41 protein-coding genes, 3 tRNA genes and 1 riboswitch (1 of these 45 only partly in view) are annotated in these 57,671 nt (G+C 69.8%); of the genes, 32 read left to right on the top strand and 12 right to left on the bottom strand.

Features of this window, described 5'->3' with window-relative positions; translation table 11 throughout:
* The 3 genes in view from G447_RS0100575 to G447_RS0100565 are tightly spaced (each overlapping or abutting the next) and all read right to left on the bottom strand, a layout consistent with a single transcriptional unit that may run on beyond the window.
* A protein-coding gene (locus tag G447_RS0100575) for an ABC transporter permease (RefSeq protein ID WP_026429646.1) crosses the window boundary here: on the bottom strand, positions 1-1,380 show its 5' portion. The gene continues 222 nt to the left of window position 1, outside the view; only the first 1,380 of its 1,602 coding nucleotides appear in the window; its start codon is at positions 1,378-1,380; the stop codon falls past the left edge of the window.
* Positions 1,377-2,291, bottom strand: a complete 915-nt coding sequence (locus G447_RS0100570) for an ABC transporter ATP-binding protein (protein ID WP_026429645.1) — start codon at positions 2,289-2,291, stop codon at positions 1,377-1,379. Before G447_RS0100570 ends, G447_RS0100575 begins: the two co-directional genes overlap by 4 nt.
* A complete protein-coding gene (locus G447_RS0100565; protein ID WP_034475880.1) occupies positions 2,284-3,150 on the bottom strand; it encodes a MerR family transcriptional regulator in 867 nt (288 codons plus the stop codon). Before G447_RS0100565 ends, G447_RS0100570 begins: the two co-directional genes overlap by 8 nt.
* Positions 3,151-3,422: 272 nt before the next feature.
* Between G447_RS0100565 and G447_RS0100560 the strand changes: the two genes are divergently transcribed.
* Both G447_RS0100560 and G447_RS0100555 read left to right on the top strand, forming a co-directional pair.
* Complete coding sequence (locus G447_RS0100560; protein WP_026429643.1) at positions 3,423-4,730, top strand: protoporphyrinogen/coproporphyrinogen oxidase; 1,308 nt, start codon at positions 3,423-3,425, stop codon at positions 4,728-4,730.
* A 38-nt stretch (positions 4,731-4,768) separates the two neighbouring features.
* Positions 4,769-6,388 carry a lysine--tRNA ligase gene (locus tag G447_RS0100555; protein ID WP_026429642.1) on the top strand — a complete coding sequence of 540 codons (1,620 nt, stop codon included), beginning with the start codon at positions 4,769-4,771 and terminating at the stop codon, positions 6,386-6,388.
* Positions 6,389-6,549: 161 nt separating this feature from the next.
* Here G447_RS0100555 and G447_RS0100550 read toward each other — a convergent pair whose 3' ends face one another.
* Complete coding sequence (locus G447_RS0100550) at positions 6,550-7,488, bottom strand: sugar-binding transcriptional regulator (RefSeq protein ID WP_026429641.1); 939 nt, start codon at positions 7,486-7,488, stop codon at positions 6,550-6,552.
* A gap of 310 nt (positions 7,489-7,798) precedes the next feature.
* Between G447_RS0100550 and G447_RS0100545 the strand changes: the two genes are divergently transcribed.
* The 3 genes from G447_RS0100545 to G447_RS0100535 all read left to right on the top strand — a co-directional run bounded on the left by G447_RS0100545 (position 7,799) and on the right by G447_RS0100535 (position 10,849).
* Positions 7,799-8,584, top strand: coding sequence for an MIP/aquaporin family protein (locus G447_RS0100545; protein WP_026429640.1), 786 nt, complete (start codon positions 7,799-7,801; stop codon positions 8,582-8,584).
* A 38-nt stretch (positions 8,585-8,622) separates the two neighbouring features.
* A complete protein-coding gene (gene glpK / locus G447_RS0100540) occupies positions 8,623-10,143 on the top strand; it encodes a glycerol kinase GlpK (protein ID WP_026429639.1) in 1,521 nt (506 codons plus the stop codon).
* Between the two features lie 133 nt (positions 10,144-10,276).
* Positions 10,277-10,849, top strand: a complete 573-nt coding sequence (locus G447_RS0100535; protein WP_026429638.1) for a PIN domain-containing protein — start codon at positions 10,277-10,279, stop codon at positions 10,847-10,849.
* 487 nt (positions 10,850-11,336) lie between these two features.
* Here G447_RS0100535 and G447_RS0100530 read toward each other — a convergent pair whose 3' ends face one another.
* Positions 11,337-12,056, bottom strand: a complete 720-nt coding sequence (locus G447_RS0100530; protein ID WP_005868680.1) for a PspA/IM30 family protein — start codon at positions 12,054-12,056, stop codon at positions 11,337-11,339.
* A 196-nt stretch (positions 12,057-12,252) separates the two neighbouring features.
* A complete protein-coding gene (locus tag G447_RS10750; RefSeq protein ID WP_051226156.1) occupies positions 12,253-14,322 on the bottom strand; it encodes a TPM domain-containing protein in 2,070 nt (689 codons plus the stop codon).
* Between the two features lie 205 nt (positions 14,323-14,527).
* Here G447_RS10750 and G447_RS0100520 point away from each other — a divergent pair, with 205 nt between their 5' ends.
* The 4 genes from G447_RS0100520 to G447_RS0100505 all read left to right on the top strand — a co-directional run bounded on the left by G447_RS0100520 (position 14,528) and on the right by G447_RS0100505 (position 18,653).
* On the top strand, positions 14,528-14,905 hold the full coding sequence (locus G447_RS0100520) for a cold-shock protein (RefSeq protein WP_026429637.1): 378 nt from the start codon (positions 14,528-14,530) through the stop codon (positions 14,903-14,905).
* Positions 14,898-15,665 carry a DUF3027 domain-containing protein gene (locus G447_RS0100515; protein ID WP_026429636.1) on the top strand — a complete coding sequence of 256 codons (768 nt, stop codon included), beginning with the start codon at positions 14,898-14,900 and terminating at the stop codon, positions 15,663-15,665. The genes G447_RS0100520 and G447_RS0100515 overlap by 8 nt, the downstream gene beginning before the upstream one ends.
* A 70-nt stretch (positions 15,666-15,735) precedes the next feature.
* Entirely contained in the window at positions 15,736-17,187 is a 1,452-nt protein-coding gene (locus G447_RS0100510; protein ID WP_005868664.1) for an NCS2 family permease, read from the top strand.
* 218 nt (positions 17,188-17,405) lie between these two features.
* A complete protein-coding gene (locus tag G447_RS0100505; RefSeq protein ID WP_026429635.1) occupies positions 17,406-18,653 on the top strand; it encodes an MFS transporter in 1,248 nt (415 codons plus the stop codon).
* 88 nt (positions 18,654-18,741) lie between these two features.
* On the opposite strand, the gene serC is transcribed toward G447_RS0100505, so the two are convergent.
* Positions 18,742-19,851, bottom strand: coding sequence for a phosphoserine transaminase (serC, locus tag G447_RS0100500; RefSeq protein ID WP_026429634.1), 1,110 nt, complete (start codon positions 19,849-19,851; stop codon positions 18,742-18,744).
* 168 nt (positions 19,852-20,019) lie between these two features.
* Between serC and G447_RS0100495 the strand changes: the two genes are divergently transcribed.
* The 6 genes from G447_RS0100495 (at position 20,020) to G447_RS0100470 (ending at position 27,793) form a co-directional block, all read left to right on the top strand.
* The gene (locus tag G447_RS0100495) at positions 20,020-20,697 is read left to right on the top strand and encodes a metal-dependent transcriptional regulator (RefSeq protein WP_005868678.1); all 678 of its coding nucleotides are present in this window, start codon (positions 20,020-20,022) and stop codon (positions 20,695-20,697) included.
* A gap of 278 nt (positions 20,698-20,975) precedes the next feature.
* Positions 20,976-21,104, top strand: a riboswitch (cyclic di-AMP (ydaO/yuaA leader).
* Between the two features lie 2 nt (positions 21,105-21,106).
* Entirely contained in the window at positions 21,107-21,859 is a 753-nt protein-coding gene (locus G447_RS0100490; protein WP_026429633.1) for a C40 family peptidase, read from the top strand.
* Positions 21,860-22,036: 177 nt separating this feature from the next.
* Entirely contained in the window at positions 22,037-22,966 is a 930-nt protein-coding gene (locus G447_RS0100485; RefSeq protein WP_026429632.1) for a universal stress protein, read from the top strand.
* A gap of 123 nt (positions 22,967-23,089) precedes the next feature.
* Positions 23,090-23,162: transfer RNA gene (locus G447_RS0100480), tRNA-Arg, on the top strand.
* 115 nt (positions 23,163-23,277) lie between these two features.
* On the top strand, positions 23,278-27,567 hold the full coding sequence (locus tag G447_RS12340) for a hypothetical protein (RefSeq protein ID WP_026429631.1): 4,290 nt from the start codon (positions 23,278-23,280) through the stop codon (positions 27,565-27,567).
* Entirely contained in the window at positions 27,560-27,793 is a 234-nt protein-coding gene (locus tag G447_RS0100470) for a hypothetical protein (RefSeq protein WP_026429630.1), read from the top strand. The genes G447_RS12340 and G447_RS0100470 overlap by 8 nt, the downstream gene beginning before the upstream one ends.
* Before the next feature lie 223 nt (positions 27,794-28,016).
* Here the strand turns inward: G447_RS0100470 and mscL are convergent, their stop codons facing one another.
* Together mscL and G447_RS10745 are read right to left on the bottom strand one after the other, a co-directional pair.
* Positions 28,017-28,424, bottom strand: coding sequence for a large conductance mechanosensitive channel protein MscL (mscL, locus tag G447_RS0100465; protein WP_026429629.1), 408 nt, complete (start codon positions 28,422-28,424; stop codon positions 28,017-28,019).
* Between the two features lie 224 nt (positions 28,425-28,648).
* Positions 28,649-29,281 (bottom strand): 5-formyltetrahydrofolate cyclo-ligase, encoded by a 633-nt coding sequence (locus G447_RS10745; RefSeq protein WP_026429628.1) that lies wholly within the window; start codon positions 29,279-29,281, stop codon positions 28,649-28,651.
* A gap of 19 nt (positions 29,282-29,300) precedes the next feature.
* Between G447_RS10745 and G447_RS0100455 the strand changes: the two genes are divergently transcribed.
* The 5 genes from G447_RS0100455 (at position 29,301) to G447_RS0100435 (ending at position 33,920) form a co-directional block, all read left to right on the top strand.
* Entirely contained in the window at positions 29,301-30,224 is a 924-nt protein-coding gene (locus G447_RS0100455) for a UTP--glucose-1-phosphate uridylyltransferase (protein ID WP_005867103.1), read from the top strand.
* 4 nt (positions 30,225-30,228) lie between these two features.
* A complete protein-coding gene (locus tag G447_RS0100450) occupies positions 30,229-31,455 on the top strand; it encodes a molybdopterin molybdotransferase MoeA (protein ID WP_005867098.1) in 1,227 nt (408 codons plus the stop codon).
* Positions 31,455-32,147 (top strand): GNAT family N-acetyltransferase, encoded by a 693-nt coding sequence (locus G447_RS0100445; RefSeq protein WP_026429627.1) that lies wholly within the window; start codon positions 31,455-31,457, stop codon positions 32,145-32,147. The genes G447_RS0100450 and G447_RS0100445 overlap by 1 nt, the downstream gene beginning before the upstream one ends.
* A gap of 410 nt (positions 32,148-32,557) precedes the next feature.
* Positions 32,558-33,577 carry a hypothetical protein gene (locus G447_RS12435; RefSeq protein ID WP_207382524.1) on the top strand — a complete coding sequence of 340 codons (1,020 nt, stop codon included), beginning with the start codon at positions 32,558-32,560 and terminating at the stop codon, positions 33,575-33,577.
* Positions 33,578-33,844: 267 nt separating this feature from the next.
* Positions 33,845-33,920, top strand: a tRNA-Ala gene (locus G447_RS0100435).
* Between the two features lie 310 nt (positions 33,921-34,230).
* Here the strand turns inward: G447_RS0100435 and G447_RS10740 are convergent.
* Positions 34,231-34,971, bottom strand: a complete 741-nt coding sequence (locus G447_RS10740; RefSeq protein ID WP_081697813.1) for a TetR/AcrR family transcriptional regulator — start codon at positions 34,969-34,971, stop codon at positions 34,231-34,233.
* 71 nt (positions 34,972-35,042) lie between these two features.
* Between G447_RS10740 and G447_RS0100425 the strand changes: the two genes are divergently transcribed.
* Positions 35,043-36,548, top strand: coding sequence for an MFS transporter (locus G447_RS0100425; protein ID WP_026429625.1), 1,506 nt, complete (start codon positions 35,043-35,045; stop codon positions 36,546-36,548).
* A gap of 140 nt (positions 36,549-36,688) precedes the next feature.
* Here G447_RS0100425 and G447_RS0100420 read toward each other — a convergent pair whose 3' ends face one another.
* Both G447_RS0100420 and G447_RS0100415 read right to left on the bottom strand, forming a co-directional pair.
* Positions 36,689-36,994: a transcriptional regulator gene (locus tag G447_RS0100420; protein ID WP_026429624.1), complete on the bottom strand. Its 306-nt coding sequence runs from the start codon at positions 36,992-36,994 to the stop codon at positions 36,689-36,691.
* Positions 36,987-37,451, bottom strand: coding sequence for a hypothetical protein (locus tag G447_RS0100415; RefSeq protein ID WP_026429623.1), 465 nt, complete (start codon positions 37,449-37,451; stop codon positions 36,987-36,989). Before G447_RS0100415 ends, G447_RS0100420 begins: the two co-directional genes overlap by 8 nt.
* A gap of 228 nt (positions 37,452-37,679) precedes the next feature.
* On the opposite strand from G447_RS0100415, the gene G447_RS0100410 reads away from it, so the two are divergent.
* The 11 genes from G447_RS0100410 (at position 37,680) to tuf (ending at position 57,625) form a co-directional block, all read left to right on the top strand.
* The gene (locus G447_RS0100410; protein WP_026429622.1) at positions 37,680-39,698 is read left to right on the top strand and encodes a GmrSD restriction endonuclease domain-containing protein; all 2,019 of its coding nucleotides are present in this window, start codon (positions 37,680-37,682) and stop codon (positions 39,696-39,698) included.
* Between the two features lie 94 nt (positions 39,699-39,792).
* On the top strand, positions 39,793-40,671 hold the full coding sequence (locus G447_RS0100405; protein WP_026429621.1) for a fructosamine kinase family protein: 879 nt from the start codon (positions 39,793-39,795) through the stop codon (positions 40,669-40,671).
* Positions 40,672-40,920: 249 nt separating this feature from the next.
* Positions 40,921-40,997 (top strand) — tRNA-Ile (locus G447_RS0100400).
* Between the two features lie 586 nt (positions 40,998-41,583).
* Positions 41,584-42,021, top strand: coding sequence for a hypothetical protein (locus G447_RS0100395; RefSeq protein ID WP_005868185.1), 438 nt, complete (start codon positions 41,584-41,586; stop codon positions 42,019-42,021).
* A gap of 180 nt (positions 42,022-42,201) precedes the next feature.
* Positions 42,202-45,678, top strand: coding sequence for a DNA-directed RNA polymerase subunit beta (gene rpoB, locus G447_RS0100390; protein ID WP_005868187.1), 3,477 nt, complete (start codon positions 42,202-42,204; stop codon positions 45,676-45,678).
* A 15-nt stretch (positions 45,679-45,693) separates the two neighbouring features.
* A complete protein-coding gene (locus G447_RS0100385; RefSeq protein ID WP_026429619.1) occupies positions 45,694-49,596 on the top strand; it encodes a DNA-directed RNA polymerase subunit beta' in 3,903 nt (1,300 codons plus the stop codon).
* 344 nt (positions 49,597-49,940) lie between these two features.
* The gene (locus tag G447_RS0100380) at positions 49,941-52,895 is read left to right on the top strand and encodes a glycoside hydrolase family 3 N-terminal domain-containing protein (RefSeq protein WP_026429618.1); all 2,955 of its coding nucleotides are present in this window, start codon (positions 49,941-49,943) and stop codon (positions 52,893-52,895) included.
* Between the two features lie 327 nt (positions 52,896-53,222).
* Positions 53,223-53,597: a 30S ribosomal protein S12 gene (rpsL, locus tag G447_RS0100375; protein WP_026429617.1), complete on the top strand. Its 375-nt coding sequence runs from the start codon at positions 53,223-53,225 to the stop codon at positions 53,595-53,597.
* Positions 53,597-54,067, top strand: a complete 471-nt coding sequence (rpsG, locus tag G447_RS0100370) for a 30S ribosomal protein S7 (protein WP_005869073.1) — start codon at positions 53,597-53,599, stop codon at positions 54,065-54,067. The genes rpsL and rpsG overlap by 1 nt, the downstream gene beginning before the upstream one ends.
* 86 nt (positions 54,068-54,153) lie before the next feature.
* Positions 54,154-56,277 carry an elongation factor G gene (gene fusA, locus G447_RS0100365; RefSeq protein ID WP_005869075.1) on the top strand — a complete coding sequence of 708 codons (2,124 nt, stop codon included), beginning with the start codon at positions 54,154-54,156 and terminating at the stop codon, positions 56,275-56,277.
* Between the two features lie 160 nt (positions 56,278-56,437).
* Positions 56,438-57,625 (top strand): elongation factor Tu, encoded by a 1,188-nt coding sequence (gene tuf / locus G447_RS0100360; protein ID WP_005869069.1) that lies wholly within the window; start codon positions 56,438-56,440, stop codon positions 57,623-57,625.
* Positions 57,626-57,671: the final 46 nt, after the last annotated feature.

Here is a 57,671-nt window from a genome sequence, read left to right as displayed (position 1 = left end):
CCACCGGGGCGCAGCGCCCACCAGCAACGCGGCGATTCCCGCCGCCGCCACGACCCCCGGCAGCTGGGTCAGCGTGGAGACCAACGCGCGGGCGGGAGCGTGGTCCTCGCCCACCTGGGTGGCCGTGGAGGCCGCCAGTGCTGCCCCGGACACGAGGAGCAGGACCACCCCGGCGCCGATGGCGTCGGCCACGGCTGCCATGAGCGCGCGCGTGCGCGGGACGCCGCAGGCCAGCACCGCCTCGGACAGCCCCCTCTCCTCCGACGCGGCCAGGCCGAGCACCCGCTGGACGACCGCAGTGGCCACGAGAGCCACCATCACGACCGTGAGCAACGTGGTGTACTGGACGACGGGCCGCATCTCGGGGGCCATCTTGTCGATGTAGGCGGCGCTCGATGGGTTGTTGGCGATCAGGTCGGACAGCCCGCCCGACATTGCGCCGAAGAGCGCCGCCGTGAGCGCCAGGGCGAAGGCCCAGGCCGCCAGGCGCCGAACTCCCAGGCGCGCGGTCAGGCCCAGGGGGCCGCGCACGCGCCACCGCCTGGTGGACACGGAGCGGTCGGCCAGCACCGCCCCCAGCAGCTCCCGGCGGGAGTGGAACAGCGCCGCCAGCGCCACCAGAGCGGCGACCACGAGTGCGAAGACGGCGAACGCCCACACGCGCTCCGCCCCGAAGGGCTCGGCGACGTCCCGCCAGGCCAGGGGGCTGAGCCACCGCAGCCACGCGGCCCCCGTCTCGTCGGCCAGGACGCGGACGGCGAAGGCCGCCCCGAAGACCGTGAAACACAGGCCCCGCGCAGCCGAGGCGTCCTGCACCAGCTGTGAGGCCACCAGGGCGACGCCCGCGAAAGCCCACCCCTGGGCAATGGCCACCCCGCCGAACACCAGGGCTCCCCTCAGGGGAGTCTCGCCCACGGCGGTGTTCACGCCGATCAGTGAGGCCGCCAGGCCCGCGCCCGTGAGCGCCATGGCGCCCAGCGCCCACGCGGTCGCCGAGGCGAAGGGCGCCCAGCGGCCAGCGCCCGCCCCGAGGACGACCTCGACGTGCCCGTCCTGCTCGTCGCGCCGGGCCAGGGCGGTCGTGAGCATGATCGCCATGATCGCCACGAACCACAGCAGGAACCCGCCGTCCTCCCAACTGGCGAACTCCCCCACGCCGCCGGTGGCGGGGAGGGGTCCGAAGAGCAGGCGCACGCCCGGCGCGTCGCGCATCTGGGACAGGATCGCGGTGCGCTCCTCGAAGGAGGGGTAGGTGCGCTGCAAGGCGATCGGATTGGCCAGGAGGAACAGCCACAGCGGCACCATCCACGCGAGCGCCTGCCACCTGTAGCGGCGCGTCGCCAGTCCCAGGCAGGGCCGGACTCCCGTGAACGCGCTCATGACTGCGCCCCCTGGTCCCCCGAGTAGTGGCTCATGAACAAGTCCTCCAGGCTGGCGGGCTCCACCTGGACATCGTCCGCGCCCAGATCCGCGACCACGCCCAGGACCGCAGGAACCAGGGAGGAGGGGACGCGGGTCTCCACGCGGGTCCCGGTGGGACGGACGGGGGCGCCGAGCCCGGCCAGGGCCTCGACGAGGCGGGGGCGCCGCGCGTCCGCCTCGCCGACGCCGATTCGGATAGCGGTCTCAGCCAGGGAGCGCAGATGCGACAAGTCGCCGCTCTCCACGGTGCGCCCGTCCTTGATGATCGTCACGTGCGAGCACAGGTCCTGGACCTCCGCCAGGATGTGGCTGGACAGCAGGACGGTGGCGCCCCCGACCGCGGCCTCGCGGACCACATCCGTGAAGACGCGCTCCATGAGGGGGTCCAGGCCCGAGGTCGGCTCGTCGAGGATGAGCAGGTCCACGGGCGCGGACAGGGCGGCCACGAGCGCCACCTTCTGCGCGTTGCCCTTGGAGTAGGCGCGCACCCGCTTGGTCGGGTCCAGGTCGAAGCGCTCGGTGAGCTCCTCCTCGCGGGCGCGGTCCCGCGAGCCGCGCAGGCCCGCCAGGGTGTCGAGCACCTGCCCGCCCGTGAGGCTGGGCCACAGGCTCACCGAGCCGGGCACGTAGGCGAGGCGGCGGTTGATGGCGGAGGCTTCGCGGGCGGGGTCCATCCCCAGGACGCGGGCGCGGCCGCCGTCGGTGCGGTACATGCCCAGCAGCACGCGGATCGTCGTGGACTTCCCCGCGCCGTTGGGGCCCAGGAAGCCGTGGATCTGGCCCTTCCCGACCCCCAGGTCGAGGCCGTCCAGGGCCTTGGCCCTCCCGAAACTCTTGATGAGGCCCTCGGCCTCGATGAGATCAGACAATGTTCCAGTCCTTTCCTGTTCTTTCTTCGAGCACGGGCCCGAACTCCGGGTCCGCCCGCAAGAGGTGCATCAGGTCGTCGATGACGCGCCTCTGGTCGGGCTCGGGGTAGCCGATCTTGGACAGCCGGGCCACCCGCTTCCACAACAGGTGCCCGGGCCCGCCACTGGGCAGGTCGCGCAGCATCGCGAGGGCGGTGGCCCTGTTGCGCTCGAGGACGGCCCACGCGCTCTCCGTGAGGTCTTTGATGACGCGCTCCCTCTCCGCGCCGCCGTAGGCGCCGGGATAGCGGCTGCGGTCGAGTCTGGCGAACGCGGTGATCATACGGGCCACCGCGCGGTGGTCCTGGTCGCTGAGCCCCTCGATGTAAGGGCCCAGCGAGGCCGGGATGAGGCCCGAGATCGCCAGCGCCAGGACCATGCGCCGGTCCGTGTGGATGATGGACAGCGTGGCCGGGTCCTCGACGAGGCCCTCGATGTGATCGTAGAAGCGCTCGAGAACGATGGGCAGGGGCGAGAGCGCCTCGCCGGAGCGCACCCTGGCCACGAGCTCGTCGATGCGGGACCGCTGGTGGTGCAGGACCTCGATGCGCGCCTCGATCTGCGCCCGCGTGGCGAGCAGGTCCGCCTCGATGGCGCTGCGCCCCTGGGCGGGCTCGTCGGGCAGTATCGGGGCGATCTTCGCCAGGGGGATCCCGGACTCGGCCAGCCACCGTATGCGCAGCAGGCGCGCCAGGTGCTCGATCCCGTAGTCGCGGCGCCCCGCGACGACCGGGGGCACAGGCAGCAGCCCCAGGCGGTGGTAGTAGCGCACCGTCCGCGTCGTGGTCCCCGCCAGGTCGGCCATCACTTTGACTCTCATAGGCACCATCGAACACTGTTACCTTGCGTCGCTGTCAACGCGAACGTGGGCAGGTGGGGCAGCGCCGGAGTCAGTGCCGGCCGGGTGCGGGCCCGCGTTGCCCTCCGCCGGAATGGCGGTGCTGGGGAACGGGCCTCCGCGCGCTGCCGCACGGGCACAGGACTGGTGCAGGGGGAGGGGACGGCACACGAGCCTGCTGCCCAGACCGCTCTGGACCGTCATAACGCTCCCATAACGCCTCATGGAACGGCCCGGGCGCCTAGAATCCCCCTATGCGAACAGTTATCGTCGGCGCGGGGATCGCGGGGCTGGTGTGCGCGGATGCGCTCGCCCGGCGCGGGGAGGACGTGGAGGTCTACGAGGCGACCAGCCGCGCGGGGGGACGCTTCGAGACGGCGTCCGTCGCCGACTGCCGGGTCGAGGTCGGCGCGAACTTCCTCTCCTCCACCTACCGGGTGCTCCCCCGCCTGGCCAAACGCCTCGGAGTGCCACTGCGCCCCATCCGCTCCCGCGCGGGCATTATCACCGACTCAGCCGTCATGGCCTACAAGCCCAACGGTCCCGCGATGGTGCGCGCGGGCGTGGTCGGTTGGCGCGACGCCGCCCGAGCCGGGTGGGCGATGGCGGGCCAGGTCCGTCGCCTGGCGCGGGCCGACCCAGCGGACCCCGCCCAGTGGGCCGACATCGACGTTCCCGCCGTAGCGTGGTGCGCCGAGCGCTTCGGCCGGGCCTTCACGGACGCCGTGATCGGCTCGGCGTTCAGGGGATACTACTTCCAGGACCTCGCCACCACCTCCGCGTCGGCGGCGCTCGCCATGGTCGCCTACGGCGCCCGTCCCTTCACGACGCTCACCGCGGACCCGGGCCTCGAGGCGATCCCCCGCGCGCTCGCCTCGGGGCTCACCATCCACTACGACTCGCCAGTGGCCCGCCTCGAGCGCGGCGAGCGCGGCGCCGCCCTGGTCCTGGCCGACGGCGCGTCCGTCGAGGCTGACCGGGTCGTCCTGGCCGTGCCCGGCCCCCGGGCCGCGGCGCTCCTCGACGACCCGTCCCCCGTGGAAGCGGAGCTCATCGCCACTCCGTACAGCCCGGGTCTCCTCGTGGTGGTCGCCCTCACGCGCAGGCTCGCGGACCATGAGCTGGGGGGCGCCTACGGGCTGCTGGCCTCGCCCGGCCGGGGCGGTGACCTCGCTGCGCTGTGCGCGTCGAGCCGCGCGGGGCACGCGGCGCCCGGACGCGACGCCGTCACCGTGATGCTCGACGGGAAAGCGGCCGGGGAGTGCATCAAACGGGGCACACCCGACGAGGAGCTCGTCGGACGCGCCGTGGAGTCCCTGTGCGCGCTCGTCCCCTCCCTGGAGGGCGCCGTGGACCAGGCCTCCAGCTGTGTCGTGAGGATCCCCGCGGCCATGCCGACCTGCCCGGTCGGGCGGGCCTCCCTGGTGCGCCGCTACCGCCGGGAGCAGAACGGGCCGGTGGTCCTGGCGGGCGACTACCTGGCGTTCCCCTGGTCGGACTCCGCCGCCCTGACGGGGCTGTGGGCCGCGAACCGTGTGCGATTGGCGGAGGAACGCGGCTGAGGGCGGCCGGGGGCGCCGCCACCCGGTACGATGGGCGCGTGAGTGAAGCAAACGCCCAGAACGTGAATGCCCCCGCGGACGACACCCCCGAACAGGTCAAGGTCCGCTCTCAGAAGCGAGCCCGCCTCATGGAGGAGGGCACCCCCGCCTACCCCGTTGTTCTGCCGATCACCTCCACGATAGCGGAGGTCCGCCAGCGGTACGCCCACTTGGAGGCGGGCGAGGAGACCGAGGATCTCGTGGGCATCGCCGGGCGCGTGGTCTTGATGCGCAATGGCGGCAAGCTCTGCTTCGCGACCCTCATGGACGGCGCGGGCGAGAAGATCCAGGTGATGCTCTCCGCCGCCTCCGTCGGCGCCGACTCGCTGGCCGCCTACAAGAACGACGTGGACCTGGGGGACCACCTCTTCGTCCACGGGCGCGTCATCTCCTCGCGCCGCGGCGAGCTGTCGGTCTTCGCGACCCCGGCCAAGGCCACCGAGCAGGCTCTGGCCGCCCATGATGCCGCGCCCACCGCCCTGCCCGAGCCCGACGCCCCGTGGGCCATCGCCTCGAAGGCGCTGCGCCCCCTGCCCAAGACCTGGACCACGCAGGACGGCAAGGAGATCACCCTGTCGGAGGACCAGCGCATCCGCCGGCGCGAACTCGACCTCATCACCCGCCCAGCCGCCCGCGACATGATCCGCGTGCGCGCCGCCGTCAACCGCTCCATCCGCGAGAACTTCCACGCCCGCGGCTACATCGAGCTGGAGACCCCGATGCTGCAGGTCATCCACGGGGGCGCCGCCGCCAGGCCGTTCACCACGCACATGAACGCGCTCGACATGGAGCTGTACCTGCGCATCGCCACGGAGATCTACCTCAAGCGCGCGGTCGTGGGCGGTGTGGATCGAGTGTTCGAGATCAACCGCAACTTCCGCAACGAGGGCATGGACTCCTCGCACAGCCCCGAGTTCACAGCCCTGGAGGCCTACGAGGCGTACTCGGACTACAACGGCATGGCCGACTTGACGCGCGACCTCATCCAGCAGGCGGCCCGCGACGCTTTCGGCCTGTCGGAGGGCAACGAGGTCGTGCGCCTGGCGGACGGAACCGAGTACGACCTGTCGGGCCAGTGGGACCGCATCGACCTGTACGGTTCGACCTCCGAGGCCCTGGGCGAGGAGATCACGGTCGAGACCCCGCGCGCCACCCTGGTCGCGCACGCCGAGCGCATCGGCCTGGAGGTCGACGACTACGCGGTGAGCGGCAAGATCGTCGAGGACATCTTCGAAGAACTCGTCGGATCGAAGCTGTGGGCCCCCACTTTCGTCTTCGACTTCCCCGAGGACACCTCGCCCCTGACCCGCTACCACCGCTCCCGCCCCGGCCTGACTGAGAAGTGGGACCTGTACGTCCGCGGCTTCGAGACGGCCACCGCCTACTCGGAGCTGGCGGACCCCGTCGTGCAGCGGGAGCGCTTCGAGGCGCAGGCCCTGGCCGCCGCGAATGGCGATCCCGAGGCGATGGTCTTGGACGAGGACTTCCTGGTCGCCATGGAGCAGGGGTTCCCCCCGTGCGGCGGCATGGGCATGGGGATCGACCGCCTGCTCATGGTGCTGACTGGCCAGGGCATCCGCGAGACCATCCCCTTCCCGCTGGTCAAGCGCCTGGGCTGAATCCCGAACGCCGCCCCGCCCGTTCTGGTCGCGGTCGCGCCGACCGGGGCGGGTGGAGCCGGCAGGGCCCCTGCGGCGGGACAACCGCGCCGCTGTCCGCGCGCAGGGCCAACAGGATTCCCCGCTCTGCGGCGGTGGGCCGGCCCCCGCCTCGTCGGCCCTCAGACCGCGCTCGGGGCGGTTGTCCGGGTGTGCACCAGCTCGAGGAGCTCCCGGGCCGCCCGGTCGTCGAGAACGAGGTCCGTGGCGACTCCCGTGCGCAGGGCGCCCAGCAGGGGCAGCGCCTTCGAGGCGCCGGAGACGACGCACAGGCGGCGGGGGATCGTGCGCAGGACCTCGGGCTTGGGGCCTGAGGCGCGTTTGTTGAGCGCCATGTCCGTCGAGCCGTCCTCCCGGATGAGCACGGTGCACACGTCGCCGACTACCCCGTCCTTCTGGACGGCAGCGATCTCGTCAGGGTCCAAGAACCCCCCGGCGTAGACGTGGGAGGGCAGGCGCGAGGACATGGAGCCGACTCCGAAGAGCGCAACGGTGCACCTGTCGATGGTTTTGAGGACGGTCTGTATGGAGTGCTCGCGCCACAGCTGGCGCTTCGTCTCCACGTAGTCGAAGAACGCGGGGACGGGGAAGTTCACCATCGTCGCCCCGATGGCGCGGGCGGCGCGGGCGATGATGGCGTCGGCGTAGGGCAGGCCGGACTCCGTGGCCGTCGCCGCGCCGTTGAGCTGGACCACCGTCGAGCCGGGGACGTAGATGCTGGGCATGCAGCGGGTGATCTCGGCGGTCGTGTTCCCCCACGCGATTCCCAGGACGGCGCCGGGGCGCAGCATACCCATGAGCAGATCCGCGGCGGCCAGGGCGACGTTGTGGAGGCGGTCAACCTCCGAGGCGGCCTCGTAAGTGGGCACGACCGAGACCTGGACGTCGAAGAGCTCGGAGATCTGGCCCGCCAGAGTCCCTTTCAGGGAGGGCGAGGCGGCCAGTGAGATACGGACGAGGCCCGTTTCGCGGGCATAGGTCAGCAGGCGGGAGACCGAGGACCGGGATATGTCGAGGGTCCGCGCGATCGTGTCCATGGTGTGCCCCTGGAGGTAGTACATGGACGCGGCTTCGTGTGCTTGCTCATCTCGGATGGTCACAGTGTCCAGTGTGCCATGTTGGTTTCCCCTCGTGTGCCGGAGCCGCCCGAAGCCGGGGCATGTGAACAGCTGATTTGCACATTTGGATGAGGAGAGTCACAATCATTGGGTGCACGAATATCCAGCACGCCCGGATGGATGTGCGCTGACTACGATGTCGGCGGCGGCCCCCGGGTCGGCGTTGGCCAGGGCAAGGCCAGCCGGTGAACCGTTGGAGGTGGGCAACCACCGTGGATTCGATGCGAGGAAGCGTCGAAGAAAGATAGGAACAATGTTCGCAACACTTCTCCCGATGGCAGGCACGGCGGCGCCCTCCACCGGGCAATTGTTCATGTCGGAGTTCATGGGCACAGCGGTCCTCCTGCTCTTGGGCGGGGGTGTCGTCGCGACCAACCTGCTGCCGAAGTCCAAGGGCAAGGGCGGCGGCTGGCTCATGATCAACATGGGGTGGGGCCTGGCGGTCTTCGCGGGCGTCTACGTCGCGTACCTCTCCGGGGGCCACCTCAACCCCGCGGTCACGATCGCGAAAGTCGTCGGCAACATGTTCGACCCCGCAGTCGAACTCGCGCCCGGCGTCGCCGTGACCGCCGTGAACGTCGCCATCTACATCGTCGCGCAGTTCGTCGGCGCCTTCGTGGGCGCTGTGCTCGTGTGGCTCTCCTTCAAGCGCCACTTCGACGAGCAGTGCGAACCCGCCTTCAAACTCGGGGTGTTCTCCACCGGGCCCGAGATCCGCTCCTACGGGTGGAACTGCGTGACCGAGGCGATCGGCACCGCCGTCCTCATCATCTGGATCTACGTCTCCGGCTACACGACCACCGCCATCGGCCCTCTCGGGGTCGCCCTCATCATCGTCGTCATCGGCAACTCCCTGGGCGGGCCCACCGGCTACGCGATCAACCCCGCCCGTGACCTGGGGCCCCGCGTCGCCCACGCGATTCTGCCGATCAAGGGCAAGGGCGGATCCGACTGGGCGTACTCCTGGGTGCCCGTCGTCGGTCCGATCATCGGCGCGATCATCGCGACCGTGATCGTCTTCGCCTCGGGCCTGGCCTGAGTCCGTCCACAACGAAGTGAAAGAAGGGAAACCCGACCATGACCGAAGAGAAATTCGTTCTGGCCATCGACCAGGGCACGACCTCCACCCGCGCCATCATCTTCAACCACTCCGGTGAGATCATCGCCGTCGGCCAGAAGGAGTTCACGCAGATCTTCCCCAACCCGGGGTGGGTCGAGCACGACCCCCTCGAGATCTGGGACACCACGCGCACCGTCGTCGCCGAGGCCCTGCAAAAGGCCGAGATCAACCGCCACCAGCTGGCCGCCGTCGGCATCACCAACCAGCGCGAGACCACCGTCGTGTGGGACAAGAACACCGGCGAACCCGTCTACAACGCGATCGTCTGGCAGGACGTGCGCACTGCGGAGATGGTGAAGGAACTCGGGGGCGACGAGGGGCCGGACCGCTTCCGCCAGATCTGCGGCCTGGGGCTGTCCCCGTACTTCTCCGGCTCCAAGATCAAGTGGATCCTGGACAATGTCGAAGGGGCGCGCGAGCGCGCCGAGGCCGGCGACCTGCTGTTCGGCAATACGGACTCGTGGGTCCTGTGGAACATGACGGGCGGCGTCAACGGCGGCGTCCACTGCACGGACGTCACGAACGCCTCGCGCACCATGCTCATGGACATCCGCACACTGACCTGGCGCGAGGACGTGTGCGGGATCTTCGGCATCCCCATGTCGATGCTCCCCGCGATCAAGTCCTCCTCCGAGATCTACGGCTACGGGCGCAAGAACGGCCTCCTCATCGACACGCCCATTTCCGGCATCCTGGGCGACCAGCAGGCCGCGACCTTCGGCCAGGCGTGCTTCGAGAAGGGCATGGCGAAGAACACCTACGGCACCGGCTGCTTCATGCTCATGAACACTGGCACCGAGCCCGTCTTCTCCGACAACGGCCTGCTCACGACGGTCGCCTACAAGATCGGCGACCAGCCGGCCGTCTACGCCCTCGAGGGCTCGATCGCCGTGGCGGGCTCGCTCGTGCAGTGGCTGCGCGACAACTTGGGAATGATCGTCAAGTCCTCCGATATCGGCGAGCTGGCGCGCACCGTCGAGGACAACGGCGGCGTCTACTTCGTCCCCGCGTTCTCCGGCCTCTTCGCCCCCTACTGGCGCTCCGACGCGCGCGGCGCGATCGTGGGCCTGACCCGCTACGTCAACAAGGGCCACATCGCCCGCGCCGTCGAGGAATCGACCGCCTTCCAGAGCGCCGAGGTCCTCGACGCGATGAACGCGGACTCCGGCGTGCCCCTTAAGGAACTCAAGGTCGACGGCGGTATGACGCACGACGACCTGGTCATGCAGTTCCAGGCCGACCTGTGCGGCGTCGACGTGGTGCGCCCCAAGGTCATCGAGACCACGGCCCTCGGTGCCGCCTACGCCGCCGGCATGGCTGTCGGCTACTGGTCGGGCACGGACGACCTGGTGGCCAACTGGCAGGAGGGGAAGCGCTGGACCCCGTCGATGCCCGTCGAGGAGCGCGACCGCACCTTCCGCCTGTGGAAGAAGGCCGTCACCCGTACCTTCGACTGGGTCGATGACGACGTGAAGTGACTGTCCCACCGCTATGCAGTGGCCGGAGCGCCCCGGTGCCCGCAAGGGCGCCAGGGCGCTCCGGCCCTTCGTGCGCGCCGGAGTCCCGTGCGACCTGCGCATAGGCTTGCGCGCTATCGGGTAGAGTGATCCTATGGAGACGTCTATGGAAGAAACGACCTATCTGGTAGTCGACGGCGAGAACATCGACGCCACCCTCGGTCTGTCAGTGCTGGACAGGCGCCCGAACCCCGAGGAGAGGCCCCGCTGGGACCGCGTCCTGGAGGGGGCGCACAACCAATGGGGGCAACGCGCGAAGGGCCTGTTCTTCCTCAACGGCTCGTCGGGGTACCTGCCGATGGGGTTCGTCCAGGCGCTCACTGCGATGGACTACGCGGTCATCCCGCTGTCGGGCCCCGAGGACATGAAGGTCGTGGACGTGGGCCTGCAGCGCACCATGGACGCGATCGTCAAGCTCGAGCGCGGATCCGTGATCCTGGCCAGCCACGACGCCGACTTCGCCCCGCAGATCGAAGCCCTCCTCGACGCGGGGCGCCGCGTTGGCGTGATGTGCTTCCGGGAGTTCCTCTCCTCCCAGTTGCACGAGCTGGTCGACCGCGGCCTCGAGATCATCGACCTCGAGTACGATGTCCACGCCTTCCAGGTGCGGCTGCCCAGGCTCCACATCATTGATATCGACGACTTCGACCCCTTGACCTTCCTCTGACGGGCACCGCCGGGCGGGGGTCATCGACGGGCGCTGCTTTGCCGGTGGCTGCGCACTCGGTGCCGACGACGGTCGCCGGCGCCGATGCCGACGCGCGTTATCGACACCAGCGCGCGTTATAACCCCCTCACGATGTCGACAACGCGCGTCCGTGTCGACGACGCGCGTCCACGCGCAGGCCAGAGCAGTGCTCCGGGCCGTTTTCCCCGGGGTGCGCGCACAAGGGCCCTGATTCACAAAACACGCACCGCACACAAGGGCGGAATCAAGCCCTTGTGTGCGGTGCCGTGTTGTTTCATTCCCTCCCCTGTGCGCGGTCCCAGGGAGGAGTAGCGGATCCGCAGGGGGGAGCCGGTGTCCCCGCTTGGGCGACAGCGCCTTGAAGGCGCCGGAGCGGATCCGCAGGGGGGGAAGCCGGTGTCCCCTCAGCCCGTGTGACGCGGCCGAAGGCCGGTCCGGGGCGGCTCTGGCCCGCGCGCCGGAGCGCTCAGGCGTCCTTGTTCTTCAGCGCGGCCAGTCGGGCCTCGACCTCGAGTTGGGAGGCGTCGGTCTCCAATTCGGCGAACTGGGCGTCCAGGGAGGAAGCGGCCAGCTCGGTCTTGCCCTGGGCCATTGCCTCCTGACGGCGGACCTTGTCCTCGAAGCGGGAGAGCTCCGAAGTGGGATCCAGGACGTTGATCGACGAGATCGCGTCGGTCACCTGCGCCTGGGCCTGCGCGGACTTCTGGCGCGCCACCAGTTGGTCGCGACGGACTTTGAGGTCGCTGAGCTTCTCCTTCATCTGGTTCAGACCGGCCTTGAGCTTCTCAACGACCTCCGTCTGGGAGGCGATCATGGGGGCGGACTCCTTGGCCTCGCCCTCGAACTGGATCTGCTTGCCGATCGCGACCTTCGCCAGGTTGTCCCACTTGTCGGCCCCGGCGGTGTCGCCCGCGGCGCGGAGCTGGTCGGCCTTCGTGGAGGCGGCCTGGGCCTTGCGGCCCCAGTCCTCGGCGGCGGCGACGTCCTCCGCGTGGTCCTTCTCGGCCAGGCGCAGGTTCCCGATGGTCTGGGCCACTGCGGACTCGGCGTCCGCGATGGAGTTCGTGTAGTCGCGGATCAGTTGGTCGAGCATCTTCTGCGGATCCTCGGCGCGGTCGATGAGGGCGTTGATGTTGGCCTTCGCCAGTTGCGTGATGCGTCCCAGGATGGACTGCTTCTCTGCCATGGTTCTCTCCTTGGTTGTGTGCCTGTAGGGCGTGTGCGGCCGGTTGGGCCGAGGTGGTCCGTGCGCCCGCGGCCGCGGGCGACGGGGTCGGATCTGTCAGTGGTCAGTGGCCCGTGCCCGCAGGAGGGGCGCGGTGGCCTGGAGGCCGGGGTGCTCGGATGGGCGTCCGCTTCTGCTCGGGCGGGCCGGGATGCGGTTAGAAGGAGCTCCCGCCCCATCCCATATCGGAGTCCGAGGAGCTGCTGCTCGAATCGCTGCTCCCGGAAGAATCGCTGTACGAGTCCCTGTCCCATGAGGAATCGGAGTCGTAGCGGTCCCGTGTTCCGTGGCCCCCGCCCCAGCCGTGTTGGCTGACGCCGTAGGCCGTCATCCACATGAGGAAGTCGCCCAGCGTAGAGCCGGTGAAACTTCCGTTGCCGCGGCTGCGGGGCGTCCCGGTATTGAAAGTGGGGGCCGTCCCAGTGTTGAAGGCGGGGGCGGAGGGGGTGGCGGGCGCGGCGAGGACCTGGCGGGCCAGCGCTGCGGCGGTGGCGGCGTGCGAGGCGGCCTCGGCGGACTCCGTCGCCGCCCGGGCCTGCGCCAGGGCCGAGTGCGCTTGGGACAGCTGGGAGCGTGTGTCGAGGTCGATGGCTCCGCGCCGTCCCTGCACGTAACGGTCAGCCTGCTCGAGCAGGGTCTCGGCCTCGGCGATGCGTTCGGACGCTGATGTCCTGCGGCGCTTCTCGGCGTCCTCCTCACTGCGCAAAGGTTCGAGGGCGGCGTCGAGGGTCGCCTCTGCCGTGCGCAGCTCCTCGAGTGCGATCAGGGGGTCGCCGATGCCGCTCCGGGCGCTCTGGGCCTTGTCGACCGCTGTGTGCGCGTCCGCGACCAGTGGGGCGAAGGCGACCTGGTCCGCGCCGAGGCGGGTGACGTCCGACAGGTCGGAGGTGATCGAGGCGATGGCCCTGGTCAGCGTGTCCTCGATGGCGCTGAGGTCGTTCTTCGCGGCGAAGATGGCGTCCATCTGGTGGCTCGCCATTGCCATCGCGCGCCGTGCGGTGTCCAGGGCGTTGGCGGCGGCGTCGGGGGAGGAGGCGGCCGCCGGCTCCGCGTTGTCGAGGGCGTCCCGGGCGGAGTCGAGGAGGGCGCGCGCCTGATCGGGGTTGTCGAGCAGGGATGCGACCATCTGCTTCGGGTAGAGGGCGCTGACTGAGGCGAGCTCCGCTTTCGCGTCGGTGAGGCGCCCCTCGAACTCCGCCAGTTGCTCGCGGGCCTCGCGGATCTGGCGGGGCAGGTCCGCGCGCTCGTCCCGCATGGAGGCGAAGGCGCGTTGTTTCTCAATCAGGTCGTTCATAGCGGCGCCGAGGGCGTCCATGATCCGGGTGGCCAGGCTGGCCCTGTGCGCGTCGGAGGCGGCGGCGTTCATTTGCTGCTGGAGCACGAAGCACTGGGCGACGGCGTTGCGGGCGGCTTGCAGGGCGGCCCCGTACTCTTGGGTTTTGAGCGCGCCGAACTGCGCCTGGGCGAAGGAGAGCTCGTCGTCGGCGCTGCGCACCTGCTCGTCGGCGGACAGCAATTGGCGGTTCGCCTCGTCGACCAGTCGGCGCGCGCGCTCGGCGTCCCTGGTGGTGGCGTTGGCGACGCTCTTCTTCCCGCGGCCAAGCGTTCTCCGGGCGATGAGGTAGACCATGGTCACACCCACGAAGAAGGCCACGTAGCGGAGCGTGATCGTCGTCGCCGTGTCTTTGCCGGAGGAGGCCGCAGAAGTGCGGGCGGGTGATGGAGAAGCGGAAGAACCCGCCCCGGACGCGCTCGCCTCCACTGAGGAGTAGAAGGCGAGCGCTGCGTCGGTGGTGGCCTCGGCGGTGAGCGGATCGGCTGCCCGCAGCGCCGTTTCAGCGGCGGAGCGCGCCGTCGTGAGCTGGCTGTCGGAGACCACCGGTTCTCCGGCGTTCCCGCACGACACGTGCTTGCGCTCCTTGTACGCGATGACGTAGGCGATCGACGCGGTGGACAGGCCGGACTGCTTGATCGACTGCTTGCACCAGTCGCCCATGTTCTTCCCCGAGAAGTCCGGGACCGCCACGAAGTAGATGTCGAGGCCCTTGGCGCGGGCGCTGGACGCCGCGGAGGAGATGCGCGCGCTCTGGTCGGCGCTCAGCCACCCGTCCGGGTCGGTGACCGTGTCGGAGATGGTGACGGGGGAGGCGGCGAAGGCGGTCGCGCCGCTCAGTGCCATGAGTAGAACGCACACGCCGACGGCGGCGGCGCGGAACCGGTGCTTCACGTTTCCTCCAAGGAGTCGCGGGCGAACATGTCACGGTACACGATATGCGGCGGAGCGCACAACAGTCTTGCGAACGGGCGAATAGTCTGGGATCCGGTGGGTTTCGCTACAGGAGCCGGGTGCTGTGGAGCGCCCCCGTGCCGCCCGCCCTATGATGGGAGGGGCCGCGCGCCGCGCGCCCCACGGATGAGAGGAGGGGGACGTCATGCCCATCGGTAGGGTCAAGTTCTTCGACCCCGAACGAGGCTTCGGTTTCATCACCGGCGACGACGGCTCCCAGGTCTTCCTCCACTCCTCGGCGCTCCCCGAGGGCGGCGCGCACCCCCGCGCGGGCGCGCGCGTCGAGTACTCGGTGGCCGACGGGCGCAAGGGCCCCCAGGCGCTGTCGGCGCGGGTCGTGGCCGAGGCCCCCTCAGTCGCCCATGCCAAGCGGCGCAAGCCCCGGGCGATGGTCCCGGTCGTGGAGGACCTGATCAAACTCCTCGACGCCTCGTCCGCATCGCTGCGCCGGGGCAAGTACCCAGACAACGCTGACAAGATCGCGAAGGTGCTCCGCGCCGTCGCAGAGGATTTCGATGCCTAGAACCACTCCGCGCACGCGGACCCCGAAGACCGACGCGATCCTGGCGGACTCCGTCGCGTTGGCCAGGGAGGCGGCCGAGGCCGTCGCCAGCCCCCGCCCCGTCGGCGACCACGTCGGTTTCACGATGGAGGCGGACCGACTCGGAACCCACTACTTCGTCTCGACGGACCCCGGTTACGCCGGCTGGTGCTGGGCGGTGACGCTCGCCCGCGTGCCCCGTGGGCGCACCGCCACCGTCTGCGAAGTCGACATGGCTCCGCGCGAGGGGGCGCTCCTGGCGCCCCGGTGGGTGCCGTGGGAGGAGCGCCTGCGCCCCTCGGATGTGTCGCGCGACGACGTCCTGGCCTACCGGGACGAGGACGCGCGCCTCGAGCCGGGCCTGGAGGACACCAGCGACGACGCGGATCTGCCGATCGTCCGCGATCTCGGCCTCGGGCGGCCCCGCGTGCTCTCCCCACAGGGGCGCTGGGACGCGGCGAACCGCTGGTACGCCTCCGAGCGCGGCCCGAAATCGGGCAGGCGCCCCAAGAACACGTGCTCCAACTGCGGTTTCCTCATCAAGATGAGCGGCGAGATGCGCACGGCGTTCGGCGTGTGCGCGAACGAGTGGGCAACGGACGACGGAAGCGTCGTCAGCCTCGACCACACCTGCGGATCCCATTCGGAGACGGACCTGCCCAAGGGGGCCACCGCGTGGCCGGTGCGCCCACCGCGCGTCAACGACTCGGCGATCGACGTGGAGCAAACCCCGGAGGCATAACGTTACCTGGTATTGAAGATCACGCGCGTCATGTTTGCGGTGTGACTTCAATTACGGGCACGATTAGCCTGTGAGCACACAGAACAGGACCACCCCATCCCGGAGCGCGGTCGCACAGGCACTAGACAGTTTCTTCCAGATCACCGCCAGGGGCTCGAGCATCGGCCGCGAGATCCGTGGCGGTTTCGTCACCTTCTTCGCCATGGCGTACATCCTCGTGGTCAACCCGGCGATCCTGGGCAACGCGGTCCCCGACGACGGCTCGATCACGACCCAGGGGATCGCCGCGGGCACGGCGCTGGTCGCGGGCGCCGTCACCATCCTCATGGGCGCCGTCGCGAACTACCCCCTCGCCCTGGCTGCGGGCCTGGGCCTCAACGCGGTCGTCGCCTTCACCCTGGTCCTCGGCTCCGGCCTGAGCTACGGCGAGGCCATGGGCGTCATCGCGTGGGAGGGCCTGCTCATCCTCCTGCTCGTCCTCACGGGCTTCCGCGAGGCGGTCTTCCGGGCTGTCCCCGCCGCCCTGAAGACCGCGATCACGGTTGGCCTGGGCCTCTTCGTCTCCCTCATCGGACTGGTCAACGCGGGCATCGTGCGCACCGGGGCGACCCCGGTCCAATTCGGCGTCTCCGGCTCCCTGGACGGCTGGCCGGCGATGGTGTTCGTGTTCGGCCTGTTCCTCATGATCGTCCTGTACGTGCGCGGGGTGAAAGGCGCCGTCCTCATCTCCATCGTGTCCGCCACGGTCCTGGCGGTCCTCGTCCAGGCCCTCGCCCACCTGGACCGCATCTCGGAGTCCAACCCGACCGGATGGGGGCAGACCGTTCCCGAGCTCAAGGGCTCCCCGGTGGCCGTGCCCGTCTTCAACACCCTCGGCAAGGTGGACATGCTCGGCGGCTTCGGCAAACTCGGGGCCGTGTCCGTGGTCCTCCTGATCTTCTCCCTCATGCTCGCCGATTTCTTCGACACCATGGGGACGATGGTCGCGGTCGGCGCCGAGGGCGGTCTGCTCGACCCGGACGGCAACCCTCCCCGCACGCGCCAGATCCTCGTCATCGACTCGCTCGCCGCCGTCGCGGGCGGCCTGGGCGGGGTCTCCTCGAACACGTCCTACGTCGAGTCCGCGTCCGGCGTGGCCGAGGGTGCCCGCACGGGCCTCGCCTCCGTGGTGACGGGCGTCCTCTTCCTGCTGTCGACCTTCCTGGCGCCGCTGGTCGAGCTGGTCCCCACCGAGGCCGCATCCACCGCGCTCGTCTTCGTCGGCTTCCTGATGATGACCCAGGTCACCGACATCGACTGGAAGTCCCCCGAGATCGCGATCCCCTCGTTCATGACGATCGCCCTCATGCCCTTCGGCTACTCGGTGTCCGTGGGCATCGGAGTCGGCTTCGTCACCCACGCCCTCATCCAGTTGGCGACGGGGAGGGCCAAGCGCGTCCACCCGCTCCTGTGGGTCGTCTCCGCCCTCTTCGTCGTCTACTTCCTGATCGGCCCCATCCAGCGGCTCCTCGGAGTCGGCTGACGGCCTCCGCCACGGAGCCCGCCCCACGGCCCCGTCCGTCACGCGCCCATGGGGTCGCATCGTGGGACGCCGGCCCGTTGGCCGCCTGCCCGTGGGGCGGTCGTCCGTTGATGGTCGTATCGTAGACGGGACCCGCCCGGGCCCGGGGGTCTGGATGACACGGCGGGCCGTGGTCCCGCAGCGGGGAATGAGTGCGTGTGCCGGCAGAAGGAGCGTCCGTGGCATCCCCCTTCGCGTCTATGCGGTTCTTCAACTACCGGCTGTGGTTCGGCGGGTCGTTGGTGTCCTCCACGGCGGTGTGGCTCCAACGGGTCGCGCAGGACTGGTACGTCCTCACCGTCCTCACCGACCACGACTCCTCACAGGTCGGCATCGTCACGGCCCTCCAGTTCCTGCCGATTCTGGGTTTGTCCGGATTCGCGGGCGCATTGGCCGACCGCGTCAAAGGCCGTAAGATCCTTCAGATCTCCCTGTTGGGGGTGTGCCTCGTCTCGCTGTGCATGGGCGTGCTGATCCAGACAGGCGTGTGCAATATGTGGCACATGTACGCCTTGGCGGTGGCGTCGGGCATCATCATCGCCATCGACACCCCCGCGCGTCAGGCTTTCGTTGGCGAACTGGTTCCGCGCACCCATATGGCCAACGCCATCGCCCTGAACGCGACCGCGTTCCACGCCGCGCGCCTCATCGGTCCGGCGATCGCGGGTCTCCTCATCGAATGGTACGGGGTGGGGCCGGTCAGTCTGGCCACCGCCGTCCTCTTCCTCATCCCGATCCTCACAATGGCGCTCATGCGCGCAGGGGAGCTGGTCCAGCGCCCGTTCGTCCCCCGCGCCCCGGGCCAGGTGCGCGAGGCCCTCGCCTACGTGCGCGGGCGCACGGACATCCGCGTTATCCTGCTGCTCGTTTTCGTGGTCTCCGCCCTGGGGATGAACTTCCAAATGACCAGTGCCCTGATGGCGACCGACGTCTTCGGCAAGAGCGCTGGGCAGTTCGGCGTCCTCTCCTCGTTCATGGCCGTCGGATCGATCCTGGGAGCGGTGGCTGCGGCCGCCCGCGCACCGCGCATACGAACGATCTTGTGTGGAGCCGCCCTGTACGGCCTTGTGGAGATCGGCCTGGGCCTCGCCCCCACTTACTGGTGGTTCGCCGCGCTCTCGGTCCCGACTGGTCTTTTCATGCTGACGACGAGCACCAGTGCCAATGCGTACATCCAGATCCACACGGACGAGGAGAAACGCGGGCGCGTCATGTCCCTGTACTCGCTGGTGTTCCTGGGGGCCACGCCCGTGGGCTCGCCGCTGATCGGATGGGTCGGCCAGGTCCTGGGGGCCCGGTGGTCGATCCTGGTGGGCGGCATGGCGTCGCTGGGGATCGCCGTCGTGTGCGGGCTGTGGGCGGTGGCCCACTGGGGGGTCCGCCTGCGCTTCGAGGGGTGGAGGCCCAGGATCGAGCGCTCCCGGTAGGGCGCGCCGGGCGGGCCCGGGACGGTGCGCTGACGAAGTGCGCGGCACTGTGGCGCGTGGGGCGCGCCGGGCGGGCGCGGCGCCGCTCTCAGAGAGCCCGCTCCAGGCAGTAGTCGATGCAGGCCAGCAGGGCCTCGACATCGCGGGTGGGGATCGACGGCCACGTGGCGATCCGCAGCTGGTTCTCGCCGACCCCCCTGTAGGGGTTGACATCGACGACGCCGTGGGAGCGCAGGTGGGCGGCCAGGGCGGCGGCGTCCACGGCGGGGTCGAACTCGATGGTGGCCACTACGGGGGAGCGCAGGCGCGCGTCCTCGACGAATGGGCGGGCCACCAGGCTGTCCTCCGCCCACCGGTAGACGAGGTCCGATGATGCCCGCACGTGGGCGCTCATGCCCTCCAGGCCGCCCGACTCATTCATCCACCGCACCTGGTCGGCCGCCATGACGAGCGTCGCCACCGCCGGAGTGTTGAGGGTCTGGTCCTTCCGCGAGTTCGCGATGGCGGCGCCGAGGTCGAGGAAGGAGGGCACCCACCGGCCGGGCATCCCCGTGCAGATGGAGGTCCTCGCGACGGCGGCGGGGGATAGGACGGCCACCCACAGGCCGCCGTCGGCGCCGAAGGCCTTCTGCAGCGAGAAGTAGTAGGCGTCGACGTCCGCGAGGTCGACGGGGGCGGCTCCGGCGATGGAGGTGGCGTCCACCAGCGTGAGAGCGTCGGCGGCGGGCCGGTAGAGCGGGGAGAGGACGCCCGTGGAGGTCTCGTTGTGCGGGTACGCGTAGGCGTCCACGCCCTCGTGCGGGGCGACGGTGGCCAAGCGGCCGGCGGGCGCTTCGTCGACGGCGGCGGCCAGGTGGGGGGCTCCAGCGGCCTCGGCGGCGAACTTCTTCCCGAACTCCCCGAATACCGCGAAAGCGGCGCGGTCGATGATGAGGCTCGCGCAGGCCGCCGACCAGAATGCGGTGGCGCCGCCGTTGCCCAGGACGACCTCGTAGCCGTCGGGCAGGCCGAAGAGGTCGGCGAGCCCTGTGCGCAGGGAGGCGACGACCTCTCGCACGGGCGCCTGGCGGTGCGAGGTCCCCATGACGAGGGGTGCGCTGAGGGCGTCCAACTGCTCCGTGCGCACCCGTGAGGGGCCCGCGCCGAAACGCCCGTCCGAGGGGAGGAGTTCGGGGGGGATCGGGGGGAGGGCCTGCATGTGCCGAGTCTAACGCGCACTGATTTTTATGACACGTGTTTGGCGAATTGTGGGCGGCGGGGGACGGTCGGGGCGCCGTGTCTTCAGCGTTATGGCGCCGTTGTGCCCGCCCCGGGCGGGGACGCCCTATTCTGTAGCAAATCCCCGCGATTCTTGAAGGAGCCCATGGTGGCCGACTTGATCGATACGACTGAGATGTACCTCAAGACGATCCTCGAGATGGAGGAGGATTCCGTCACTCCGCTGCGGGCGCGCATCGTCGACCGCCTCGGCCATTCCGGTCCCACGGTGTCCCAGACGGTGGCGCGCATGGAGCGCGACGGCCTGCTGCACGTGATGGGGGACAGGCGCCTCGAGTTGACCCAGGAGGGCCGGGCGCGCGCGGTGGAGGTGCTGCGCAAGCACCGCTTGGCCGAGCGCCTGCTGCTCGACGTCATCGGCCTGGAATGGGACGCGGTTCACGCGGAGGCGTGCCGCTGGGAGCACGTGATGAGCGACCGCGTCGAGGACCGCCTGGCGGAACTGCTGCACGAGCCGGTGGTGGATCCCTACGGCAATCCGGTCCCCGGATCGGGCCTCGAGGTGGCGGGCGAGTCTGTGGAGCTCGCAGTGCGCAACCCCGAGGAGCGCGCCGTGCGGATCGTCCGCATCGGCGAGCCCATTCAAGCCGATGAGGAATTGCTCACATCGTTTGCTGAGTTGGGCCTCGCTCCGGGCGCCCGCGTCGCCCTTTCCGTCCATGGCGATCTGGTTCGGATCAGTGCGCTCGACGAGGCGGGCGCGGTTGTCGGATATCTGACCATACCTGTGGCTTTGTCCCCCCATCTGTTCGTCAGGGGCGACTGAGGCCCTGCCCGCCCCCCTCCAGGCCGTCCGCCGGGCGCCGCCGCCCGCAGCCCCCGTGGTCGCGGGCGGCGGCGCTGCCTGCTGGAAAATGGCGGAATCCTGGGCTTTTGGGTGCCCATGGGCGCGGGTTGGGCTCACCGTGGGCAGGCGGGTGGGGCGGTGTGTCCTATCTTCCGTTATCGCCATGTGACATTTTCCAGGTGGACAGGGTAGAGTGTCACTTGGTCGATACGACCAGCCCGTCTTCCGGAAACCGAAGTTGGACCGCGGGAGGCGCGGTACACCTCGGTCCAACGCGGGGGAACCACATTCGGTTCACACGAACCTTGGGGTGAAGCTCGGGGAACCGAGCCGGGCGTCCCGCCCGAATCCGACAGCTGACCTCGCAGGAATAACAGGGAGAACATGAGTGAAGACTGCTAAGCACGTTGCGCGCCACCGCATGGAGCGGCGCCCATTGGCCCCCGTCACCAATCTGGCTGACGCAGCCCGTCAATTCGATCCCAGCCGCGCGGTTGCCTTCGCGTCCGTGACGGGTGTTGCCCTCACCGCGGTTGCCGCTGGCATCGCGAACGCCGCCCCGGTCCAGGGGCAGTCCGACACGCAGAGCGCCGATCAGAACGCCACCACCGTCGCCATTGACGATGTCACCACCGTCGAGGTCCCCGATATCGCATGGTCGGCCGATCAGGACTCGGCGACCGCCGAGGCCCCCGTCCAGACCCCTCCTCCCGCTGCGGAGGAGGAGACTACGAACGCCACCGCCGCCGCCTCGCGCTCCGAGGCCCGTGACGACGCCTCCGAGTCGGCCTCGCGCTCCCGCCAGGCCGCTCTCAACGCCGCGGGCTCGGACATCGCCGCCGTGGCGCTGTCCCTCACCGGTATCCCCTACGTTTACGGCGGGGAGACCCTGGCGGGACTCGACTGCTCCGGGCTGGTGAAGTACGCCTACGCGGCCGCGGGCATCAACCTGCCGCACTCCTCCTCGGCGCAGACCGCCGGCGGCAGGATCGTCTCCGACCCCCAGCCCGGTGACATCGTGTCCTACCCCGGGCACGTCGCCATCTACATCGGCAACGGCAAGATGGTCGAGGCAACGGTCCCCGGCGCCCTGTCGAAGATCTCCGACGTGCGCCCGGGCGCAACCTACGTGCGCTACTGATCCGGACCACTGATCCGCGGGCCCGTCGGCATAGCCGGCGGGCCCCGTCGTATCCCCTCCCCCGGACGGGGCTGCCCCGGTCCGGTCGGGGATGGGAAGGCGCCGCCTTGTGTCCCCTTTCGGAAATCACTGCGATGAGGCACAATTATCAGTGACTGGAATCACGAGGAGGACATCATGGGTTCCACCGAAGTCATCGTGGTCGGGGTCGACGGCTCGACGGAGAGCATCGCGGCCGTGACCTGGGCGTCCCACCGCTCGGTGCGCACAGGGGCGCGCATCCACTGCGTGTGCACCTACGCCCTCGCGTCCTACTCCGCGGCCGCCCTCGACGGCGGATACGCGGTACTCGACGACGAGGCGCTGCAGAAGGGCGCGCAGCAGGTGGTCGACGAGGCTGTCGCCCACGCGACGAAGCACGGCGCGAAGAACGCGGCCGGATCCACCCAACCCGGGGATCCAGCGGGAGTCCTCATCGACTTCTCCAAGGAGGCGGACCTGGTCGTCGTCGGGTCCAGGGGCTCGGGCGGTTTCGCGGACCGGCTGCTCGGCACGGTGTCCTCCGCCCTGCCCGCGTACGCCAAATGCCCGGTCGTCGTCGTCCCCAGGCACACCTCGGGCAAGAAGTTCACGCCGGTGGAACGGATCGTCGTCGGCATCGACGGCACGGAGGCCCCCTCCAGTGCCCTGCGCCGCTCAGTCGAGGAGGCGCAGACCTGGGGCGCGCGCCTCACCGCGATCTCGGCCGTGCCCATCGCCGTCGGCCCCGCGGTCATGGCGTGGACGCCGACCGGCATCGACCACTCGGCGCTGCTCGCCCAAGTGCGCGAGGGAATGGACAAGGCGATCGCCGAGGCGGTGGGGGACCGGGGCATCAACGTCGCCCGGCACGCCCTGGACGGCTCGCCCGCCTCGTTGCTCATCGAGTTCTCCACGGCCGTGGACCTAGTGGTGGTGGGGACCCGCGGCCGTGGCGGACTGGCGGGCGTGCTCATGGGCTCCACCGCCCAGACCGTCCTGGGGCACTCCACCTGCCCGGTGATGGTGGTGCCCTCCACCCACTTGGGCAAGGCCGAGCAGATCCGCCCCTCATGGGAGCGCCGCTGAGGCGGCTCTGGCCGTCGCACGACTACCCTGCTCGCCGCGCGCGGGCACCGCGCCCGCCGGACGGGCCGATGCGCGCACGCCCCCGGGTCTTTGCTACAGTGGGCGGGCAGGCGCTGCCTGCGCGCCCTCGTAGCTCAGGGGATAGAGCACCGCTCTCCTAAAGCGGGTGTCGGACGTTCGAATCGTCTCGGGGGCACACATGGAGCGGGAGCCGGCGGTGCCGGCTCCCGCTCCGGCGTGTCGCCTCCCAAAGTGGGGCACTGCGGCGGTGCCTGCGCGCGCCCGATGCGCGGGACGCGTAGGGTGAAAGGGTGGCTACTAGTTTCTTCTCGCGCCGGAATTCCCGTGGGGCGGACCGTCAGGCGCCCCCGCGGGAAACGCCCGTCCAAGCCTCCCCCGCCGCCAGCGCACTCGCCGCGGCGGTCGAGCGCTGGCGAGCGCAAGTCGTAGAGGTCACCGACGCCGAGGGCCAAAACGTCCCGCAGCTGACCATCACCCAAGCGCACCCGGGGGGCCTCGCCCGCCTCTACACGGAGGCGCCCACGCGCCTGTCCTCACTCATCCGGGAGAAGGCCAGCCTCGCCCGCGCGATGGAGCGCGCCCGCGCGATGATGGCCCGCTCGCTCCAGCTCTCCACCCGCCACGGGGTGGGTCGCGTCCACCTGTCCATCGGGCAGGTGCAGTGGCGCCGCGACGGCCACGTGGTCCGCTCCGCGGCCCTGCTCAAGCCCGTGCGCCTCGACGACGTCGGCGGCGACGTCATGATCACCCTCGAGCCGGGCGCCCTGATGGACCCGGACTTGGAGGCGGCTCTGCGCGAGAAGGGCGAGCACTGCGACGCGGAGGCCCTCCTCGACGGAGCGCGCTCCTCCCATGGCTTCTCCGCGTCGGTGGCGCTCGCGCTGCTGCGCGAACGGGTCGGAGTCCTCGACGGCGTCGAGGTGCGCGACGAACTCATCCTCGGCATCTTCGAGCACCCCGCGACGCCGCTGCTGCGGGACCTCGAGGACCTCGACCGCCTCGCGGACTCGCCCCTCGTGCGGGCCCTCGCCGGGGACGAGGACGCCGTGGGCTCCCTCGCGGTCTCCCTGGCCCCGCCCAACCCCCGGGACCGCGACCCGTGGAAGGAGCGCGGGATCGGCGACCTCACGCCCGCCCAGCAGGACGCCGTCGAGGCGGTGGCCGCCGGCGACTCGCTGGTGGTGGACGCCCCCATTGACTCGGACGCGACGAGCGTCATCGCCGCGGTCTTGGCGGACGCCGCCGCGTCGGGGCGCTCGGTGCTCCACGTCGGCGCGTCCCCCTCGCACACCGTCCGGGCCCGCGCGCGCCTCATGGAACTGGGCGTGGAGGAGATCTTCGCCGACTTCGACGGGCGCAGCCGCGAGTCCCACGGCCTGGCGGACAAGGTGCGCGCCGCTATGGCGGACACGTCGCCGGTGATGGACCAGCGCGAGGTCGACGACATGCGGACCCGTCTGCGCGAGGCCCGCGCCAGCCTGCTGGCCTACACGGACGCGCTGCGCCGCCCGTACAAGAACTTCGGCGTCAGTGCCGCCCACGCCCTGCGGGTCCTCACCGACCTCACCGAGGAGGAGGACGCGCCCTCAACACGGGTGCGCCTTGACGAGGACACCCTGTACGAGATCGCCCTCGACCAGGGGGAGCGCGCCCGTGCCGTGCTGCACACCGCCTCCGAGCGGGGGTACCTGCGCGACGACCCCGACTCGGTGTGGAAGGGCGCCGTCGTCTCCTCCGAGGAGGAGGTGGCCGACGTCCTCGAGCGCGTCGTGCGCCTCGCCGAGTCGTTGCCCCGCTTGCGGGTCCACATGAGCGCCGTCGCGGGGGAGACGGGCGCGCGCGACGCCCACACGCTCGAGCAGTGGGAGCTCCAACTCGCCATGTTCGAAGGGGTCGCCGAGGCCGTCGACATCTTCCAGCCCCAGATTTTCGAGAGATCTGCGGCGGACATGGTGATCGCCACAGCCTCGAAGCAGTGGCGCTCGGACCACGGCATCACCATGAAGCGCCGTGAGCGCAACCGCTTGGTCAAGCAGGCGCGCGACTACGTGCGCCCCGGGATCCACGTGCCCGACCTGCACCGCGCTCTCATCCGCGTCCAAGAGCGGCGCGACGCGTGGCGCAAGATCTGCGGCGACGACGGCTGGCCGGTGGTCCCCGCCCAGCTCAGCGAGTGCGAGGAGCTCACGGCCCGGGTCCGCGCCGACCTGGAGGCCATCGCCCCCGTTTTCGCCGCCGAGCAGCCCAATCTCGTGGGCACTCACGTCGCCAAGCTCACCGAACTGGTCCAGGAGTGGGCGGCAGACAAGGCTGGCGCACGGGAACTGCCCGGGCGGGTGGCCCTGTGGGCGAAGATCGACGGGCTCGGCCTGCGGGCGCTGGCCGAGGACTTCGCCGCGCGGGGCGTCGGCGCTCCCATGATCGACGCGGAGCTGGACCTGGCGTGGTGGGCCTCCCTGCTCTCACTCATGCTCGCGGCGGACCCGAGCCTGGGGGGCCTCGAGCCCTCCCGGGTGTCCGCGCGACTCGCCGAGGGGCGCGATCTCGACAGGCGCCAGGTGGCCAGCCTGGCCCCCCAGGCCGTCTCGTCGCTGCGCCGCCTGCGCACGTCGGCGCTCGCGACCCGCGCGACCCAGCACGAGGAGCTCCGCGACGCCGTCACCGGGGACGTCCCGGCACCCTCCGACGCGGATCTGATCTGCTCCTACCCGCTGGTGCGCCGCCTCATCCCCGTGGTCCTCACGTCACCCGCACTGGTGCCCGAATGCGTGCGGCCCGGCCACCACGTGGACCTGGCGGTCATCGACGGCGCCGATTCGGTGCCCCTGGGCGAGCTCATCCCGGTGATCGCCAGGGCGCGCCAGGTAGTCGTCGTCGCTGACGTGGCGGGGGGCGCCGAGGGCGGAGCGATCGCGAGCCTCGCGCGGGTCCTGCCCTCCGTCCGCCTCGAGCAGAGGCCGAGCCGGCTCAACGACCAAGTCGCCCTGCTGCTCGCCCGGTACGCGCTGGGCCACAGCGGCGTCCCGGTGCCGTGGACCGCCTCGAACGCCCCCGTCGGCGCTGTGTGGTGTGAGGGGACGGGCATGCCCGCCCTCGGGGGCAACGCGATCGAGACGACTTCTGCGGAGGTCGAAACGGTCGTCGACCTGGTCCTCGCCCACGGGGTGGAGGCTCCCGAGCGTTCCCTCGCCGTCATCGCCCTCTCGGAGCGCCACGCCGCGCGAATCCGGGCCGCCGTGGACAAGCTGCGCGCCAATGAGCCGGGGCTGTCGAGGTTCTTCGACTCCACCTCCGTGCAGCCCTTCGTCGTCGTAGGCCCTGGGCATGCGCAGGGGATCGTCCGTGACCGGGTCATCATCTCCGTCGGCTTCGCCAAGACGCCGCACGGGCGCGTCATCCACGACTTCGGGGTGCTCTCGACGGACGACGGGGCACGGGTCATGGCCGATGTCCTGCGCAGCGTGCGCGGGGAGCTCACCCTGGTGTCGTCCCTGCGCAGTGCCGACATCGACCGCTCCCGGATCCACCGCGAGGGCGTGCACATGCTCGTGGACCTCCTGGAGATCGCCGAGGGGCACTCCGGCGAGGGCGCGGACGCGTGGCCCGTACTGGAGGGGGAGCCCGACCGGCTCCTCATCGACCTGGCGGACAAGCTCTACGAGCGGGGCTACGAGGCGATCGCCAATATCGGCATCCCCGGTGGTATGCGCATCCCGTTGGCCGTGGGGCACCCGGATGTGCCGGGCCGCCTGCTGGTCGCCGTCATGACCGACGACGAGGCGTACTGCGACGAGCCGAGCGTGCGCGTGCGCGACCGGGTGCGCCCCGCGATGCTCGAGGACCAGGGGTGGAGGGTCGTCACGGCGCTGTCGATGCCCTTGTTCATCGACCCCGACCACGAGGCGGACTCCATCGGGGCGCTCGTCGATGCGATGGTCGCCGACTCCGGCGCGCACGACGCGGAGCCGGTACTGGAGGTCCCCAGGCCCGCGCCGGTTCCGGCCGACGGCGCAGCGCAGTCCGCTCCGGCCGCTGACGATGGCGCTGCGGGCCCCGTCGACGGCCCCTGGGGCGACGCGGCCGCCCCCGAGGCGGAGGACGCGGTCGCCCAAGGCGGCTCCCCCCGGTCCGTTCCCGTCCTCGACGAGGAGCTGGACGAGGCGAGCAAACGCCGTAGGAACGTCGACGAGGTGACCACGGGCATGCTCCTCGCCATCCAGAAGAAGGAGCGCGCCTCGGAGGAGAACCGCGGCCCCCGTCCCGCCATCGCCAAGGGCCTGCCCCTGGCCGCGTACTCCGACGACCAACTCGACGAGATGGCCGCGTGGGTGCGCTCGGACGGCGTGGAGCGCTCCGACATCGAAACGGCCGAGGAACTGCGCCTGGCTCTGGGCATCACGCGGCGGGGCTTCCAGTCGGACGCCGTTCTGGGCAACGTCGTGCGCCGCACGAAGCCCGTTTCAGCTCCGGGGGCGGGTGTAGGCTCCGTGCCTCCCGGGGGCCCGGGGGGCCAGGATCCGGCTGCTGTCGACGTGGGCGCGTTCTTCGACGACGACTACGACGACGGTGCCGATGAGTGAGCGGAGCGCCTCCGGGCGCGCACCGGGGCGCCGCAGGGTGGCGCGCCACGTGTCCGACGTGGACCGCAGGCTCATCGACCGGGGCATCCCGCCCTCGTGGGAGGACCTGGTCCGCCCGGAGGACACGCGGCCAGGATCTATGGCCGACAGCCCCGACAGGGGCGATGGCGCGAACGACAGGCGCCTGCTGGAGAACGTCCCGCCCCACGCCCAGCCTCGCGTGTGAGGCCGTGCCCAGAGGATGTTCTGGGCGCGCTCCTGTTTCCCGCGTCCCCCGCTGGGGCCGTGGGAGTGGGGCCCGTAGCTGCGGCAGTCGCTGGGGCCGTGGGAGTGCGCCCGGGCCCCCGGCACTCCCAGTTCCCGCAGGCAGCGGCCGGGCACCGGATGCGATAGCGCGCGGGGCCAGCCCTTCGGCTGGCCCCGCGCGCCTCCTACGGGAGAATGTCGGCTCACACGGTGGTGGAACCGGAGGACTTGAGGGCGTCGCGGATCTCGGTGAGCAGCTGGACTTCGTCGGAGACCTTGGGGGCCGCGTCCTTGTCCGCCTTCTCCTTCGCGGTGCGCAGCTCGGCGAGCTTGTTCATCGGCACGACGATGCACAGGTAGATGGCGAAGGCCATGAGCAGGAAGTTGACGACGGCGGTGATGAGGAGGCCGGGCTTCACCGTGGAATTGCCGATGGTGAAGGCCAGGACGTCGGAGAAATCGGGCTTGCCGATCATTCCGGCGATGAGGGGGTTGATGATGCCGTCGACGAGCGCGTCGACGATCTTTCCGAAGGCGGCGCCGATGACGACGCCGACGGCCAGGTCGACGACGTTGCCGCGGGAGATGAAGTCCTTGAAGCCCTTGATCATTGGGAAACTCCTAGTCGTGTTCGGGCGGCGGGGGCCGCCGGGGCGGGATGGCCGCGGCGGGCGCTCGCCGGGAGTGCGGCGCCCGCGGGCGTTACGGGCCCCTGAGGCCACCGACGGAGGACTCAAGAACCACCAATGAGCGTATAAGGACTTTCGAGCCGGGGAAAGGTGGACCGAAGGTATCTTCCTCACATTGTGACCAGGTGATATACGCGTTCGAGCCCTTATACGGGGTCGAAGAGGCGGAACGTGGACGGCGTGATCACGCCGTCCACGCGCACGTCGTGGGCCTCGCGGGGCAGGGTGTCGGCCTCGCGCACCTCGTCGTCGAAGACGCACGCCAGGACGGGCACGCCGTCGCGGCGGTGGGGCAGGGTGCGGTCGTACCATCCGCCCCCCTGCCCGAGGCGCGTGCCCGACTCGTCGACGGCCAGCGCGGGGATGACGACGACATCGGCCCTCGCTATCCCCTCGGGCCCGGCGAGCCGGCGCGGGTTGCTGCCATCGGTCGGGCGCCACTGCGAGGGGGCGGCCAGCGCCTCGCCCGCGCGGTGCAGCCCCCACTCGGGATCCTCAATGGGCACGCCCGCGATCGTGACGACGGGCAGCAGGCACTCGGGCACCGCCTCGACGACCCACGTCAGGTCCGGCTCGGTCGGCAGCGGGAGGAAGAGGGCGGGCAGGCGCGGCCCGCCCAGGCGCGCCCACGCCTCGTCGAACGAGCGCACCATTCCGGCGCGCTCAGTCTCCAGGCTGCCCGGGATGTCAGCGCCGGTGCGCCTCCGCGTGAGCCGGGTCGCCCGGATCTGGCTCCGAAGTTCCTGCTTAGCTGTGATCGTATCCACTTTTGCCCCCATATTCGCTACTCTAGCGGGTATGGCAGACAAAAAACAGACCGTAATCCACGCAGTTGTCCCTTCGGCCGGGCGGGGAACCCGTTTCCTGCCGATCACGAAGTCCGTTCCCAAGGAGATGCTGCCAGTCGTCGACAGGCCCTCCATCGAGTACATCGTGAGGGAGGCCACTGACGCAGGCATTGAGGACATCCTCTTCGTCACACGCGCGGGCAAACAGTCCATTGAGGACTACTTCGACGCCGAGCCGGGCCTGGAGGCCGACCTGGCCAGGGCCGGAAAACGGGACGCGCTCGACTCCGTCAACGAGTACAAGCAGTACGCCCGCGTCCACTCGGTCCGCCAGGGCCACCCCCTGGGCCTGGGCCACGCCATCGCCCAGGCGAAGCAGCACGTGGGCGACGCGCCCTGCGCGGTGCTTCTGCCCGACGACCTCATGGAGCCGGGCTCGACGCTCCTGTCGAAGATGATCCAGGTGCGCCAGGCGCTGGGCGGTACCGTCGTCGCCCTGCTGCGGGTCACCCCCGAGCAGGCCACCGCCTACGCCTCCACCGCCGTCGAGCCGCTCCCCATCCCCGAGGGCGTGGACCTGGCCGAGGGCAGCCTCATGCGCATCACCGCCGTCACCGAGAAGCCCCCGCTCGAGGAGGTCAAGTCCGAGTACGCGGTCGTCGGCCGCTACGTGCTGGACCCCGCCGTCTTCACCGCGCTGGAGGAGATCGAGCCCGGTGCCGGCGGCGAGTACCAGCTCACCGACGGCTACGCGCGCATGATCGACCTGCCCGCCGAGCAGGGCGGCGGCCTGTACGGCGTCGTCATTGACGAGCGGCGCTTCGACACCGGCGACAAGCTGGGCTACCTGGAGGCCAATGTCGCCCTCGCGCTCGAGGATCCGGCGCTCGGCCCCGCCCTCAAGGAGTTCCTCAAGACCAAGGTCGGGGACTGAGCCCATGCGCAGTGTCGCCGACTTCTACCAGGACTGCATCGCAGCGGTCGACCAGCAGCCGCCCCTGGATGTCCAACTGGCGGACGCCGTGTCCTGCGTGCTCGCCGAGGACGTCCACGCCCCCTTCAACCTGCCCGTGGCCGACCTGGCCGCCTGCGACGGGTACGCGGTCCGCGCCTCGGACTGCTCGCGTGCGGCTCTGGACGCGCCCGTCTCCCTGCCCGTCACGGAGGAGATCCGCGCGGGCGTCGTCGACCCCGCGGCCCTGGTGCCGGGCACTGCGATCCGCATCGCGTCGGGCGCGCCCGTTCCGGCGGGCGCCGACGCCGTCGTGGACCTGGAGTTCACGGACCACGGCGTCGCCGAGGTGGGCGTGCGCTCCGCGCCCGCCGTGGGCGAGAACATCCGCCGTTGCGCCGAGGACGTGGCCGAGGGGCAGATCGTCCTGCGCTCCGGCGCCCGTGTGGGCGCCCGGCAGGTGGCGCTGCTGGCAGGGGTGGGGCGCTCGCGGCTGCTCGTACACCCGCGTCCGCGCGTCGTGGTCCTGTCCATCGGGGACGAACTGGTGGAGCCCGGCCGCAAGGCGCGCCCCGGCACCGTCTTCGACGCCAACGGGCACGCACTGTCCACCGCGATCACGGACGCGGGCGCGCAGACCTTCCGTGTCGCGGCTGTTCCCGACGAGAGGGCGAAGCTCCGCGAGACGATCGAGGACCAGCTGGTGCGCGCCGACCTCGTGCTCACGACGGGCGGCATCTCCTATGGCAGCGGCGACACGGTGCGCGAGGTGCTCGGTTCCCTGGGGACTGTGCGCTTCGACAATGTGGCGGCGTGGCCGGGCCACATCCTGGGGGTCGGCACCGTCGGCGGCGAGGACGGGGGAGCGGCGACGCCGATCTTCTGCCTGCCGGGCGACCCGGTGTCGGCCCAGGTGTGCTTCGAGGTGTTCGTCCGCCCGGCCCTGCGCCACATGCAGGGGTGGAAGTCGCTGAACCGCCCGGTCGTGCGCGCCGCCGTGGACCGCACGTGGTACTCGCCCAAGGGCAGGCGCGAGTTCGTGCGCGTCCGCTTGGCGGGGGACCCCCGCTCGGGCTACCAGGCGAAAGTCATGGGCTCGCCGACCGCCCTGCTGCTGTCGGCCCTGGCGGAGTCGAACGCCCTCGCGGTCGTTCCCGAGGAAGTGACGAACGTCCGTGCGGGCGACCGCCTGCAGTGCCTGGTCCTGGACTGATGCCCCTGCTGCGCAGAGTGTGGGGGGGCAGTCCGGCGCGCCTGGCGCTGAGGGTGCCCGACCCCGTGGGGAGGGGGTTCATGGGGCCCGCCTCCCCCTCGGCTCGCACGGGGGATCCCCGCGAGCTGGTGGTGCGCCCGGCGCTGGGCCGCGACCACCTGCGCATCGACGCCGTGAGGCGGGGGGACCGCGAGTGGCTGGCGCCGTGGGAGGCGACGATGCCGCCGGAGGCGGACGAGCCCGTCCCCGCCATCGCCGAGTACTGCAACCGCATCGACCGCGAGCAGCGCGAGGGGCGCACCCTGATGCTGGTGGTCGAGGCGGATGGGAAGGTGGCCGGCCAGTACTCCCTGTCGAATGTGCAGCGCGGGGCGATGAGCCAGGGGATGTTGGGCTACTGGCTCGCCTCGTCGTGGTCGGGGCGGGGCCTGGGCGCCCTGGTCGCCGCGATGGTGATCGATTTGGCCATCGGGGAACTGGGCCTGCACAGGGTCGAGGTGTGCGTTCGGCCTGAGAACGAGCGCTCGTTGGCGCTGTGCAGGCGCCTGGGCCTGCACGAGGAGGGCCTGCGCAGGCGTTTCATGCACATCGCGGGGAAGTGGGCGGACCACGTCGCCTTCTCCATCGACCGGGAGTCCCTGCCCGAGGGGGGGCTGGTGGTCGCCAAGTGGGGCAAAGGGATTGATGAGTGATCGCTCACATTCATGAATGATGCACGGGATGCATGTGTTGTGAATGTGGCGTTTGTCAATTATCCGAAAAGTTAAGTGGGGTCCAATCCTCGACACGCGCCCGCCCGCCGCGCGCGTGGCCAGCCGATTTGCCTACCTTTGGAGGAGTGGAGATCGGTGGACTTGTTTTCGCAGCGGTGTGCGTCGTCCTGGTGGCGGCTGTGCCGGCGCTGGTCGCACGCCGGAGCGCGATAACCCAGTCCCGTGAACTCGACCGGTTCTCGCCGGGGCTGAGGATGATCCGGGCCCCCGAGGAAAAGAACGAGCCGCGCGGGCGGGCTACCGGCCCGCTGCTGGCGCCCTCGAAGGAAACAGGACGAGGTGGAGGCACCATGGAACGCACCGGCGCAGCGCCCCGGTCGACTGAGCGCGTGAGTCCGCGCGCGGTCCGCGACATCGCGCGGCTGCGCGCCAAGCGGGCCGCCCGCCTGGCCAGCGAGGCGGCCGCCGCCAAGCGCCGGATGGTCGCTTCCGCCGTGTTCGCACTGGCTACCGTCCTCCTCGGCGTCGGAGTGTGGGCCGCTGGCCTGGCGTGGGCGTGGGCGGCCGTTCCCGGTGTCGCGCTGGCGGCCTCCCTGGGCGCCTCCCGCTTCGCCGCCATCCGCTCCCAGCGCGAGAACGAGCGCGAGGTCGAACTGCTGCGCGAGCTGCGCGGGGGTGCTCCCCGTGCCTCGTCCCCCACCGCCGAGGCCGAGGGGGCGTCCAGTGGTTCCGCTTTCGCGCGCGCCCTGCGCAGGGCCTCTTCCGGCGTGCGGGCGTCGGGCGCCGTTGGCGATGGGGAACGGCGCCGGTCCTCCGATCCGGGCGCTCCCAAGGTCGGCGCCCAGCACGCCTCCGGGGCCAGGGCGGAGTCTGACTCCCCCCGTGCCCGCGACGCCGCGCCGCCCTCGTATCCGCCCGCCTCCGGGCGTTCCTCCGCCCGTCCCTCCTTGGTTGACGAGGCGGACACCGGGTCCGAAGCGGCGTCCGCCGCCGGGGCGGCTGGCACCGTACTTCCCAGCGGGTCCGACGCGGAGGGTCCCACCGCCGGATCCGGGGCCGCCGGTGGGGACTCCCCCGGCCTCGTCTTCAACACGGACGTCGATGCCGCGGAGGTCGTGCCAGTCTCCGAGGAGGAGACCGCGCGCGCCGCGCGCTCCCTCGCCCAGTCGCGCACGTGGACGGTCGTCCCCGTTCCCGCGCCCACCTATGTGATGCGCGAGCGCATCTCGGGCCGCATGGTCCACGCCGACACGGACCTGCGCGGCATCCCGAAGGTTGCTGCATCCGTGCCCGCGCGCCCCGTTGCCGCCACCTACGAGGGCGGCAAGCGCTCCACCGAGGAGGTCGTCGCCGACCAGGCTGTCGCCCTCAACCTTGACGCCGTCCTGGACGCCAAGCGCGCCCAGTGATGCGGGGGACTGCTGACTGACGAAGCCGCCCCGGGCGCGCAACTCGCGCGGCCCCGGGGCGGCAGTGTCTGTCCACCATCTTCGTGGATTGGTGGGATGCCCCGCCACGACGCGGCTGGGAGAGTCCGCCCCATCCCACTGGTGGTGCGGTCTGCTGCTCCTGCGCGACGCCCAGATCCTCCCCATGGTCGGCAGGCTTGGCAGGACGGGCCCCGCCCTCCCGGTTCGCGCTCAGTGGGCGGAGATGCTATGCTTATCTCCGTCCTTGGGGCTATGGCGCAGTTGGTAGCGCGTCTCGTTCGCAATGAGAAGGTCGGGGGTTCGAATCCCCCTAGCTCCACCACCAGGGTCTTCCGGGCCCGGTCTCGAAGTGAATACTGATCGGACTCCCTCGGCGCGCCGGGGGAGTTCCTGCTTTCCGGGGTGGGGTTGCGCATCGCAGGCGTGCTCGGCCGCGCGATAGGGTGCTCGTGCGGGGGAGTGCTCGCAGCGAGGGGGAGGCGCGATAGGGCCCTTGCCGCTGCGTTCGCCACGTCGATCATCGCGTTCATCGTCGCGGTGCTCACCGTGCCGGGCATCTGGGACTGGTTGTGGCAGTGGTCGGGCTCCTCCTGTGCGGCGAGTGCCTCTGACTGGGGACCGGGTTCTCGCGCTCAGCAGGAGGCCCCCTTCGAGCGCGAAGGGCCAGTGTTGTTCCTGAGTCGTGTTCCGCGAACCGCTCCGGCGGCCCCGTCAACTCTCTCGTGTCGGCGGGTCTGGGGCGGTGGGGCGGCGATCCGCTCGTGTTCGGGCGTCGGCAGGGGGTGTTCGCACAGGGCGTCAAGGGCGTCCTCGAGCGCGCGAAGGGCGTTCTCGCGGAACTTCGGATCGGGGTTGATGAGCAGGTGGAGGGCCAGTCCGTCCACGAGGGCGTGCAGGGCCGAGGCGTCCTTGTCGAGGTCGGTGCCCGGGGGCGCGGGGGCGGCGCCGCGCAGGTTCTCAACCACTCGTCGGCATGCGAACCTGACGGCGGCGTAGGAAGCGTCGCGGGCTTCCCGCACTTGGTCGCTAGCCGGGGCCTCGGCGATCAGTGCGATGTTCGCCTCCATCTCGATGCGCCGCTCGGGGTCGAGGGGCAGCAGCTCGTGGATCACCCGTGTGGCGCGGGCGCGCGGATCGGCTTCTTCGAAATGGCGGGAGATCCGATCCCACGCGCGCAGTCCCACCAGTTCCATCGCGTGCGTGATCAGGTCGGCCCTGCTGGGGAACACGTGCCGGATGGAGCCGGTTGAGAGCCCTGCTTCCGCTGCGACTGTGCGGATGGAGACGCCCGATATGCCCGAGGAGTGGATCACCCGCCATGTCGCTTCGGCAATCTCCTCGCGGCGCCTACCGTGGTTGATGAGTTTGGGCATGCGCTTATCGTATCGTGACTGTGCTACCATAATTTGGTAACACAGTCGTGCTATCAAAAGGTGGGGGACACATGCCTTCGAATGCGGTTCCGTTGGGGGAGAAGAGCTGGGGCCGCAGGGTCCTCGACAGCGCAGCCCTGGCCAGCGGCGCCGAGCAAGTCGTCGACTTCGTCTTGCCCCTGTTCGCGGGCGCGCACCTCGGGCTCTCCCCGGGGCAGACGGGAGTGCTGGTCGCCGTCGAGCAGCTCGTCGCCTTCCTGGCGCGCCCTGTCGCCGCAGCGGTGGTCGACCGGGCGGACCGCTCGACTGTGGCCGGTGTCGGCGCGGCGGCGTGGGCGGTCGGATGCGGGCTCTACGCCCTATCGACCAGCCTGCTGCTGGCGGCATGCGCTGCGCTTGTCACCGGTGCGGCCGGGGCGTTCGTGTGGATCGGCATCCGCGCCATCGTGGGGGAACGGCTCCGCGTGGACTCGGGGGCGTTCGCCGAATTGATGGCCGCGGAGGAGGCGGGAGGTTGGATCGTCCTCGTCCCAGCGGTCGTCCTAGTGCCCGTCGTCGGATACCAGTGGGTGTTCGCGGGGGTCGCCGCGTGCTGCGTCCTGGCCTCGTGGAACCTGCTGTCCGGGCGCCGCGAAGGGGGTGCCCGGATGAGCGCGTCCTCTCCCGCCGCCGCGCCCGTGCGCGAAGAGCGCCGGGAGGCCGCGGTGTCTCTGCGCCCCATGCTCGTGGCCGTCGCGGTGACGATGAGCGCGGAATCGGCGATCGGCCTGCTGCTGATACTCCACCTGCAGCGCGGCTTCGAGCTCGAGATCACCCAGATCGCGTACGTGTTCCTGCCCGGCGCCGTCATGATGAGTGCGCTCCCCCCGTACCTGCACCGCCTGGTCGTCGCGCTCGGGCGCCGACGGGCACTGGCGCTCGGATCGGCGTTGAGCGCGGTCTTCGCCCTCGCCCTCGCCTTGGCCCCCAGTCCCCTGTGGATCGGCGCGGCGTGGGTGCTCTCAGCGACTGCTTGGTCCCTGGTGGTCCCGGTGCAGCAGTCCGCGATCACCGAGTCCGTTGGCCCGGAGCGCCTTGGCAGGGGGCTGGGCATGTACGAGGCCGCGTGCCTGGTCGGCCAGTTCGCCGGCTCCGCTGCGGCGGGCTTCCTGTACGGGAAGGGGAGCTGGATGCTGGCCTGCGTCGTCTGCGCGGCCGTCATCGCCTCGGGCGGGCTCCTGGTGCCCCTCGCGCTGGGACGCCTCGGCGTCGCGGACCGTCCCGCGCCCCGGCCAAGGCGCAGTCGCCCTGATCGGTCGTCGGAACAGCTGGGGCCGACCAGTGCCGAGCCCGACGGGGGCGCTCCGGCCGCGGGCGGTGGGGGGCGCACTCGGCCCAAATCCCGTACAACGATCCTCAGTGAGTTCCTCTGGCGCACCGGAATATTCGGAGCCGCCCGACTGGTGGTCTGGGCCCTGCCCAATGTTCTGGGCGTCGAACTGGCTCCTGCGGTGCAAGTCGGAATGCGCGTCTGGACGACTGCGTACGTCATCGACATCATCTGGACGGCGTGGGAGCTCCTGGACTCGTCGGAGTGAAGGGCGGCCCGGCCACTGCGCGCGTGGTCGGCTGCTGCGCGGGGGTGGTACCCGGCCGGAGGGAAGGGGCTCAACGGTGCCGGGTCTTGCCGCGCGGATGGGCGGGCCTTAGCGGGTAGGGGCCGTTCGCGCCGGGGCGCTCACGACCCGGGGCCCACGATCTCCTTGAGGGCGCGCACGTGGCCGTCGAAGGCCCTCCGCCCCTCCTCGGTCAGCGAGAGCCACATGATGCGCCGTGAGTCGTCGCGCGTCGGGGACGCGCTCTTGCGCGATTCGAGGTAACCGGCGCCAGCGAGTGCTTTGACGTGCTTGGACAAGGTGGCGTCCGAGACCTCGAGGGAATCGCGCAGGCGCGCGAAGCTCAGGCCGGCGACGTGGCGCAGCAGTCCGCAGATGCGCAGGCGCAGCGGCGCGTGGACGAGCTCGTCGAAGCGCGCCTCAGCCACGGCGCGCTCTCTCCACGGCGCTGCGCAGGGCGAGGCCGGACAGGCAGGTCGTGATGGCGAAGGCTGCGAGGCTGGTCGCGACGACGGCCCACGGGAGCTGGAGCGACACGAGGCCCAGCGAGACGCTGAACAGCACGAGGCAGGTCATCACGATCGCCGCGACCATCCAATTCGCGCGCGCCCCGAGCGACCGGAAGCGGATCCCCGTCTCGCGCTGCACCAGGTGGACGACGACCAGAACGCCGACGAGCGCCATCCAGCCTGACAGTGGCGGTTCGTAGTGCGCTCCGGGCGCGGTGGAAGCGGCCGAGCCGACCCACCAGGCGCCCAGTGCGCCGAACGCCGCCATCAGCGTCCACGGCACGGTGACCTGTTGTGCGAGCCTCTGGCGGTCCGCTGACAGTGCGGTGAGCATTTCTGCGGCCTCGTCCCGACCGCCCTCGAAGTGTGTTTCCATAATGGAAAGCATATACGAAAGTTTCCATGATGGAAAAGTAATTTGGTTCGCTGTGCGGCATATGGCACTGGTCACTTAGTGGTTCCTGTCGGCTGCTGGATCCCGCCCGTCGGAGGGGGGTGCGCCGCCGCTGCGGTTCGCCCTACTATGGGAGCGGGGCCACGGCGCCCCATGCGAGCACAGCTCCCGTTGGCCCGGCGGGAGCGCGGAACACAGGAGGACGCAGCAGTGTCGATCGAGGTTGAGCAGACGACGATTGGCGGCAAGCTGGGCGAGCACGGCCTGCTCAGTGGGGACCGCCAGTACCGCATCCCGGACTTCCAGCGGCCCTACGTGTGGGAGTCGGAGCAGGTCGAGACCCTCATGGCGGACCTCCTGGAGGCGTGGCACCGCGAGGGTGAGGAGGACTACTTCCTGGGATCCATCGTCGTCGTCTCCTCCCCGGGCTCTATCGACGAGGACATCATCGACGGCCAGCAGAGGCTCACCACCATATGCCTCCTGCTCGCCGTCATCCGCTACCTCATCCTCGACGAGACCCAGCGCGGCGAGATCACGGAGCTCCTCAAGATCCCACGAAGGCTCATCAGGGGCCTGGAGGAGCGCCCCCGCCTGAAGATGCGCAACCGCGACGTCGACTTCTTCGAGGACTACATCATCGACGGGGACCTCGACTCCCTGCGGGACTGCGATCCCACCGCCCTGGCCACCAAGGGCCAGCGCAACATGCACGCCAACACCCTCGTGATCCTCGACGCGCTCGAGGACGTGATCAACGAGGACAACCTCTGGTCCTTCCTCCAGTTCCTCAGCGAGCGCGTGTCCATCGTCAAGGTCAAGACCGACACCTACCAGAGCGCCCACAGGATCTTCGGAGTCCTCAACACCCGGGGGGTCTCGCTGACGGCCGCCGACATCTTCAAAGCGAGGGTCCTGGCCGCCGTCAGCCCCTCCAGCCGAGACTCCTACGGCGACCTGTGGGACCGTACCCTCGACGAGGCCAGCCCCGACAGCGCGGACCAGTTCTTCTCGCACCTGCTGGTCCTCTACACGCACGACTTCGCCAGCAGGGCCCTCATTGACGAGTTCGAGGCGAAGGTGCTGTCCCCCTACTTGCGCGAGCACACCGGCAAGGAGTTCATCGACGACCTGCTGGTCCCCGCGGCCAGGGCGTACCGGGAGATCGCCTCGGCCACGGAGGCCACCATGCCCGGGGGCGTGTGGCTCGAACTGCTCCGCCAGTACCCGGCCTCCGACTGGAAGCCCGCGGCGATGAGCGTCCTGCGCCTCGACGTGCCGCAGGAGGGCAAAGCGGACCTGCTCAAACGCCTGGAGCGCATGTACGGCGCCAACTACATGGCCAAGGTTTCGCCAGGCAAACGCGAGAAGCGGCTCGTGCGGGCGATGAGGGCCCTCGACGACGACGTGCGCCCCGTGGAGCACGCCGACCGCATCTTCTCCGTCGGCGACGACGTGCGCCTGCGCGTGGTCGCCCGCCTCAAGTCCTCCCTGACGAAGAAGGCCGACGGGAAGATCCTGCTCTACCGCGCCCTCATGGCGCTCGACGGGAGGATCCCCACCCTCCCCCGCGCGACCACGGCCATCCAAGCGCTGCCGCCCGCCCCCATCGACGGCATCGACCCGAAGACGCCGCTCGAGGCGTGGTCGATGCGCCTGGGCGGACTCGCGCTGAGCGCCATGAAGCCCCGCGACGTGAGGACGGCGGGCAACTGGTCCGCCATCAACGACAAGTTGCGGAGCACGAGGGGGATCGGGAAAACGGTCGTCGCCTCGTTCCCCGGGGCCGACACCCTGGACGACCGGGCACTCCAGGAGCGCCACGGCAGGCTCGTGGAACTCGTCGCCGACTACTGGGACATCCGCCGCGACTCCGACCATGTCGACTTGACGCGGATGACCGAGGAGGAGCTGGGCCGCAACATGGAGGGGAAGTCCGGAGGCCGCACCAAGCTGGTGCGCCTGGCTGACGTGGTGGACTCGGGGATCATCGCCCCCGGGGACGTGTTCGTGTGGCGCCGTCCCAATATCGGTGACGAGTACTCAGTCACCGTGACCGACTCGGGCAGGCTCGAGCTCTCCGACGGGACCTCGGTGGCCTCGCCGTCGGCCGCCGTCCGCGCGCTGACCGGCACCTCGGCGGCCGCCTTCGACGTGTTCGTCCGCGAATCGGACGGCAAGAAAATGCGGGAGCTGTGGGACACCTACCGCCGCCGCTTCAGCAAATGAGGGGCGGCGCGGAAAGGCCCGCCACGGCGGCGGGGGACTGCGGGGCGCCCGCCGGCTCCCGATCGGGGGCGGCCGAACACGAGGGAGTGCCCGGGTGAGCGCCTTCAGGAAAACGGACAGCCGCCCCGGCAGGATCGCCTACGAGGTGGCGGGGCTCGCCTGGCTGGCTGCAGCCGGGCCGTCGGGGGCGCCGGTCGTGCCCGTCCTCGCCCACGGCCCCACTTGGCTGGAGGAGCCGCGACTGCGTGCCGCCGCGCCCACCGCGGGGGCCGCGGAGGAGTTCGGCAGGGCGCTCGCCCGCACCCACGCCGCGGGCGCTGCCCACCTCGGCGCCCCGCCGCCCGGGCACAGTGGCGATGGGTGGATGGGCCAGGCCCCCCTGACCCTGCCCGCGCGCCCAGAACCCGCGCCGCGGAGCGGACCGGCCGCGGGGAAGGCGTCGGCAACAGGACGGGGGAGCATCCCCGAAGGCGCGGACTCCCCGGCGCCCACCGCATCGTGGGGGAGCTTCTACGCGCGCGAGCGCATCGCGCCCTACCTGGGGGCGCCCGCCTTCACGGCGGCGGAGCGCGCCCTCATCGAGCGCTTGTGCGGGCGCTTGGAATCGGGGGCGCTCAACCACGACCAGCCCCGCCTGGTCGCCGAGGCTGCCGTCGCGTCCGGGCAGGTCGGCGCGGCCCGCACCCACGGGGACCTGTGGAGCGGGAACGTCATGTGGACGCCCGACGGCGCGGTGCTCATCGACCCCGCCGCCCAGGGGGGCCACGCCGAGGAGGACCTGGCCGCCCTCGCCGTCTTCGGCTGCCCGCACCTGGAGCGCATCACAGCCGCGTACCACGAGGCGTCCCCCCTGGCCGACGGGTGGCGCGAGCGCACGGGCCTCCACCAGATGCACATCATCATGGTCCACTGCTTCCTCTTCGGACGCTCCTACGTGCCCGAGGCCACGGCTGTCGCCCGCCGCTACGCGTAGGTGGTCGGACGGGGCCGGTCGCGCGCAGGGGGCGCTCGCGCGGTTGCGGTCGCCCTTGCGCACTGGCGCGCCACTGCGCCTGGGGCCGGGGCCGGGTCGTGCGCATGGGCCGTGTCCGACCATTGTGCGCCGGTGCCCGCAGGAGCGGTGCCGCGACGGCGCGCTCCGCTCGATGAACATCGGACGCGCGCCGCCGTGCCGGTGAGCCACCGCTATGAGCGGGGCCGGGTGAGCCGCTAGACTGTCAGTGCCCCAATAGCTCAGTCGGTTAGAGCAGCGGACTCATAATCCGCCGGTCGCCGGTTCAAGCCCGGCTTGGGGCACCACGGCCGTGGTACCACTGCGCGCCCCGCGTCGCCCGGCGGGGCGCATTGGGGCAGGAAGCCACCTACTGGGGCAGGTTAGCCCCCATTGGGGCAGGTTATTAACCTGCCCCAATGCACTGTAACCTACCCCAATGCACCGTAACCTGCCCCAATGCGGACGCCTGCCTGCCTGCGGCGCTTTCGGTGCTCCGGTTTCTGCTGGCTTCGCCGGGAATCCGGGTGGCGGTGGGCGGGAGTGGTCCAAAATGCGTCTGGGTTTCGCTGTTTTCGGCGGGCTCCGCGCGTGGGTGGTCCGAAATGCGTCTGGGTTTGGTGGTTTTGGCCGGATTCGGGTGGATTCGGTGACACTCAGACGCTTTTTGGACCAAATGCCTGCCAAGCCCTCGTTCTCGCCCGAGACTCAGACGCTTTTTGGACCACCGAACCACTGAGGCGCCAGACTATAAGGCCACCAGACGACTGGACCACGAACAGCGCGGGTTGCCCGCGGCCGTCGGGGCGCGGCAGGGCGAAGGGGCGGGCGCCGGTCATCCCTATTCCGCACCGCCCCCTGGCCGTCGCCCGCTCGCATCTGTATCATCAGACAATGGACGATGAAGCAGCCCCCCGACCGGTCCTGGTGTTCCTGGTCCGAGCCCTGGTGGCCTTCCTCGCGGCCTGCGTCGGCGGGCTCGTGCTGTACTGGGCGGATGCGGACCTGTTCGCGGTGTACGCCTACGGCACCTTCGGCTTCTTCACCTTCGTCCAGGTCCTCGTGTCGATCCCGTCGGCGCTGCTCGCACGGCCGACCCGGGTCAAGGCGCTCGTGGTGGTCTCGCCGGTGCTGGTGTTCGTGCCCGTCGCCATCGTGGTCGGCCTCGTCGCGGGGAGGGGCGGCGCTGGGACATCCCCGGTCCTCGGGGGCGCTGCGGTGCTGGCGGCCGTGGTCGTCGCCCAGCTGTGCGCGGCGGTGTCCGCGTGGCTGCTGCGCGAGGCATTCCGGGCGTGGCGTGTGCGCAGCGCGCTCGCGGAGGGTGAATTTTAACACAGGCGGCCCTCCTTGTTGAGAGGCCCCCGGGTTGTGCCTATTATGAGTGGTTGCGCCTTATTGTGTCCGAGGTGACCCGTACCCACCCGCCGTAACAGGCGCTTGGCGGGCGGCGGCGGTGTCAGGTAATGGGCCGAAGGCGCATGCGCGCAACGGAAAAGCAGGGAAGGACCCCCTTTGGCTGCCAACAGCACCGCCAAACAGCATACGCCCCGCGTCTCATTCGCCAAGCTCCGCGAACCCCTCCAGGCCCCCAACCTCCTGGGACTGCAAGTCGAGAGCTTCGACTGGCTGCTGGGCAACGACGCGTGGAAAGCCCGCGTCGAGGCCGCGAAGGAGAACGGCCGCACCGACGTGCCCGACGTCTCGGGCCTTGAGGAGATCTTCCACGAGATCTCGCCCATCGAGGACGTGGCAGGCACCATGAGCCTGTCATTCCGCGACCACCGCCTCGAGTCCCCCAAGTACTCGATGGAGGAGGCCAAGACCAAGGACTACACGTACTCCGCCCCGATGTACGTGACCGCCGAGTTCATGAACTACGAGACCGGCGAGATCAAGTCCCAGACCGTCTTCATGGGGGACTTCCCCCTGATGACGCCCCGCGGCACCTTCATCATCAACGGTACCGAGCGCGTCGTCGTCTCGCAGCTGGTGCGCTCCCCGGGCGTCTACTTCGAGAAGCTCTCGGACCGCTCCACCGACAAGGACACCTTCGGCGCGAAGGTCATCCCCAGCCGCGGCGCGTGGCTGGAGTTCGAGATCGACAAGCGCGACGCGGTCGGCGTGCGCATCGACCGCAAGCGCAAGCAGTCGGTCACCCACTTCCTCAAGGCCATCGGCATGACGGAGTCCGAGATCCGCGACTCCTTCGCCGACTACCCCGTGCTGCTGGAGACCCTGGAGAAGGACACCGTCAACACCCAGGAGGAGGCGCTGCTCGACATCTACCGCAAGCTGCGCCCCGGCGAGCCCGCCAACGTCGATGCCGCCCAGACCCTGCTCAACAACTTCTACTTCGACTCGCGCCGCTACGACCTGGCGAAGGTCGGCCGCTACAAGATCAACAAGAAGCTGGCCATCGAAGCCGATCCCAAGGCGTCGACCCTGTCCCTGGAGGACATCGTCGCCACCGTCAAGTACCTGCTCGCCCTCCACCAGGGCGAGGCGTCCTTCGCGGGGACCCGCGGCGGTGAAGCCGTCCAGGTGCGCGTCGAGACCGACGACATCGACAACTTCGCGAACCGCCGCATCCGCGCCGTCGGCGAGCTCATCCAGGGCCAGGTCCGCACCGGTCTGGCGCGCATGGAGCGCACCGTTCGCGAGCGCATGACCACGCAGGAGACCGATTCGATCACGCCGCAGTCGCTGATCAACATCCGCCCCGTCGTGGCCGCCATCAAGGAGTTCTTCGGGACCTCCCAGCTCTCCCAGTTCATGGACCAGAACAACCCGCTGGCCGGCCTGACCCACAAGCGCCGCCTGTCGGCCCTGGGCCCCGGGGGCCTGTCGCGCGACCGCGCCTCCATGGAGGTGCGCGACGTCCACCCCTCGCACTACGGGCGCATGTGCCCCATCGAGTCCCCTGAGGGCCCGAACATCGGCCTCATCGGGTCGCTGGCGACCTTCGCCCGCATCAACCCCTTCGGCTTCATCGAGACGCCCTACCGCATCGTGCGCGACGGCAAGGTCACCGATGAGATCCGCTACATGACCGCCGACGACGAGAAGGCCCACTTCATCGCCCAGGCGTCCTCGCCGCTCACCGAGGACGGGACCTTCGCCGAGCGCGATGTCCTGTGCCGCGTCGCGGGCGAGGAGCCCACGCTGATCGCGCGCGAGCGCGTCGACTACATGGACGTCTCCGCGCGCCAGATGGTTTCCGTGGCTGCCGCCTTCATCCCCTTCCTGGAGCACGACGACGCGAACCGCGCCCTCATGGGCGCGAACATGCAGCGCCAGGCGGTGCCGCTGCTCACCACCGAGGCGCCGCTGGTCGGCACCGGCATGGAGGAGCGCGCCGCCCACGACTCCGGCGAGATGGTCCTCGCCGCCCACTCGGGCGTCGTTACCGAGGTGAGCGCCGACCTCATCGTTGTGTCCACGGACGCCGGGGGACGCGACAGCTACCGCCTCGAGAAGTTCGAGCGCTCCAACCCCGGCAACTGCACCAACCAGCGCGTCATCGTCGATGAGGGCGACCGCGTCGAGGCCGGAGACGTCCTGGCCGACGGCCCGGCGACCTCCAACGGCGAGGTGGCGCTCGGCAAGAACCTGCTGGTCGCCTACATGTCGTGGGAGGGCCTCAACTACGAGGACGCCATCATCCTGTCCCGCCGCGTCGTCGAAGAGGACATCCTGACCTCCATCCACATCGAGGAGTACGAGGTCGATGCCCGCGAGACGAAGCTCGGCGAGGAGGAGATCACCCGGGACATCCCCAACGTCTCCGAGGAATCCCTGGCCGATCTGGACGAGCGCGGCATTATCCGCATCGGCGCCGAGGTCACCGCCGGCGATGTCCTGGTCGGGAAGGTCACGCCCAAGGGCGAGACCGAGCTGACCAGCGAGGAGCGCCTGCTGCGCGCCATCTTCGGCGAGAAGGCCCGCGAGGTGCGGGACACCTCCCTGCGCGTGCCCCACGGCGAGGAGGGCATCGTCATCGGCGTGCGCGAGTTCAACGACGACGAGGACGACCTCAACCCCGGTGTCCGCCAGACCGTGCGCGTCTACGTCGCCCAGCGGCGCAAGATCACCATCGGCGACAAGATGGCCGGCCGCCACGGGAACAAGGGCGTCGTCTCCAAGATCCTCCCCGTCGAGGACATGCCCTTCCTGGCCGACGGCACCCCCGTCGACATCATCCTCAACCCGCTGGGCGTGCCCGGCCGAATGAACGTCGGGCAGGTGCTCGAGTACCACCTGGGCTGGCTCGCCCACCAGGGGTGGGACGCCTCGGGCGCCGTTGAGGCCGGCGAGGAGTGGACCCGCCAACTGCCCTCCGACGGGATCGCCACCGCCCCCGGCACCCGCGTCGCCACCCCCGTCTTCGACGGCCTGGAGGCGGACGAGCTGGCGGGCCTGCTGCGCAACGTCAACCCCAACCGCGACGGCGACGTGCTCACCAACTCCGACGGCAAGGCGCGCCTCTTCGACGGGCGCTCCGGCGAGCCCTTCCCGTACCCGATCTCGGTGGGCTACACGTACATGCTCAAGCTCCACCACCTGGTCGACGACAAGATCCACGCCCGCTCCACGGGTCCGTACTCGATGATCACGCAGCAGCCGCTGGGCGGCAAGGCCCAGTTCGGCGGACAGCGCTTCGGCGAGATGGAGGTGTGGGCGCTGGAGGCCTACGGCGCCGCCTACGCCCTCCAGGAGCTGCTGACCATCAAGTCCGACGACACCACGGGCCGCGTCAAGGTCTACGAGGCCATCGTCAAGGGCGAGGACATCCCCGAGCCCGGCATCCCCGAGTCCTTCCGGGTCCTCATCCAGGAGATGCGCTCGCTGTGCTTGAACGTCGAAGCCCTCGACGCGGCCGGCAACGTCATCGACCTGCGCGACCAGGACGAGGACTTCAATGCGCGCGAGGACCTGGGCATCACCCTTGATGCCCGTCCCAACGCCGCGGCGACCATCGATGCGATCTGATAGGGAGAGACAACTTTGCTGGACGCCAAAACGTTCGACAGCCTGAAGATCACCCTGGCAACGGGCGACGACATCGCCACGTGGAGCCACGGTGAGGTCAAGAAGCCGGAGACCATCAACTACCGCACGCTCAAGCCTGAGCGCGACGGCCTGTTCGGTGAGCAGATCTTCGGGCCCACGCGCGACTGGGAGTGCGCGTGCGGGAAGTACAAGCGCGTGCGCTACAAGGGGATCATCTGCGAGAAGTGCGGCGTGGAGGTCACCCGCTCCAAGGTTCGCCGCGAGCGGATGGGCCACATCGACCTGGCGGCCCCCGTCACCCACATCTGGTACTTCAAGGGAGTTCCCTCCCGCCTGGGCTACGTGCTCAACCTGGCGCCGAAGGACCTGGAGAAGGTCATCTACTTCGCGGCCTACATGATCACCGAGGTCGACGAGAAGGGCCGCCACGAGGACCTGGCCGAGCTGCGCTCGGAGCTGGAGGTCCAGAAGAAGCAGATGGAGAACAACCGCGACGCGGCCATCAACGACTTCGCCGAGAAGCTCGAGGCCGATATCGCCCAGATGGAGGCCTCGGGGGCCTCCGCTGCCGAGCGCGACCGCGCCCGCAAGCAGGGCGAGCGCGACATGGCGAAGGTCCGCCGCCGCTTCGACGCCGACATCGACGGCCTCGAGGAGACGTGGGAGCGCTTCAAGAACCTCAAGGTCGGCGATCTCGAGGGCAATGAGCGCCTCTACCGCTCCATGGTCGCCCGCTACGGGACCTACTTCAAGGGCGACATGGGCGCCTCGGCCATCCAGAAGCGACTGGAGACCTTCGACCTGGCCGCCGAGGTGGAGGCGCTGCGCCAGACCATCGCCTCGGACTCCGGCCCCCGCAAGGCCCGCGCCATCAAGCGCCTCAAGGTCATCAACGCCTTCGTGGTCACCGGGAACTCCCCGGCGTCCATGGTGCTCACGAAGATCCCGGTGATCCCCCCGGACCTGCGCCCCATGGTGCAGCTCGACGGCGGTCGCTTCGCGACCTCGGATCTCAACGACCTGTACCGCCGCGTCATCAACCGCAACACGCGCCTCAAGCGCCTGCTGGAGCTGGGCGCCCCGGAGATCATCGTCAACAACGAGAAGCGCATGCTCCAGGAGTCCGTTGACGCCCTCTTCGACAACGGCCGCCGCGGGCGCCCCGTCGCTGGCCCGGGCAACCGCCCCCTGAAGTCCATTTCGGACATGCTCAAGGGCAAGCAGGGCCGTTTCCGCCAGAACCTGCTGGGCAAGCGCGTCGACTACTCGGGCCGGAGCGTCATCGTCGTGGGCCCGCAGCTGCAACTGCACCAGTGCGGCCTGCCCAAGCAGATGGCCCTGGAGCTCTTCAAGCCCTTCGTCATGAAGCGCCTGGTCGAGAAGAACTACGCGCAGAACGTCAAGGCGGCCAAGCGCAAGGTCGAGCGCCAGCGACCCGAGGTGTGGGACGTCCTCGACGATGTCATCCGCGAGCACCCGGTGCTGCTCAACCGCGCGCCCACGCTGCACCGCCTCGGCATCCAGGCGTTCGAGCCCCAGCTGATCGAGGGCAAGGCCATCCAGCTGCACCCCCTGGCCTGCGGCGCCTTCAACGCCGACTTCGACGGCGACCAGATGGCCGTGCACCTGCCGCTGGGAGCCGAGGCGCAAGCCGAGGCCCGCATCCTGATGCTGTCGACCAACAACATCCTCAAGCCCTCCGACGGCCGTCCCGTGGCCATGCCGTCGCAGGACATGATCATCGGCCTGTTCCACCTGACCTCGGCGCCCGACCCGTCGGTGCCCGTCGACACGGACGAGGACGGCAAGGCCGTGGTCCCGTACTTCTCCAGCCAGGCGGAGGCCCAGATGGCCTTCGACGCCGGCAACCTGGACCTGAACGCGACCGCGCGCATCCGCTTCGCCGACGGCACCGTGCCGCCCGAGGGCTGGGAAGCCCCCGAGGGATGGCAGCCCGGGGACGGCATCATCCTCGAGACCTCCCTGGGGCGGGCGATCTTCAACGAGCAGCTGCCCACCGACTACCCGTTCGTCAACGAGGTCGTCGGCAAGAAGCAGCTGGGCGACATCGTCAACACGCTCACCCAGCGCTACCCGAACGTGCTGGTCGCCGACTGCCTGGACGCCCTCAAGTCCGCTGGGTTCCACTGGTCGACGTGGTCGGGCATCACGATCGCCTTCTCCGACATCCAGGCGTCCCCGCGCAAGCGCGAGATCCTGGCGAGTTACGAGGCCAAGGCGGCGGAGATCGTCGAGCAGTTCGAGACGGGCATCATCTTGGAGGAGACCCGCTACGAGGAGCTCGTGAAGCTGTGGCTGCAGTGCACCGAGGAGGTCGCCCAGGACATGCGCGACAACTTCTCCGAGCGCAACACCGTGTACCGGATGGTGAACTCGGGGGCCCGCGGCAACTGGTCCCAGGTGCAGCAGATCGCCGGCATGCGCGGCCTCGTGTCCGACCCGAAGCAGAAGCTCATCGAGCAGCCCATCAAGGCGAACTACCGTGAGGGCCTCACCGTCCTCGAGTACTTCATCGCCACGCACGGCGCCCGTAAGGGCCTGGTCGATACGGCTCTGCGCACCGCCGAGTCCGGGTACCTGACGCGGCGCCTCGTCGACGTCTCCCAGGACGTCATCGTTCGCGAGGCGGACTGCGGCACGCGCGCGGGCCTGAAGATCCGCATCGCCCAGAAGAACGACGCCGGCCAGTGGGAGCCCTCGGAGCTCATCGAGACGACCGCCTACGCCCGAAACCTCGCCCGCGACGCGGTGAACGAGGCCGGGGAGGTCGTCATGCAGGCTGGCACCGACCTGGGCGATGACCAGCTCGCCGAGCTGGTGGCCGCCGGCGTCGGCGAGATCACGTGCCGTTCCGTGCTCACCTGCGAGTCGCAGGTCGGCACCTGCGCTGCCTGCTACGGGCGCTCCCTGGCGACCGGCAAGCAGGTGGACATCGGCGAGGCCGTCGGCATTATCGCCGCCCAGTCCATCGGCGAGCCCGGCACGCAGCTGACGATGCGCACCTTCCACACCGGTGGCGCCGCCTCGGCGGCGGACATCACGCAGGGCCTGCCCCGCGTGCAGGAGCTCTTCGAGGCGCGCAGCCCGAAGGTCGAAGCGAAGATGAACGAGGCCGCCGGCCGCGTCCACATCGACGACGAGGATCCCTCGGTGCGCCGCGTGGTCATCACCCGCGATGACGCCAAGGAGGACTTGGTCGTCGAGGTGTCGCGCCGCCAGAAGCTGCTGGTGGCCGAGGGCCAGCACATCGACGCGGGGACGCCCCTGACCGAGGGGCAGCTGGACCCCAAGGAGATCCTGCGCATCATGGGCCGCAACGTGGCCCAGAAGATGCTGGTGGACGAGGTCCAGAAGGTGTACCGCGACCAGGGCGTGGGCATCCACGCGAAGCACATCGAGGTCATCGTCCGCCAGATGCTGCGCCGCGTGACCATCCTGGAGCCGGGGGACACCTCGTTCATGCCCGGCGAGCTGGTGGACCGCATGGCGTACCTGACGCAGAACCGCCGCGTCGCGGCCGAGGGCGGGCAGCCGGCCTCGGGCCGCCAGATGCTCATGGGTATCACGAAGGCGTCGCTGGCCACGGACTCGTGGCTGTCCGCCGCGTCCTTCCAGGAGACGACGAAGGTCCTGACCGAGGCCGCCATGAACGGCAAGTCGGACGCACTGGTCGGCCTGAAGGAGAACGTGATCCTCGGAAAGCTCATCCCGGCGGGCACGGGCCTGGCCCGTTACAACGACGTCATCGTCGAGCCCACGCCGGAGGCCCTGGCCAACTCCAACTACTCGGAGGTGGACTTCCAGGACGGGCAGGTGTCCGAGGACTTCCTCGACACGCTCGGCTCGATTGATTTCGGCATGAGCTTCCACGAGTGAGCGCCTGATCGGCTGATCCGGGAACCTGGGCCCGGCCCCCGCACGGGGGCCGGGCCCAGGCCGTCGACCGCGTGAGCGCACCGGACGGATGCGCTCGCGCGCCCCGTTGAAGGGCGCCGTCTCGCGCCGCGCGGAGGCAGATTGTGCGCCTCTGGTTACAGATTGTGGCTGACCGTTGGATCCGTGGCGCGGGGGCGGTTCAATGGGTGGTGGAGGGTTTCGGCACCCGGTCGCCCGGTCGTTCATCCACGTCGAAGGTGACACCGCCCGGGCGGGGCCGCGATGACGAGGCGCTTCCCATTTCCTGCCATAGTGCCGTGGAGTCTGAAAGAGGAACACCTGACATGCTTTCCATCAACTGGGATGACGTGTGGAAGATGGTTGAGACGATCAAGATCTCCTTGATCGTCATCGGCGTCGCGCTGGCGCTCGCCGCCGTCGTCTCCATCGCCGTCATCAGAATGAACCGTCCCGCCCGCAAACTCGCGCGATCGACCGTGTGGGTCGCCGCCTTCGCGGCCGTCGTCGTCGCCGTCGTGTCGATGATGTACGGCGGTTTCCGCACCGTCCTCGACCTCGCCTCCGGGAAAGGGGCTCTCACCGACGCCTCGAAGGCCCAGGTGGAGGGACTGGGCAACGACATCTCCGACGAGGGGATGGTCCTGCTGAAGAACACGGACGGCGCGCTGCCCCTGCAGAAGGGGTCCGCGGTCAACGTGTGGGGGTGGGCCTCGACGAACCCCATCTACGGCGGGACGGGCTCGGGCTCCCTGTCGGCCGACAACCCGACGACCTCCCTGCTCGACGGCCTGGCGAACGCGGGCTTCTCGACGAACACCGACCTGTCGGCCCTCTACACCGGCTACCGCGCCGAGCGCCCCGAGGTCGGCATGTTCAAGGCCGACTGGTCGCTGCCCGAGCCGACCGAGGACATGTACTCCGACGACCTGCTCCGCGGCGTGAGAACCTTCTCCGACACCTCGGTCGTGACCATCGCCCGCAGTGGCGGCGAGGGCTTCGACCTGCCCCGCGATGTCAACAAGGAGATGCGCGAGAACCCCTACTTCTCGTACACGGACAACTCCACCGAGTACCCGGACTTCCTGGATGGGCAGGGCTACTTGGAGCTCACCCGCCCCGAGCGGGAGATGATCGCGCTGGCCAAGCAGAACTCCAAGAAGACCATCGTCGTCGTCAACGCCGCGAACGTGTTCCAGCTGGGCGAGCTGCAGGACGACCCGGACATCGACGCGATCGTCTGGGCGATCCCGGGCGGGCAGGTGGGTTTCAACGCCCTGGGCCGCATCCTGGACGGCGAGGTCAACCCGTCGGCCAAGACCCCCGACACCTTCCCCCGGATCCTCAAGGCGGGTCCCGCCGCCAACAACTTCGGCGACTTCCAGTACACGAACATGACGGAGTTCGCCCAGGAGGACCCTTTCAACAAGGGCACATTCACCCAGCCGTCGTTCGTCAACTACACGGACTCCGTCTACGTGGGCTACCGCTGGTACGAGACCGCTGCGGCTGAGGGCGTCATCGAGTACTCCAGCGAAGTCGTCTACCCCTTCGGCCACGGCCTGTCCTACACGAGTTTCGCCCAGGAGATGTCAGAACTGCGCGAGAGCGCCGACGGAGTGCTGAGCGCAGAGGTGACGGTGACGAACACCGGCCAGGTGGCGGGCAAGGACGTCGTCCAGGTCTACTCGAACCCGCCCTACACCGACGGCGGCATTGAGAAGTCGGCGGCGAACCTGATCGCCTACGAGAAGACGAGGGCACTCCAGCCCGGCGAGTCGCAGACCGTGCCGGTGACGTGGTCGCGGGACTCCCTGGCCTCCTACGACGCCGGGGACGCCAAGGCCTACGTCCTCGAGGCGGGCGACTACCGCATCTCGATCCGGTCGAACTCCCACGAGGTCCTGGCCGAGCAGTCCTTCCCGGTCGCGCAGACCACCGTCTACGACTCTGCGGCGGACACCCACGACGGTGACCGCGTCGTCGCGACGAACCACTTCGACGAGGCGGCCGGCGGCGCCACGTACTTGTCGCGCGCCGGGCGTTTCGCCAACCTCGCCGAGGCGACGGCCGCCCCCACCGACTTCGAGATGTCCGCCGAGCACAAGGCCGCGTTCCTGGCCACATCGAACTACGACCCCGACTCCGACGAGGCCGGACTGTCGGTGCGCCGCCCGACGACGGACGCCCGCAACGGCCTGGTGCTGGGGGATCTGCACGGACTCGCCTACGACGACCCGAAGTGGGACCAGTTGCTCGACCAGCTCTCGGTCGATGACATGAACTCCCTGATCTCCAAGGGCGGCTACGGCTCCCCGGCGGTGTCATCAGTGGGCAAACTGCGCGTCTCCGACGTGGACGGCCCCGCCTCGTTGAACAACAATTTCACGGGCGTGGGATCCATCGGCCTTCCGTCGGCCGTGTCGGTCGCGGCGACCTTCAACAAGGAGCTCGCGCGCTCCTTCGGCGACGCCATCGGCACCATGGCGCACGACATGCAGGTCTCCGGCTGGTACGCCCCCGCGACGAACACCCACCGCTACGCGTACGCGGGCCGCAACTTCGAGTACTTCTCGGAGGACCCGCTGCTGGCCGGGGCGCAGGTCGCCGAGGAGATCCAGGGCGCGCAGGCCAAGGGCGTGTACGCCTTCATCAAGCACTTCGCCCTCAACGACCAGGAGACGAACCGCACGCACATGCTGGCGACGTGGACGAACGAGCAGGCCCTGCGCGAGGTGTACCTGCGGCCCTTCGAGATCGGAGTCAAGCAGGGGGGTGCCCGCGCCGTGATGAGCGCCTTCAACTACATCGGCACCACCTACGCCGGCGCCCACCCGGAGCTGCTCAACACGGTGCTCCGCCAGGAATGGGGATTCCGGGGCATGGTCCTGACCGACTACTTCGCCGGGTACGGCTATCAGAACGCCGACCAGATCGTGCGCAACGGCGGCGACTTCATGCTCGCCACGCTCGACATGCCCATCGCGAAGGTCAACACCCAGTCCGACGCTGGGCTGGTCCAGATGCGCCGCGCCTCGCACAACATCCTCTACACGGTGGCGAACTCGTGGATGTACGAGAACGGGCAGCCCGAGGTGGAGCGCAACGCGTGGGAGTACATCACGTGGGTTGTCGCCGGAGCGCTGATCCTGGCGCTGCTGGGCCTGGAGGTGATGGCCCTCCGCCGCTACCGGGCGCGCTCGGCCGGGGGAGCGGAGCCCACGCCGCCCACCGGTGACACGGACGACGGGGACGGGGCGCGAGGGGGTGGCACCGAGTAGCCGCCCCGCAGCGGGCCGCGCGGCCCAGCCCCCGCCTCGTGCGCTGAGGGCGAGAGCACACGGGGAACCTTTGACGGGTAAGCGGCCGACGCCGTATTCTAGAGGGCGGTTCCCGCGCCTGCGGGTTCCCTGTGCCAGCTCCGCGCTGGCAGCGGGCTCCGTCCGTCGGAGCTCCGGGCGTCATCCTCTGACCCGGCCACGGCCCCGTCATCATGGCGCACCGGCCCCTGACGGACTTCCGCGCGCCCGAAGGGGAATCGCAGTCACGGCAGACTCACCACCAGTGCCCCGCCAAGGGGCCTCCGACGGAAAGAAACTGGAGTCCCAGTGCCTACCATTCAGCAGCTCGTCCGCAAGGGGCGTGTGTCGAAGCGCGCGAAGGTGAAGACCCGTGCGCTCAAGGGGTCGCCCCAGCGCCGCGGCGTGTGCACCCGCGTGTACACGACCACGCCCAAGAAGCCGAACTCGGCCCTGCGAAAGGTCGCCCGCGTGCGCCTCTCGTCGGGCATCGAGGTCACCGCCTACATCCCCGGTGAGGGCCACAACCTGCAGGAGCACTCGATCGTGCTCGTGCGCGGTGGCCGCGTTAGGGACCTCCCGGGCGTGCGCTACCGCATCGTCCGCGGTTCGCTGGACACGCAGGGCGTGCGCGGCCGCCAGCAGGCCCGCTCCCGCTACGGCGCGAAGAAGGAGAAGAAGTAATGCCCCGTAAAGGCCCCGCTCCCAAGCGCCCCCTGGTCGATGACCCGGTTTACGGGTCCAAGGTGGTCACCCAGCTGGTGAACCGCGTCCTGCTCGACGGGAAGAAGACCGTCGCCGAGCGCATCGTCTACGGCGCGCTCGAGTCCGTGCGCGAGCGCACCGAGCAGGAGCCCGTCTCCGTGCTCAAGCGCGCCCTCGACAACATCCGCCCCGCCCTGGAGGTCCGCTCCCGCAGGGTCGGCGGCGCCACCTACCAGGTCCCCGTCGAGGTCCGCCCCGCCCGCGCCACGACGCTCGCCCTGCGCTGGTTGGTCGACTTCTCCCGGCAGCGCCGCGAGAAGACCATGACCGAGCGCCTCGCCAACGAGATCCTCGACGCCTCCAACGGCCTGGGGGCCGCTGTCAAGCGCCGCGAGGACATGCACAAGATGGCCGAGTCCAACCGCGCCTTCGCGCACTACCGCTGGTGAACCACTGACGGGGCCGGGGCTGACCGGCCCCGTCGCTGGCGCCAGCGCCATAGTCACCCATAACTTCGAACGAAGGAACTGCACTCGTGGCACTAGAGGTGCTGACGGACCTCAACAAGGTCCGCAACATTGGCATCATGGCTCACATCGATGCCGGCAAGACGACCGTGACGGAACGAATCCTGTTCTACACGGGCATCAACTACAAGATCGGCGAGACGCACGACGGCGCCTCGACGACCGACTGGATGGAACAGGAGAAGGAGCGCGGCATCACCATCACCTCCGCCGCTGTCACCTCCTTCTGGAACGGCAACCAGATCAACATCATCGACACCCCCGGCCACGTCGACTTCACGGTCGAGGTGGAGCGCTCGCTGCGCGTCCTCGACGGCGCCGTCGCGGTCTTCGACGGCAAGGAGGGTGTTGAGCCCCAGTCCGAGACCGTGTGGCGCCAGGCCGACAAGTACGAGGTCCCCCGCATCTGCTTCATCAACAAGATGGACAAGATGGGCGCCGACTTCTACTTCTCCGTCTCCACCATCAAGGACCGCCTCCACGCGACCCCCATCGTCATGCAGCTGCCCATGGGCGCCGAGTCCGATTTCGTCGGGAACATCGACCTGCTGACCATGGAGGCGCTGACCTACCCGGCCAAGGACGACAAGGGCAACGACACCCTCGGCTCCGTCATCGTGCGCGGCCCCATCCCCGCCGAGTACCAGGAGAAGGCCGAGGAGTACCGCGAGGCGCTCGTCGAGGCCGCCGCCGAGGGCACTGATGAGCTCACCGAGCTCTACCTGGAGAACGGCGAGCTGACCGTCGAGCAGATCAAAGAGGGCATCCGGGCCCTGACGGTCGCCGGACGGGCCTTCCCCGTCTACTGCGGCACGGCGCTGCGCAACATGGGCGTCCAGCCCGTCCTCGACGCCGTCGTGGACTTCCTGCCGTCCCCGCTCGACATCGGCGAGGTCCGCGGCTTCAAGCCCGGAAGCGACACCGAGGAGGAGACGGAGGCCCGCAAGCCCTCCGAGTCCGAGCCCTTCGCCGCCCTGGCCTTCAAGATCGCGGCCCACCCCTTCTACGGCAAGCTCACCTTCGTGCGCGTCTACTCGGGCAAGGTCGACGCCGGCGCCCAGGTGATGAACTCGACGAAGGGCAAGAAGGAGCGCATCGGGAAGATCTTCCAGATGCACTCCAACAAGGAGAACCCCGTCGAGCAGGCGCACGCCGGGCACATCTACGCTGTCATCGGCCTCAAGGACACGACGACCGGCGATACGCTGTGCGCCATGGACAAGCCGATCGTCCTGGAGTCGATGACCTTCCCGGCCCCCGTCATCCAGGTCGCCGTCGAGCCCAAGTCGAAGGCCGACCAGGAGAAGATGGGCGTGGCCATCCAGAAGCTCGCCGAGGAGGACCCGACCTTCACCGTCGAGCTGGACCCGGAGACCGGCCAGACCATCATCGGCGGCATGGGCGAGCTGCACCTCGACATCATCGTGGACCGCATGCGCCGCGAGTTCAAGGTCGAGGCGAACGTCGGCAACCCGATGGTCGCCTACCGCGAGACCATCCGCAAGAAGGTCGACAAGTACGAGTACACCCACAAGAAGCAGACCGGCGGCTCCGGTCAGTTCGCGCGCGTCATCATCGCGCTCGAGCCGCTTCCGGCGGGCTCCGAGGAGGAGTACGAGTTCGAGGACAAGGTCACCGGTGGCCGCGTCCCGCGCGAGTACATCCCCTCGGTCGACCACGGCATCCGCGACGCCATGCAGTCCGGCGTGCTCGCGGGCTACCCGATGGTGGACATCAAGGCCACGCTGCTCGACGGCGCCTACCACGAGGTCGACTCCTCCGAGATGGCGTTCAAGGTGGCCGGCTCCATGGCCCTGAAGGAGGCCGCCAAGAAGGCGAGCCCCGTCCTCCTCGAGCCGATCATGGCCGTCGAGGTGCGTACTCCCGAGGAGTACATGGGCGACGTCATCGGTGACCTCAACTCCCGCCGCGGCGCGATCTCGTCGATGGACGAGCAGCACGGCGTCCGCGTCGTCAAGGCCCAGGTGCCGCTGTCCGAGATGTTCGGCTACGTCGGCGACCTGCGCTCCAAGACGCAGGGCCGTGCCGTCTACTCCATGGAGTTCGACAGCTACGCCGAGGTCCCGCGCGCCGTCGCGGACGAGGTCATCGGCAAATCTCGGGGCAACTGAGTCCCACCGGGGGCCGCTTCGGGCTGGGAGCGCGCAGTGACCCAGCCCAAGCGAGCCGCCTCACACACAAGTAAAACCCAGTAGGTCTCATGCCCCCTTGGTGTTAGAGTGACACCTAGCCGTAGGCTGAGAACATCTACCCGAGTCCAGGAGGACACAAGTGGCGAAGGCCAAGTTTGAGCGCACCAAGCCGCACGTCAACATCGGCACGATTGGTCACGTCGACCACGGCAAGACGACGCTGACGGCAGCCATCACGAAGGTGCTGCACGACAAGTACCCCGAACTCAACGAGTTCACCCCCTTCGACCAGGTCGACAACGCCCCCGAGGAGCGCGACCGCGGCATCACCATCAACGTCTCCCACGTTGAGTACCAGACCGAGGCGCGCCACTACGCGCACGTCGATGCCCCCGGCCACGCCGACTACGTCAAGAACATGATCACGGGCGCCGCCCAGATGGACGGTGCGATCCTGGTCGTCGCCGCCACCGACGGCCCCATGGCCCAGACCCGCGAGCACGTCCTGCTCGCCCGCCAGGTCGGCGTCCCCACGATCCTCATCGCCCTGAACAAGGCCGACATGGTCGACGACGAGGAGATGCTCGAGCTGGTCGAGGAGGAGTGCCGCGACCTGCTGGAGTCCCAGGACTTCGACCGCGACGCCCCGATCATCCAGGTGTCCGCTCTGAAGGCCCTCGAGGGCGACGCCGAGTGGGTCGCCAAGGTCGAGGAGCTCATGGAGGCCGTGGACACCTACATCCCCACGCCCGAGCGCGACATGGACAAGCCCTTCCTCATGCCGATCGAGGACGTCTTCACGATCACCGGTCGTGGCACCGTCGTCACCGGTCGTGTGGAGCGCGGCAAGCTGCCCATCAACTCCGAGGTCGAGATCCTCGGCATCCGCGAGCCGCAGAAGACCACGGTCACCGGCATCGAGATGTTCCACAAGTCGATGGACGAGGCGTGGGCCGGCGAGAACTGCGGCCTGCTGCTGCGCGGCACCAAGCGCGACGAGGTCGAGCGCGGCCAGGTCGTGGCCGTTCCCGGCTCCATCACGCCCCACACCGAGTTCAAGGGCCAGGTCTACATCCTCAAGAAGGAGGAGGGCGGCCGTCACAACCCGTTCTTCTCGAACTACCGCCCGCAGTTCTACTTCCGCACCACGGACGTGACCGGCGTCATCACCCTCCCCGAGGGCACCGACATGGTCATGCCCGGTGACACCACCGAGATCTCCGTCGAGCTGATCCAGCCCATCGCCATGGAGCCGGGCCTCGGCTTCGCGATCCGCGAGGGCGGCCGCACGGTCGGCTCCGGCCGGGTCACCGAGATCCTCAAGTGAGCCCACTGAGGGCCTACTCGGATTCTGTTCGCTGATCCAGCGGCTT

The organism is Schaalia georgiae DSM 6843, assembly GCF_000429245.1.
Lineage (GTDB): Bacteria > Actinomycetota > Actinomycetes > Actinomycetales > Actinomycetaceae > Pauljensenia > Pauljensenia georgiae.
The sequence above is the reverse complement of the archived record's forward strand: the minus strand, read 5'-3'. Positions and strand labels throughout refer to the sequence as shown.

Coding starts and splice junctions, on each gene's coding strand:
- G447_RS0100425 (WP_026429625.1), top strand. CDS start 35,043: ATGCCTTCGAATGCGGTTCCGTTGGGGGAGAAGAGCTGGGGCCGCAGG.
- G447_RS0100455 (WP_005867103.1), top strand. CDS start 29,301: ATGGCAGACAAAAAACAGACCGTAATCCACGCAGTTGTCCCTTCGGCC.
- G447_RS0100535 (WP_026429638.1), top strand. CDS start 10,277: ATGGAGACGTCTATGGAAGAAACGACCTATCTGGTAGTCGACGGCGAG.
- G447_RS0100445 (WP_026429627.1), top strand. CDS start 31,455: ATGCCCCTGCTGCGCAGAGTGTGGGGGGGCAGTCCGGCGCGCCTGGCG.
- G447_RS0100545 (WP_026429640.1), top strand. CDS start 7,799: ATGTTCGCAACACTTCTCCCGATGGCAGGCACGGCGGCGCCCTCCACC.
- G447_RS0100380 (WP_026429618.1), top strand. CDS start 49,941: ATGCTTTCCATCAACTGGGATGACGTGTGGAAGATGGTTGAGACGATC.
- G447_RS0100415 (WP_026429623.1), bottom strand. CDS start 37,451: ATGGAAACACACTTCGAGGGCGGTCGGGACGAGGCCGCAGAAATGCTC.
- G447_RS0100450 (WP_005867098.1), top strand. CDS start 30,229: ATGCGCAGTGTCGCCGACTTCTACCAGGACTGCATCGCAGCGGTCGAC.
- G447_RS0100560 (WP_026429643.1), top strand. CDS start 3,423: ATGCGAACAGTTATCGTCGGCGCGGGGATCGCGGGGCTGGTGTGCGCG.
- serC (WP_026429634.1), bottom strand. CDS start 19,851: ATGCAGGCCCTCCCCCCGATCCCCCCCGAACTCCTCCCCTCGGACGGG.
- G447_RS0100565 (WP_034475880.1), bottom strand. CDS start 3,150: ATGAGAGTCAAAGTGATGGCCGACCTGGCGGGGACCACGACGCGGACG.
- G447_RS10740 (WP_081697813.1), bottom strand. CDS start 34,971: ATGCCCAAACTCATCAACCACGGTAGGCGCCGCGAGGAGATTGCCGAA.
- glpK (WP_026429639.1), top strand. CDS start 8,623: ATGACCGAAGAGAAATTCGTTCTGGCCATCGACCAGGGCACGACCTCC.
- mscL (WP_026429629.1), bottom strand. CDS start 28,424: ATGATCAAGGGCTTCAAGGACTTCATCTCCCGCGGCAACGTCGTCGAC.
- G447_RS0100470 (WP_026429630.1), top strand. CDS start 27,560: ATGAGTGAGCGGAGCGCCTCCGGGCGCGCACCGGGGCGCCGCAGGGTG.
- G447_RS0100395 (WP_005868185.1), top strand. CDS start 41,584: ATGGACGATGAAGCAGCCCCCCGACCGGTCCTGGTGTTCCTGGTCCGA.
- G447_RS0100520 (WP_026429637.1), top strand. CDS start 14,528: ATGCCCATCGGTAGGGTCAAGTTCTTCGACCCCGAACGAGGCTTCGGT.
- G447_RS0100485 (WP_026429632.1), top strand. CDS start 22,037: ATGGGTTCCACCGAAGTCATCGTGGTCGGGGTCGACGGCTCGACGGAG.
- G447_RS0100515 (WP_026429636.1), top strand. CDS start 14,898: ATGCCTAGAACCACTCCGCGCACGCGGACCCCGAAGACCGACGCGATC.
- G447_RS0100550 (WP_026429641.1), bottom strand. CDS start 7,488: ATGTACTACCTCCAGGGGCACACCATGGACACGATCGCGCGGACCCTC.
- G447_RS0100530 (WP_005868680.1), bottom strand. CDS start 12,056: ATGGCAGAGAAGCAGTCCATCCTGGGACGCATCACGCAACTGGCGAAG.
- rpsG (WP_005869073.1), top strand. CDS start 53,597: ATGCCCCGTAAAGGCCCCGCTCCCAAGCGCCCCCTGGTCGATGACCCG.
- G447_RS10745 (WP_026429628.1), bottom strand. CDS start 29,281: ATGGGGGCAAAAGTGGATACGATCACAGCTAAGCAGGAACTTCGGAGC.